Source organism: uncultured Thermosynechococcus sp. (assembly GCF_938074695.1).
GTDB lineage: Bacteria > Cyanobacteriota > Cyanobacteriia > Thermosynechococcales > Thermosynechococcaceae > Thermosynechococcus.
This window is the reverse complement of the sequence record NZ_CALJEM010000062.1, coordinates 1-48,021: the sequence shown is the minus strand read 5'-3', so window position 1 is coordinate 48,021 and position 48,021 is coordinate 1. Positions and strand designations below refer to the sequence as shown.

Annotated in this window: 45 protein-coding genes, 1 tRNA gene and 1 pseudogene; 25 read left to right on the top strand and 22 right to left on the bottom strand. The window is 54.4% G+C overall.

Annotated features, from left to right (window positions below):
• The first annotated feature begins 185 nt into the window (after nt 1–185).
• Nucleotides 186–1,844, top strand: coding sequence for an alpha/beta hydrolase (locus Q0683_RS09335; RefSeq protein ID WP_298615081.1), 1,659 nt, complete (start codon nt 186–188; stop codon nt 1,842–1,844).
• Here Q0683_RS09335 and pgsA read toward each other — a convergent pair.
• From pgsA to Q0683_RS09320, 3 genes are all read right to left on the bottom strand, one after another.
• Nucleotides 1,829–2,335, bottom strand: a complete 507-nt coding sequence (gene pgsA / locus Q0683_RS09330) for a CDP-diacylglycerol--glycerol-3-phosphate 3-phosphatidyltransferase (protein WP_298615079.1) — start codon at nt 2,333–2,335, stop codon at nt 1,829–1,831. The genes Q0683_RS09335 and pgsA overlap by 16 nt on opposite strands.
• 74 nt (nt 2,336–2,409) lie before the next feature.
• The gene (gene glpX / locus Q0683_RS09325) at nt 2,410–3,453 is read right to left on the bottom strand and encodes a class II fructose-bisphosphatase (RefSeq protein WP_298617373.1); all 1,044 of its coding nucleotides are present in this window, start codon (nt 3,451–3,453) and stop codon (nt 2,410–2,412) included.
• A 135-nt stretch (nt 3,454–3,588) separates the two neighbouring features.
• Nucleotides 3,589–5,823: a glycoside hydrolase gene (locus Q0683_RS09320; protein ID WP_298617371.1), complete on the bottom strand. Its 2,235-nt coding sequence runs from the start codon at nt 5,821–5,823 to the stop codon at nt 3,589–3,591.
• Nucleotides 5,824–6,117: 294 nt separating this feature from the next.
• Here Q0683_RS09320 and dcm point away from each other — a divergent pair.
• The 5 genes and pseudogenes from dcm (at nt 6,118) to Q0683_RS09300 (ending at nt 11,628) form a co-directional block, all read left to right on the top strand.
• Nucleotides 6,118–6,566 (top strand): annotated as a pseudogene (dcm, locus tag Q0683_RS11060) (DNA (cytosine-5-)-methyltransferase).
• An 81-nt stretch (nt 6,567–6,647) separates the two neighbouring features.
• On the top strand, nt 6,648–7,700 hold the full coding sequence (locus Q0683_RS09315; RefSeq protein WP_298615678.1) for a zinc-dependent dehydrogenase: 1,053 nt from the start codon (nt 6,648–6,650) through the stop codon (nt 7,698–7,700).
• Nucleotides 7,700–8,011, top strand: a complete 312-nt coding sequence (locus Q0683_RS09310; protein WP_298615680.1) for a DUF2499 domain-containing protein — start codon at nt 7,700–7,702, stop codon at nt 8,009–8,011. The genes Q0683_RS09315 and Q0683_RS09310 overlap by 1 nt, the downstream gene beginning before the upstream one ends.
• Nucleotides 8,012–8,271: 260 nt before the next feature.
• The gene (locus Q0683_RS09305) at nt 8,272–10,149 is read left to right on the top strand and encodes a sodium:proton antiporter (RefSeq protein ID WP_298615682.1); all 1,878 of its coding nucleotides are present in this window, start codon (nt 8,272–8,274) and stop codon (nt 10,147–10,149) included.
• Between the two features lie 114 nt (nt 10,150–10,263).
• Nucleotides 10,264–11,628, top strand: coding sequence for an S-layer homology domain-containing protein (locus tag Q0683_RS09300; RefSeq protein WP_298977412.1), 1,365 nt, complete (start codon nt 10,264–10,266; stop codon nt 11,626–11,628).
• A gap of 3 nt (nt 11,629–11,631) precedes the next feature.
• Here the strand turns inward: Q0683_RS09300 and Q0683_RS09295 are convergent, their stop codons facing one another.
• Both Q0683_RS09295 and Q0683_RS09290 read right to left on the bottom strand, forming a co-directional pair.
• Nucleotides 11,632–13,020, bottom strand: a complete 1,389-nt coding sequence (locus Q0683_RS09295; protein WP_298615686.1) for an NAD-dependent malic enzyme — start codon at nt 13,018–13,020, stop codon at nt 11,632–11,634.
• A gap of 56 nt (nt 13,021–13,076) precedes the next feature.
• Nucleotides 13,077–13,517, bottom strand: coding sequence for a hypothetical protein (locus tag Q0683_RS09290; RefSeq protein ID WP_298615688.1), 441 nt, complete (start codon nt 13,515–13,517; stop codon nt 13,077–13,079).
• A 627-nt stretch (nt 13,518–14,144) separates the two neighbouring features.
• Here Q0683_RS09290 and Q0683_RS09285 point away from each other — a divergent pair.
• Genes Q0683_RS09285 through Q0683_RS09255 form a run of 7 tightly spaced genes read left to right on the top strand, consistent with a single transcriptional unit; the run spans nt 14,145 to nt 21,635 of the window.
• Complete coding sequence (locus tag Q0683_RS09285) at nt 14,145–14,417, top strand: RNA-binding protein (RefSeq protein ID WP_149820749.1); 273 nt, start codon at nt 14,145–14,147, stop codon at nt 14,415–14,417.
• A gap of 39 nt (nt 14,418–14,456) precedes the next feature.
• A complete protein-coding gene (locus Q0683_RS09280) occupies nt 14,457–15,002 on the top strand; it encodes a DUF3172 domain-containing protein (RefSeq protein WP_298615693.1) in 546 nt (181 codons plus the stop codon).
• A 9-nt stretch (nt 15,003–15,011) separates the two neighbouring features.
• Nucleotides 15,012–15,815 (top strand): MlaE family lipid ABC transporter permease subunit, encoded by an 804-nt coding sequence (locus Q0683_RS09275; protein ID WP_298615696.1) that lies wholly within the window; start codon nt 15,012–15,014, stop codon nt 15,813–15,815.
• Nucleotides 15,816–15,826: 11 nt separating this feature from the next.
• Nucleotides 15,827–16,207 (top strand): DUF1818 family protein, encoded by a 381-nt coding sequence (locus Q0683_RS09270; RefSeq protein ID WP_298977411.1) that lies wholly within the window; start codon nt 15,827–15,829, stop codon nt 16,205–16,207.
• A gap of 30 nt (nt 16,208–16,237) precedes the next feature.
• A complete protein-coding gene (locus Q0683_RS09265) occupies nt 16,238–19,126 on the top strand; it encodes a GAF domain-containing protein (RefSeq protein WP_298615702.1) in 2,889 nt (962 codons plus the stop codon).
• Nucleotides 19,123–20,913 carry a ferrous iron transport protein B gene (gene feoB / locus Q0683_RS09260; protein WP_298977409.1) on the top strand — a complete coding sequence of 597 codons (1,791 nt, stop codon included), beginning with the start codon at nt 19,123–19,125 and terminating at the stop codon, nt 20,911–20,913. Before Q0683_RS09265 ends, feoB begins: the two co-directional genes overlap by 4 nt.
• On the top strand, nt 20,913–21,635 hold the full coding sequence (locus tag Q0683_RS09255; protein ID WP_298614217.1) for a precorrin-2 C(20)-methyltransferase: 723 nt from the start codon (nt 20,913–20,915) through the stop codon (nt 21,633–21,635). Before feoB ends, Q0683_RS09255 begins: the two co-directional genes overlap by 1 nt.
• Here the strand turns inward: Q0683_RS09255 and Q0683_RS09250 are convergent.
• The 10 genes from Q0683_RS09250 to Q0683_RS09205 form a co-directional block, all read right to left on the bottom strand.
• Nucleotides 21,632–22,087 carry an NUDIX hydrolase gene (locus tag Q0683_RS09250; protein ID WP_298614219.1) on the bottom strand — a complete coding sequence of 152 codons (456 nt, stop codon included), beginning with the start codon at nt 22,085–22,087 and terminating at the stop codon, nt 21,632–21,634. The genes Q0683_RS09255 and Q0683_RS09250 overlap by 4 nt on opposite strands.
• Nucleotides 22,084–22,554, bottom strand: a complete 471-nt coding sequence (bcp, locus tag Q0683_RS09245; protein WP_298614221.1) for a thioredoxin-dependent thiol peroxidase — start codon at nt 22,552–22,554, stop codon at nt 22,084–22,086. The genes Q0683_RS09250 and bcp overlap by 4 nt, the downstream gene beginning before the upstream one ends.
• A 66-nt stretch (nt 22,555–22,620) precedes the next feature.
• A complete protein-coding gene (locus Q0683_RS09240) occupies nt 22,621–23,334 on the bottom strand; it encodes a hypothetical protein (protein ID WP_298977407.1) in 714 nt (237 codons plus the stop codon).
• Nucleotides 23,331–23,735, bottom strand: a complete 405-nt coding sequence (locus tag Q0683_RS09235) for a hypothetical protein (RefSeq protein ID WP_298977405.1) — start codon at nt 23,733–23,735, stop codon at nt 23,331–23,333. The genes Q0683_RS09240 and Q0683_RS09235 overlap by 4 nt, the downstream gene beginning before the upstream one ends.
• Before the next feature lie 3 nt (nt 23,736–23,738).
• A complete protein-coding gene (locus Q0683_RS09230; protein ID WP_298977404.1) occupies nt 23,739–25,037 on the bottom strand; it encodes a hypothetical protein in 1,299 nt (432 codons plus the stop codon).
• Between the two features lie 127 nt (nt 25,038–25,164).
• Nucleotides 25,165–25,758 (bottom strand): peroxiredoxin, encoded by a 594-nt coding sequence (locus Q0683_RS09225; RefSeq protein WP_298614224.1) that lies wholly within the window; start codon nt 25,756–25,758, stop codon nt 25,165–25,167.
• Between the two features lie 95 nt (nt 25,759–25,853).
• Nucleotides 25,854–26,690 carry an amino acid ABC transporter permease gene (locus tag Q0683_RS09220; protein ID WP_298614225.1) on the bottom strand — a complete coding sequence of 279 codons (837 nt, stop codon included), beginning with the start codon at nt 26,688–26,690 and terminating at the stop codon, nt 25,854–25,856.
• A gap of 30 nt (nt 26,691–26,720) precedes the next feature.
• Nucleotides 26,721–27,515 (bottom strand): TlyA family RNA methyltransferase, encoded by a 795-nt coding sequence (locus Q0683_RS09215; RefSeq protein WP_298614226.1) that lies wholly within the window; start codon nt 27,513–27,515, stop codon nt 26,721–26,723.
• Nucleotides 27,512–29,101, bottom strand: coding sequence for an ABC transporter substrate-binding protein (locus tag Q0683_RS09210; RefSeq protein ID WP_298977402.1), 1,590 nt, complete (start codon nt 29,099–29,101; stop codon nt 27,512–27,514). The genes Q0683_RS09215 and Q0683_RS09210 overlap by 4 nt, the downstream gene beginning before the upstream one ends.
• Nucleotides 29,102–29,138: 37 nt before the next feature.
• Nucleotides 29,139–29,211: transfer RNA gene (locus tag Q0683_RS09205), tRNA-His, on the bottom strand.
• A 46-nt stretch (nt 29,212–29,257) separates the two neighbouring features.
• On the opposite strand from Q0683_RS09205, the gene Q0683_RS09200 reads away from it, so the two are divergent.
• The 3 genes from Q0683_RS09200 (at nt 29,258) to Q0683_RS09190 (ending at nt 32,922) form a co-directional block, all read left to right on the top strand.
• A complete protein-coding gene (locus Q0683_RS09200; RefSeq protein ID WP_298612179.1) occupies nt 29,258–29,647 on the top strand; it encodes a DUF4359 domain-containing protein in 390 nt (129 codons plus the stop codon).
• A gap of 112 nt (nt 29,648–29,759) precedes the next feature.
• On the top strand, nt 29,760–32,354 hold the full coding sequence (locus tag Q0683_RS09195) for an AAA-like domain-containing protein (protein WP_298612176.1): 2,595 nt from the start codon (nt 29,760–29,762) through the stop codon (nt 32,352–32,354).
• Nucleotides 32,355–32,508: 154 nt separating this feature from the next.
• Nucleotides 32,509–32,922: an ATP-binding protein gene (locus tag Q0683_RS09190; RefSeq protein WP_366142741.1), complete on the top strand. Its 414-nt coding sequence runs from the start codon at nt 32,509–32,511 to the stop codon at nt 32,920–32,922.
• Between the two features lie 20 nt (nt 32,923–32,942).
• Here Q0683_RS09190 and Q0683_RS09185 read toward each other — a convergent pair whose 3' ends face one another.
• The 6 genes from Q0683_RS09185 to Q0683_RS09160 all read right to left on the bottom strand — a co-directional run bounded on the left by Q0683_RS09185 (nt 32,943) and on the right by Q0683_RS09160 (nt 39,560).
• On the bottom strand, nt 32,943–33,854 hold the full coding sequence (locus tag Q0683_RS09185) for a branched-chain amino acid transaminase (protein ID WP_298612185.1): 912 nt from the start codon (nt 33,852–33,854) through the stop codon (nt 32,943–32,945).
• 329 nt (nt 33,855–34,183) lie between these two features.
• On the bottom strand, nt 34,184–35,194 hold the full coding sequence (locus Q0683_RS09180; RefSeq protein ID WP_298612169.1) for a DUF389 domain-containing protein: 1,011 nt from the start codon (nt 35,192–35,194) through the stop codon (nt 34,184–34,186).
• 45 nt (nt 35,195–35,239) lie between these two features.
• Complete coding sequence (locus Q0683_RS09175; protein ID WP_298612166.1) at nt 35,240–35,707, bottom strand: MEKHLA domain-containing protein; 468 nt, start codon at nt 35,705–35,707, stop codon at nt 35,240–35,242.
• A complete protein-coding gene (locus Q0683_RS09170; RefSeq protein ID WP_298977399.1) occupies nt 35,708–36,862 on the bottom strand; it encodes an alanine--glyoxylate aminotransferase family protein in 1,155 nt (384 codons plus the stop codon).
• Nucleotides 36,863–36,896: 34 nt separating this feature from the next.
• Entirely contained in the window at nt 36,897–37,910 is a 1,014-nt protein-coding gene (locus Q0683_RS09165) for a type I glyceraldehyde-3-phosphate dehydrogenase (RefSeq protein WP_298977397.1), read from the bottom strand.
• 87 nt (nt 37,911–37,997) lie between these two features.
• Nucleotides 37,998–39,560 carry a photosystem II high light acclimation radical SAM protein gene (locus Q0683_RS09160; RefSeq protein ID WP_298612157.1) on the bottom strand — a complete coding sequence of 521 codons (1,563 nt, stop codon included), beginning with the start codon at nt 39,558–39,560 and terminating at the stop codon, nt 37,998–38,000.
• Nucleotides 39,561–39,787: 227 nt separating this feature from the next.
• Between Q0683_RS09160 and Q0683_RS09155 the strand changes: the two genes are divergently transcribed.
• Both Q0683_RS09155 and Q0683_RS09150 read left to right on the top strand, forming a co-directional pair.
• Nucleotides 39,788–40,144 (top strand): DUF1830 domain-containing protein, encoded by a 357-nt coding sequence (locus tag Q0683_RS09155; protein ID WP_298977394.1) that lies wholly within the window; start codon nt 39,788–39,790, stop codon nt 40,142–40,144.
• Complete coding sequence (locus tag Q0683_RS09150; RefSeq protein ID WP_298612151.1) at nt 40,141–40,815, top strand: RibD family protein; 675 nt, start codon at nt 40,141–40,143, stop codon at nt 40,813–40,815. The genes Q0683_RS09155 and Q0683_RS09150 overlap by 4 nt, the downstream gene beginning before the upstream one ends.
• Before the next feature lie 16 nt (nt 40,816–40,831).
• On the opposite strand, the gene Q0683_RS09145 is transcribed toward Q0683_RS09150, so the two are convergent.
• Nucleotides 40,832–41,581 (bottom strand): HAD family hydrolase, encoded by a 750-nt coding sequence (locus Q0683_RS09145; RefSeq protein WP_298612147.1) that lies wholly within the window; start codon nt 41,579–41,581, stop codon nt 40,832–40,834.
• A 66-nt stretch (nt 41,582–41,647) separates the two neighbouring features.
• Here Q0683_RS09145 and Q0683_RS09140 point away from each other — a divergent pair, with 66 nt between their 5' ends.
• The 7 genes from Q0683_RS09140 to psbA all read left to right on the top strand — a co-directional run.
• On the top strand, nt 41,648–42,250 hold the full coding sequence (locus Q0683_RS09140) for an aminodeoxychorismate/anthranilate synthase component II (protein ID WP_298612144.1): 603 nt from the start codon (nt 41,648–41,650) through the stop codon (nt 42,248–42,250).
• A gap of 51 nt (nt 42,251–42,301) precedes the next feature.
• Nucleotides 42,302–43,051, top strand: a complete 750-nt coding sequence (locus Q0683_RS09135) for an MBL fold metallo-hydrolase (RefSeq protein WP_298612141.1) — start codon at nt 42,302–42,304, stop codon at nt 43,049–43,051.
• A gap of 67 nt (nt 43,052–43,118) precedes the next feature.
• The gene (locus Q0683_RS09130; RefSeq protein WP_298977392.1) at nt 43,119–44,090 is read left to right on the top strand and encodes an ABC transporter ATP-binding protein; all 972 of its coding nucleotides are present in this window, start codon (nt 43,119–43,121) and stop codon (nt 44,088–44,090) included.
• Nucleotides 44,083–44,910, top strand: coding sequence for an ABC transporter permease (locus Q0683_RS09125; protein ID WP_298616931.1), 828 nt, complete (start codon nt 44,083–44,085; stop codon nt 44,908–44,910). Before Q0683_RS09130 ends, Q0683_RS09125 begins: the two co-directional genes overlap by 8 nt.
• A 12-nt stretch (nt 44,911–44,922) precedes the next feature.
• Entirely contained in the window at nt 44,923–46,464 is a 1,542-nt protein-coding gene (locus Q0683_RS09120; protein WP_298977389.1) for a Gldg family protein, read from the top strand.
• 292 nt (nt 46,465–46,756) lie between these two features.
• On the top strand, nt 46,757–46,909 hold the full coding sequence (locus Q0683_RS09115) for a hypothetical protein (RefSeq protein WP_298612849.1): 153 nt from the start codon (nt 46,757–46,759) through the stop codon (nt 46,907–46,909).
• Nucleotides 46,910–47,094: 185 nt separating this feature from the next.
• Nucleotides 47,095–48,021: photosystem II q(b) protein (psbA, locus tag Q0683_RS09110; protein WP_298977386.1), on the top strand; the 927-nt coding region annotated here is incomplete at its 3' end.

Here is a 48,021-nt window from a genome sequence, read left to right as displayed (position 1 = left end):
ACAGCATCCTCACTCATGCGCAGGTTCCCTATTTTTTCCAAAAGCACCATACCACACCGCCAGCCCTTCACAGCGTTTTTCAAAGATGGGGAACTGGTCACTGCGGCCGCCAGTCCTTGAAAATTAATTGCAAGTGACCTTGTAAACTACAATAGGGCTAGTGATTACCTAAAGGGGGTTCGGCGATGGCGATCGCGCGCACAGGAAAAAAAGGGCAGTGGCTCCCCCTATTGGGTGTGGCTGCAACATTTTGGGCACATACCGGCCTCGCTGCCGAACAAATTAGCCTTGTTTATCCGCCCTTTGGCACATTTAGCATTCAAGTCAGCGACCTTGCCACCTTTGTCAAAACGGGTCATGCCAGTCCTGAACTCAGATTTTTAATTCGCCTCCTGCCCAGTGATCAAGAGCCAAACCTACGGGAGAGCTTGACCACACGGATGAACCTAGAGCCGACCACCGTCGGTCAATTTGTCAAAAGTCCCATTGGTCAAACCTTTTTAGAGCGTATCGGCCAAGTCATTCGGACAGAAAATGATCTCAACGGCGCCCAAGCTCTGGGGGAAGCCCTGAAAACTGCCGCCACCTCTCCCTCAGGAATTACACTTCTATCGGTGTTGCAGGCCTTTCCGAGCAAGAGTCTGAAAGTCAACGGTGAACTCGGCTTGAAAGCGATTGGGGCATTTACCCGTGCCATTAATCAACAGCAGCGGACTCAAAAGTTTATCGAACGGCTGGCGCAGCGCCAACCCAGAACGGCTCTGCCGGCCAGCGGACGCACACCTGCGCAAAAGGGGCCTTTCCAATGGCAAAAGCAAAGGCTCGAATTTACCAATCCCAATCGCACCACAGGGCCGATTCCCGCAGATCTCTATGTCCCAACGGGAATCACTGCACCTGCCCCTCTGATTGTCATTTCCCACGGCTTAGCCTCCGACCGCACAACGTTTGCCTACTTGGCAGAGCACTTAGCCAGTTATGGTCTAGCGGTGTTGGCAGTCACTCACCCCGGTTCTGATACCCGTCGGATTGGGAGTTTCCTTTCAGGGGCGCCCCTAGACTATGAGAATTTGCCCAAGGACTGGGCGCAGCGCCCCCTCGACCTAAAGTTGGCCATAGATGCCGTGGCGGCTTTCGTTGACAAAGACCCTGCCCTAAAAATTGACACTAACAATGTCGGTCTTTTTGGTCACTCGATGGGGGGCTTTACGGTACTGGCGGCAGCGGGGGGGACCGTTGACTGGAACGCTGTCCAACAACGTTGTCTGGCAGCGGCGAATGATCTCTTTATCTTTAACATCTCAGTGCCCCTGCAATGCCGCAGTCTTGGTCTTGCCAATGCTCCCTCTATCCCAGCAGATTCACGGGTCAAGTCTGTGATTGCCGTCAATCCAGTGAGCAGTATCCTCATTGGCGAGCGGGGCATGGCTAATATCCAGGTGCCTACGCTGATTATTTCCAGTAGCAAAGATGTCTTTGCGCCACCGTTAGAGGAGCAGGTCTTACCCTTTACGTGGTTGCAAGCCCAGCCCAAGTATTTGGCCATGCTCGTGCCCGGTACCCACTTCTCGGCGGTGGGGGTTAGCGAAGCGGGGGTGTTGCCGGTACCCCGTGATCTCATTGGCCCAAATCCGCAGTTGGCTCAGCCCTTTTTCAAGGGGGTGAGTGCTGCCTTCTTTGGGGTGTTTAATCAACACAATGAGCGGTTGCGCCCCTTCTTAAGTCAAACATTTGTTGGCCAAGTGGCACAGCCAACCTTTCAAGCCTATTGGGTGGAGGACATAAATCCCCAGCAGCTGCAGGAGGCGCTGGCGGGGCGCATTGGGACTCAACCCCGCAGATAAAGTACCCCCGAAATTAATGTCAGGGCGATCGCCCCCCCATAGACAGTGAGAATTCCCCCTTGCCAACTGGGAGGTAAAGGAGCCAAAAGTAGGGCTACGGCCACAATCTGACTGACCGTTTTTGCTTTCCCCCAGAGGTTTGCCCCCTGAATTTGCGGTTGCTGCACCCGCCAACTGGCAATCCCCAGTTCCCGAAAGAGAATTAAGGCCACTGACCAGGCGGGCACCTCTCCCCACTCAATACAGAGTAAAAGGGGCACAAGGATCAGCAACTTATCCACCAGTGGATCAAGCACCTTGCCCAAATCTGTGACCTGATGGAAACGGCGGGCAATATAGCCATCCAGCCAATCGGTGAGGGCAGCCACCAGAAACAGCCCCACCCCCCACCAGCGATAGACCACACCGTCATTGAAGGAGAGCAAGCCCACAATGACTGGTACGATTAACAGGCGAGCAAGGGTAAGAGTGGTGGCTAGGTTGAAGGGCATGATCATTCCCCTGAGACAATAAGAAAACCCCCTCGCAGGGAGGGAGTCCATGAGTCTTTCACTGATTGCAGGGCTTAGTACAACTGGAGCGACTTCAGCTGCTTATCGAACATGTGGATCGTATCCACAAAGCGCGCTGTTTTCGACTGCGTGGAAATGACCAGCGATTGAGTACGGGCACCCCCCTTGAAGAAACGCACCCCTTTCATGAGCATGCCAGGGGTGATGCCACAGGCGGCAAAGAGAACCGTTTCCCCAGAAGCTAATTCCTCCGCCTCATAGACTTTATCGGGATCGGTAATGCCGGCTTTTTTCAGCTCCTCAAGGTTGCCTTCGCGGGTGCGATTGGCCCATTCCTTAGTCATGACCACCGCGGGATCATAGACCAATTGTCCTTGAAAGTGCCCGCCCAAGGCCCGCATGGCCGCAGCGGAAATCACCCCTTCGGGCGCAGCGCCAATCCCCATGAGGGCGTGAATATTGGTACCAGAAAAGGCACAGGAGAGAGCCGCCGAAACGTCGCCATCGGTAATGAGTTGGACACGGGCACCGGCGTCCCGAATTTCTTGAATGAGATCATTGTGGCGATCGCGCTTCATGACCACCACCACCAATTCATCAACGGCGCGATCAAGGCATTCCGAGAGAATTTTCAGGTTTTCTGTTGCCGAGTTGCGAATGTCCACTTTGCCCTTAGCAGCAGGGGGCGCCGCCAGTTTCTTCATATAAAAGTCGGGAGCTGCAAACAACCCCCCTTTTTCGGAAATAGCCAGCACTGCCATTGATCCCGGTTGGCCATAGGCGCAGAGGTTTGTCCCTTCGCAGGGGTCAACGGCAATGTCAATTTCAATCAGTTCTTCGGGGTTACAGTATTGGGCAGCATCAGGACGGGTACAGATACCCACTTCTTCGCCGATGTAGAGCATCGGGGCTTCATCCCGTTCCCCTTCGCCAATCACAATGCGACCGCGCATATGGATTTGATTCATGCGGTTGCGCATGGCATCTACGGCTGCCTGATCCGCCATGTGTTTATCGCCTTTGCCCATCCAGCGTGCGGCGGCAATTGCCGCTTGTTCCACCACTTCAATAATCTCTAAGCCGATGACGTTATCCACACAACCCTCCTAACAGCACAAGTTGATCCCGCAGAGGTTTCCTCTCTGAGCTTACAGAACTTTGGTACGCAGAAAATAATTTCTTGCTGCAAATTATTTACTCTCGACCCTCCCTTTCCCGCTTCCCCTCAGGGACTAGGGTGCGGTCAAAACGAGCAGTTGCTCCGGGGGCAGATGATCTATGTAATAGCCATCCTGAGCCAACACAATTAACAGGTGAAGGCCACAGTCGGGATACAGGTGCAGATCTGCCCACGGAATGGCCACTTCTAGACAGGTGCCCACGGCATAGCGGGCATGGGTGGGGCGCTCTTCCCATTGATAGTTGGCGATCGCCTCTTTGAAGGTGAGCAGCTGCTTTTCAAGGTCAATCACCAATTGATGGTGGTACAGGTAGTTGAGGGGCGCCTCAGCGGGACAATCCTGCAGGTCAGAAAGAGGGCTATTGTAGGTCACCATGTTGGGGTAGTACCAGCAAAAGTGCACGGTACTGATGTCAGTCCCAAAGGGCTGTTTTTGGCTAGGCGCATCGAGGCGCAAATAGATATTCAGGTGATCTACCCCATACCAGAGGCGATTGACTAGGGTTTGGCGGTGCATCGTCCCTCGGCTGCCGCCAATTTGAATGCGACCCGCAAAGTTCCAGTCCTGCTCATCGCCTTTGCCATCAATTGCAGGGTGAATAAAGCCTTGGGGCGGGTAGGTGGCCTTAGCTTCATGGACTTCCAAGGGATCGTGGAGTCCCTCCGGAACTGGCTCCCCCAGTGCCGTGTAAAGGGCCATCAAGTGCTCGCGGAAAAGCTGATCAAACACGGCATCGTGGTTCGAGGAGTGGCCTTCACCAAACCACCAGAACCAGTCGGAACCTTCCGCCGCCAAAAGGGCTTGCCATGCCGCTGGATTGTTTGTTTCCGTGGCTTCGGGATGGCGCTCAAGGGTTTGGCGAGCCGCCGCTAGATAGTCCCAAGCCTTGTTTTTGACCGGATCGCCAATCCAAGTGCAGAAATTGCCGTCAATCCACGAGCCGCTGTGGAGGGAGGAGCCTGAAATCACCGCCCGCGGCGGGTACTGTTGTAGATACTCCGCCACAGAGACACAGGCAAAGTGCTCACTCTCACTCAGACCTTGGTAGAGCGCCTCCAAGAAGGGCAGACCATCGCGGGGATAGTACTCCCAGCAGTTTTCACCATCAAGGGCAATTGTCACTAGCCAAGGCTGTTCCAAGCTCGATCCACCACTGCCTTCATGGGCAAGGAGTTGTTGGCGAATGCCCTCCAGCTGCTGGAGTAAATCGGCGGCTGCCGCTTCGGGAGCCATGGCACTGTAGGTAAACCCAATCAAATCCGAGAGGCGGTGATCGCGAAAGACAATGTTCAGATCGCCGCGCGCCGTGGTTAAGCGATAGGGTTGATAAAGAACCTCAGCCTGTTGCACCACTCCCCGTTCATTGCGGTGAAAGTAGGTTCCCGTTGTCCACCCCAAAACGGCTTCATCGGCACAAATCCACTTAAACCCCTGCTCCAGAATGGGTTCGAGAATGGCGGGACTGACGGCTTGCTCTGAGGGCCACAGGCCGCGGGGCGATCGCCCAAAGAATTGCTCATAGAGAACTCGCGCCCGCCGCAGATGCCGCGAAACATCTTCAGGATATTGAAACCGCTGTTGGGGCAAGGCAATATTGGGAACTGCCACCTTGGCAGCGTCGGTGTCCACTAAGAGGGGCAAAATGGGGTGGGTGTAGGGCGTGGTGGTCACTTCAATTTGACCCGCCTCCTGCAGGGCACGGTGCTGGGGAATGATTTGGCTAAGAATCTCTCGCTGTTTGGCAATGATTCGCTGGCGATCGCTGAGGCTAAAATCCCGCCCTTTGGACAACCACTGCGCAATCTCTGGCTCCTCCCAATACAGCGGATCAATCCAAGCTAAGTTGTGCCACGCCAAGAGATCCCCATAGTCTTGGGGCTGCCAGTGTTGCCAACACCAAGTTTTCCCCTTAGTTTGCCGCTGCTGGTAGAGTTCCCGATAGCGGGGATGGGGATCAATCATGGTGCGGTGGTGGGCATCAAAGAAATGCTCAATGATAAACCAGCGCTGTTGATCCGTAAGCTGTTCCACCGGCGTCAGGGTCGCCGTAAGGTAGGGATCGAGCGCCGTGCCGTTGACATAGTCCTGAATTTGCAGCAACAGTGAGGGGACAAGGTTAATTGTCTGTTTGAGGCGGGGATACTTGGCCAAGACAAGAATGAGGTCTAGGTAATCCTTGCTGCCGTGGAGCCGTACCCAGGGCAATAGGTATTGACCGCTACGGCAGCTTTTATAGAGGGGTTGGTGTTGGTGCCAAATAAAAGCAACATGCAAGGGATATGCCACAACCAGCTTGCCCCCAATCCTGCGGGACTCCTTCTCCAGTATTTCAGGGGAGGTTAGGCTTGACCACTTTGTTACGAAAATGTCAAAAGTGACAAAAATCTTAATAGAGACTTTTCCTGGCGCATCGGTTGTGCTCCTGTTTGACACCAAAAATATTATAAAAATATCAGGAAAAGTTTAATGGAAGTTCATCAAAATGAAATTGATAAAGACGCCTGTAATACGCTAGGGCAAAATCGTCCTCAGTGGCAGGTGATTAAGGCGGATATTTGCAGCCTGAACTAGGAGCGTTCCATCAAGACAGAAATTGGCATCTTGACCCGCGGATTCCCTTGTCCAGACTTCTATGCAGGAGACAGGTTGGGCTTTACAGATACCCATGGCACGTTATTTTTGAGTTCGCCAGAGCTATCAAGGAAGTTCAACCCAAACTGTTCTTGGGCGAAAATGTGCGGGGTTTGTTAAGCCATGATCGCGGGCGTACCATCAAAACCATTGGATCTGTACTTTCAGAAATCGGTTATACCTTAGCTTCACCGCGGTTGCTCAATGCCCTATTCTATCGCCTTCTCCAAAAGCGACAGCGGCTATTCATAGTAGGAATCCACAATGACTTGCCGCCCTATGCTCAATTTGCTTGGTCTAGTCCGTGTCCACAAATATTGAATACCCCTGAAGTGAAATCACCGCAGCCCGCGATTCGCTTGTCCGCAGCAAAACAACTAGAGTTTTCATTTCCCTGAGGTAGAAAAGTGATAGCATCAAGACTTGCTCCCGCCGCAAGGGGCAATTATCCTAGGGGTGAAGCGTTTACCAAGTCTCAGATGAAAGCCCAAGTGTTCCGAGGGGTAAATCAACTCAGCTACGAGGACATTCCAATTCCAGAGATTGCTGCCGATGAAGTGCTGGTTCGCGTCAGAGTAGTTGGGTTGTGCCAATCGGACATTAAAAAAATTCGCTATCCCCTCTATGAACCTCCGCGTATCTTTGGCCACGAAACCGTAGGGGAAATTGCTGCTGTGGGCGAGGCCGTGAGGGATTGGCAGGTGGGTCAGCGGGTGGTGGTCATGCACCATATTCCCTGCATGCGCTGCGCCTACTGCCTGCACGAAAACTACTCCCTGTGCCATGTCTATAAAACAGTGACGACAACGGCGGGCTTTATTCCCAGTGGGGGGGGCTTTGCCGAATATGTGAAAGTACCGGGGCACATTGTACAGCATGGGGGATTAATTCCCATTCCCGATGAGATTAGTGATGAGGAGGCCAGCTTTGTTGAACCCACCAACTGTTGCCTGAAGGCAGTCAAAAAGGCGGGCATTGCTCCCGGTCAAACGGTGCTGATCACCGGGGCAGGGCCTATTGGCCTGATGTTTGTGATGTTGGTGAATCTTTTTGGGGCGCGGGCGATCGCCACCGATTTGTTGCCCTCGCGAATTGCCAAAGCCAAGGAAGTGGGGGCTGCGGCTGCCTTTGATGCCCGCGATCCCGATCTTGCTGCCAAGGTACAAGCCCTCACCCATGGTTTGGGGGCAGATGTAAGCCTGTTGGCAGTGCCCAGTGAGAAAGCTTTTTTCCAAGCTCTAGCGTGTACGCGCAAGGGGGGCAAAATTCTCTTTTTTGCTGAGTTTCCCGATGAGGTGGACATTCCCTTGAATCCCAACATTCTCTATCGCCATGAAATTGACCTTATGGGCAGTTATAGCTCCTCTTACCGCTGGCAGTCCCTTGCCTGCGATGTCATCTTTAACCGCCGCATTGATGTGAAAACTTTAGTGAGCGATCGCTATCCCCTATCAAAACTCGCCGCAGCGGTGGAACAGGCAGTGCACCCAACGCCTGAAACCTACAAAATCCTCATCTATCCGGAGGCTTGATGCACGCCCTCTCCCTCCCCACCTGGGTAGTCCATATTTCCAGTGTTCTGGAGTGGATGGCTGCCATTTGGTTTGTGGCCCAACTGGATCGCCGCTGTCCTCAGCGGGGGTGGCGATGGTTGGCGTGGGCAATGTTGCCCGCTTTGGTGAGCGCCATGTGTGCCTGTACTTGGCATTACTTCGATAATGCGGTTGCTCTAGAGTGGCTGGTGGATCTACAGGCGCTGCTGACCTTTGTGGGCAACTGTGCCCTCTGTGGCGCTGCTGCCTGGCTGTGGTGGCGATCGCGGGAATCACAAAGCATCTCGTAGGGGGGTGCGGCGTGTCTCCCCGCCCTAGGAAAACAGGAAAGAACTTACAATGTTAGTTGAAATTGGCAGTGCTCAAGGACTTCCAGTATCCTGATAAGCAGATTCCCCACCCTTCCCCGCCCAGGGGTGTGCTCAATGGAATCAATACATCAACACAGTAGTCAACTCTTGATCTTTGTCGTAGATCTTTGCCGTAGAACAAGGAGGAACACTTGCCCGTCAACCTAGCCCTCAACGCCTAAACCTCTGTGGAGGCTGCAATGGAAAGTAGTGCCGAACTGACCGCCCTGTTTGTTATAGCCGTTGTCTTGGGCATTGGTGCCCAAGTGATTGCCCAGTGGCTGCGGCTGCCCAGTATTGTCCTATTGTTGCTGACAGGGATTGCTTCAGGCCCCAGCGGCTTGGGACTGGTGCACCCAGAGGTACTAGGGGAAGGTTTAGAGGTCTTAGTGCCCCTGTGTGTAGCCTTGATTCTGTTTGAAGGGGGCTTGAGTCTAGATCTTACGCGGGCTGACCAAGACATTACAGGAAGCCTTTGGAAATTGGTGAGCATTGGGAGCTTAATCACCCTAGTGGGGGGGGCAATGGCTGCCCATTGGCTGGGGGAATTTCCCTGGCAACTGGCATTTCTCTACGCATCCCTCATTGTTGTGACTGGTCCAACGGTGGTTGGGCCGCTGCTGCGGCAGGTGGGGGTGGAGCACAAACTGGCGGTGATTCTTGAAGGGGAGGGTGTGCTCATTGACCCCATCGGTGCCATTTTGGCAGTGGTGGTGCTCAACGTAGTTCTCAACCAAGATCTAGGGGCGGGGGCGATCGCCCTTGGAATTATTCAGCGCTTGGCGGTGGGGGCATTAATGGGTGGCCTTGGCGGCTGGTGCCTGAATGGATTTTTGCGCCGTGCTTGGTTTTTGGTGGATGACCTGCGCAATCTCCTAGTGCTTGCCGTCCTCTGGGGTCTGTTCTGGCTCTCAGATCAACTGGTGAGCGAATCTGGTCTCATGATGGCCGTTGTCCTAGGGCTGGTGCTGCGGGGGGCTGATGTGCCGGGGGGACGGCTGCTGCGCCGCTTCAAAGGGCAACTGAGTACGCTGTCGATCTCGGTTTTGTTTGTACTCCTAGCCGCCGATCTCTCGATTGCCGGCCTGTTGGAGCTAGGCTGGTCGGGCGTGCTCACGGTTTTGTGCTTGATGTTCCTCATCCGTCCCCTAGGGGTGCTGCTGTGTACCTGGGGCAGTGATCTCAGTTGGCAACAGAAAGCCTTTCTCAGTTGGATTGCACCGCGTGGCATTGTGGCCGCTTCTGTGGCCTCTCTTTTTGCAATTACGCTGACCAATGCGGGCATTAGTGGCGGCGATGCCATCAAGGGACAGGTGTTCCTAACAATTCTGATGACGGTCTTCGGTCAGGGCTTAACGGCTCGCTGGCTGGCAACGCAACTCAATGTTCGCGCCCAGGGGGCATCGGGGGTAATGATTGCTGGCTGTACCCCTTTAGGTCGCCTGTTGGCGCGGATTCTGCGCGATCGCGGGGAAGAGGTGGTGATGATCGACACCGATCCAGAGGCCGTCGAGCAAGCCCGCCGTGAACACTTACCGGTCTATCTCAGCAGTGCCCTTGATTTGAATATTTTGCAGGAGGCGGGGATTACCCAGTTGGGCACCTACCTTGCCGTAACCAGCAATACGGAAGTCAATGCGGTGCTGGCACAGCGGGTTCTCGAGGAATTTCATCCCCCCCGCGTCTTGGCTGCCCTTGAGCTAGAGGATTGTCCCTTGGGTCTCAGTCCTGCCTTTGCCAGCCAACTTTCCATCAAAAAATGGAACGAATACATCCGCAGCGATGCAGTGCGCTTGGGGGAACTGGTCATTGAGGAGGAGCGATCGCAGTTGCAACGCCAACATCTGGAAGCTTTAGTGCGCTCTAACAAAGTTCTCCCCCTTGTTGTGGAACGGCCAGAGGGATTGCGGGTCGTGCGAGCCAATGAAGAGTGGCAAGTGGGCGATCGCTTGATCTATTTGCTGCATAGCCCCAAACCCCACACCCTACCGGCAGCTCTCATTTCTGGCTGGCAGATGAATACCCAAGTGGAGTCCGTACTCGTTCCCAGTGAAGTCTCTACCGCCAAGGGAACCTAATCCCCTGCTGACCGTCCATAGGCATCAGCAGAGTAAGCTGCGTGTTTTCCCCCTCAGGAGAGGGAGCCGCAAGCCGTAAGCCATCTTTAGTGTCTTTATCTGGAGAGATTTGTTATGCAGAACCTATCCCGGCGCAGCTTGGCAATCTTGAGCTGTGGCTTAATGAGTTCTAGCACCCTTGCCCTTTTGGCGGCTATTCCCGCCCAAGCCCAATCCCGTTTTACCGATACCCAAGGCATCTGGGCGCAAGCCTGTATTGATCACCTTGCCAGTCGCAACATTATCAGCGGCTATCCCGATGGCACCTTCCGTCCCTTTGCAGCGGTAACCCGTGCCGAATATGCGGCAATGCTGCAACGGGCATTCCCCAATGCACCAGTGGTGCGTGCCCCCAGCACATTTAACGATGTGCCCAGTACGTTTTGGGCAGCCAGTGCAATTCAAAATGCCACCCGTACAGGCTTCTTGAGTGGCTATCCCGGCAATGTATTTCAGCCTAATCAAAATATTCCGCGTGTTCAGGCAATCGTGGCTCTAGCGAGTGGCTTGCAATACCCCACCCCTTCCGCGGTTGAGGAGGTCTTAGCCCAGTTTAATGATGCGGCGGCGATTCCAGCCTACGGTCGTGCGGGGGTAGCTGCTGCCACTGCTAAACAGGTGGTGGTGAACTATCCCAATGTGCAGTTCTTTGCCCCCAATCAACTGGCCACCCGTGCGGATATTGCTGCCTTCCTCTGTCAAGCAACCCGTGCTCCCGGCGCCCAAGCCCTGGTGCCCACTCAGTACATTGCCGGTGCAGCAACTGCTTCCCCCATTGCCCTCAGCCTGCCAGCGGGTCAGCAAATTTCAGCCCGCTTCCCCGATGCGGAGCGGATTGTCCTCAGCCCCAATGAAACGGTTGCCATTCGCTTGGTGACGGCTGCCGATGTCCGCGATAGCCAAGGGCGTCTTGTGATTCCCATGGGCAGTGAAATTTTTGGCCAAATCCAGCCCGCCCAAGGAGGCTCTCAATTTGTGGCTAATACGGTGGTGATCAATAATCGCCAACTGCCAATTGCCGCCACTTCCCAAGTGATTCGCACGATTCGCGATGCCCGTGACCCCAACATTGGTAATATCTTCCGCAATGCGGCCATTGGTTCGGCGGTAGCTGCAGCTATTTCGGGTCTGGCGGGGGACCAAAAAATTACGCCTTTGAAGGTTTTAACCGGTACCCTGACGGGCGCAGCCATTGAAACCAACCAAGGACGGCCTGCCACCTCCATTATTCGCGATACCCTGATCGGTGCCGCTTTGGCCACCGGTGCCTCGGCAGTAATTGGCGATCGCAAAATTACGCCCGAAAAAGTGATTACGGGTGCCGCTGCCGGTGCAACAATTGGGGGCGCCATCGATCCGGCCGTGCAGCGACTGGTGGTGATTGATTCCAGTACAGATTTGGGCTTGACCCTAACTCAGCCCTTTACGGTCTCCCGATAGCACCTAGGCACGGGCCAACCCCAGCGATCGCGCGCATTCCTCAACTGCCTTGGCCACGGCAGGAGCCACCCGTGGATCAAACACGGAGGGAATAATATAGGCTGAGTGCAGTTCCGAGGGACTGACCAAGCGGGCGATCGCTTCTGCTGCGGCGAGAAACATTTCCTCGGTCATGCGGGGTGCCCGACAGGCGAGGGTTCCCTTAAATACCCCCGGAAAGGCCAGCACATTGTTGATTTGATTCGGATAGTCACTGCGTCCGGTGGCCACCACCGCCACCTGGTCAGAGATCAGTTCAGGCTGAATTTCCGGCACGGGGTTGGCCATGGCAAAAACAATGGCGGCTTTGGCCATGCGTTGCACCATTTCCAAGCTGAGAACACCGGGGCCGCTCAAGCCAATAAAGACATCGGCATCCACAAGGGCGTCGGCAAGGGTTCCGGTTTGGGGAACGGCAAATTCCTGTTGGGCAGGGGTAAGGTCTGCCTGCACTGAAAGAATGCCGCGGCGATTACACAGGATTAAGTCCTTGGCGCCGGCTTTGCGCAGGAGACGAGCCACCGCAATCCCCGCTGCCCCGGCACCGTTAATGACAATGCGCACAGTTTCTAGGGATTTCCCCACTAACTGCAGGGCATTTTTGAGGGCGGCAAGGGTGACAATGGCGGTGCCGTGCTGGTCGTCGTGAAAAACAGGAATATCAAGTTCTGCCTGCAGACGCGCTTCAATCTCAAAGCAGCGCGGGGCGCTAATGTCCTCAAGATTGATGCCCCCAAAAACAGGGGCAATATGCTTGACGGTGGCGATGATTTCCTCCACATCCTGGGTGGCTAAGCAGATGGGAAAGGCATTTAGACCGGCAAATTCCTGAAAAAGCATGGCCTTGCCCTCCATGACCGGTAGAGCAGCCTCTGGGCCGATATTCCCTAGTCCTAAGACCGCACTGCCATCGCTGACAACGGCCACGGTATGGCTTTTGACGGTGAGCTTGTGGACTAATTCCGGATCCTCAGCGATCGCCTGAGACACCCGCCCCACCCCTGGCGTATAGGCCATGGCCAGATCGTCGTATTCTTGCAAAGGATGTTTGCTTTTAACAGTAATTTTGCCCCCCTCATGGAGCCGAAAGGTGCGATCGCTCACCTGTAGCACGGTAGCCTGAGTGTCAGATTTCACGGCATTGACAATCGCCGCAGCATGATCGCAGCTAGCAGCCACCACTACCAGCTCCCGCACAAGGCTATTGGCTGTTTTTTCGATCAGGGTGATAGACCCCACTTGCCCCTGCTGCTCCCCAATGACCTGAAGAACAGTTCCTAATTCTGTTGGATCCAAAGAGGTTTTTAATCGGAGTGTTAGACTGTAGGCGGGCGTTGGGGTTAGCTTAACCATTCAGACTTAAGCAAAAGTTAACGGCAAAAGGTACCGTCTGATGATAGCACCTCTACCTACTTTCCCGTTTGGGTGGCAATGGGCAGCGGCTCGGCTTTGCAAGCAGCCAAAATGGCGCGATCGCCGGCACTGAGGTGGCGCAGGTGATAAAAGCTGAATAAGTCAATTTCCGCCGGATAGGTTTCCTCTTCGTAGGTGGGGAAAACGGTCACCTGAAGTTGGCGATCGCCAACGGTACCTCGAAAACAATCAAAAGAGGAATTGGGCAAATAAAGTGCCCCATAGACATTGCGATCCTTGACTTCAAAGACAATGTAGCTGTGGCCTACCCGTTGGGGTTGCGGAGACTCCCCAAAAAGATATATCCCATTGGCCAAGGGAGATGGATTTTGTCGTGCCAAAAGCGGTTGAGCGATCGCCAGCCCATTGGCAAACCCCAGGGTAACAAGTCCCAATAAAACTGAAAGTGACTGACCCAAACGTGCCAATGAAATCATTCTATTTCCCTACCTGAAACGCAAAGTAACCTCTCCTAACGTCGAGGGAACTCTAAACCAGCGTTTTGAAGCGTCAACCTTAGCAAAGGGCAGTGTCGTTACGCCGATACTTTAATCTTGACAGGTTGATAGCCGTTTTTCGCTGGAGCTATGCCAGTAGTGGCACAGGCACAAGTTGCCCCCTAAAGACGATAGTCCTTGCTAGCGTTGTCATTTGATTCACTTCCTTGGAGGGAAAAGAGTTTATCCCCAGAAGTGTTGAACCATAGCTTGAGCCTAAAGAATACGACCTTTCCTCCCTTAAAAAATAGAAAAGATTATAAATTATTAACTAAATTTGGTATCTTTTAGGGCTACTTTCAAGTCTATCCTCCGGCACCTTAACCCCAGTCGTGCCCCTGTTTTGATGGGCCGGCGAAGCTACTTGTGGCTTATAGCATCAATCTTTGTTGTAGAACTTAACAGGTCTGGCAGCGAGGAATTAATTTCTTTTTAACCCTGTGTATTTTGGAGTGGATAGAAAACGTTAATTTTCTTTGCAAGGTGTTGGGTTCTGTAGTCTGGATCGCATGGACAGTAAAAAGTAAGAGGCTATGATGATTCTCAAACTGCTTCTGAGTTCGGGTTATGACACTGTACATCGGCAACCTCTCCTACGAGGCCACTGAAAACGATCTTCGCGAAGTTTTTGAAAAATATGGTGCTATTCGCCGGATTGTGTTGCCGGTGGATCGCGAGACAGGCAAACGGCGCGGCTTTGCTTTTGTCGAACTGGTGGATGAAACTCAGGAGGCCGCTGCCATTGATGATCTCGACGGTGCGACATGGCTAGGACGGGTGCTCAAGGTCAACAAGGCGAAGCCAAAACAAGCGGGGGGGCAGTCAAACCCCGCCTTCTAAGGGCATACTGGTAGGGAAGTGCTGTTTACTCTTCCTGCTATGCCTCGACGTTCGCCATCGCCACCGCGTCCCCAAACTCGTCGGCCTCCCCAGCCAGAATCGAAGTCACCGCTGAATACCCGCACTTTGGCGGTGCTGGGAGGGGTCTTTATTATCGGTGTGGGGGTGGGGGTCACCTTTAGTAAAACCACGACCCTGAACCCCGATAACGTGGCCTCGACGCAGTTTATTGATCAGGCGGCGCCTAATCCCGATATTTGTGTGCAGTTTGGTGCGAGCGCGATCGCCGTGGATACGCGGGTTTTTGTTACTTTTAACCCCTTCTCGGTCTTTGTGTCTCAACCCTCGATGCAACCGGGCTGTGTACTGCGCGCCAATAACGTTGCCCTTCTTGAGCAGCGGCAACTAATTACGGGAGAACAATTGCGCAGTTGTCGGCAGCGGCTAAATACGTTTGGCTATGTGGGCAACCTTGAAGGCAAACCTGAAATAAGCTGTGTCTATCAGAGCACAACGGATAAAAACCTCTTCCTCAAACTCTCCGGCTTGGGAAATGGCGCTGCGGGTGAAACCAATAATTTCTAGAACGCAACGATGAAGGGGCTGAAGTGGCCACGGCTGCGCTGGCGTGCAAGTCAGGGCGTGCAACGCTTGGGTACGGCCTTTCTCTTGATGGGTCAAGTCATCTTCTATCTAGTGCGGGGACGGATTGCTCTGCGCAACTCAATTGAGCAAATGGCTTTGGTGGGGCCTGCCTCCCTCAGTGTTGTCCTGATTACAGCAGCGTTTGTGGGTATGGTATTTACGATTCAAGTTGCCCGTGAATTTATTACCTTTGGGGCCACCTCTGCGGTGGGTGGGGTGCTGGCGATCGCCCTTGCGCGGGAACTTGGGCCTGTCCTCACAGCGGTGGTACTTGCCGGACGGGTTGGCTCCGCCTTTGCGGCTGAAATTGGCACCATGAAAGTTACTGAGCAAATTGATGCCCTCTATATGTTGGGCACAGATCCTGTGGATTATCTGGTGGTGCCACGGTTTGTTGCCTGTGTACTGATGTTGCCCATTCTCAATCTCTTGGCATTGGTGACAGGGCTGTGGGGGGGGTTGATCATTGCCGATTCTCTCTACGGCATTCCCCGTGGGGTTTATATTGAGTCCATTCAGAACTTCCTGCAACCTTGGGATCTGTGGAGTTCGATTATCAAGTCAGGTATTTTTGGAGGGGTGGTAGCCATTATTGGCTGCAATTGGGGTATCACGACCACAGGGGGCGCCAAGGGGGTGGGTCAATCCACCACGGCGGCTGTGGTGATTTCCCTATTGGCCATCTTTATCCTCAACTTTTTCTTGTCTTGGGCACTCTTTAGCGGCAGTAGTAGTTTGGTGCCGGTGCTTTAAGAGGTCAGGTTGTGGAACTGCGGGCGGGTCAAGGCTGGCGAGTGGGCTGGCGCAACGATCAATTCTATGCTGGGCTGGTGGGGGCTGAAGATTGGGCCACGGAACTTACGAGGGAGGAATTCAAAGCATTTGTAAATTTATTCCGTCAACTCCACGGGCAGCTTCAGGCGATCGCCCCTGAATTGATGCCGCAGGAAATGATTACCCTCAGTGGCAGCAACGAGGTTGTCCATTTGGAACTGGAGGGCTATCCCCACAGCTATAGTCTGCATTTGATTGTGTTGGGCGATCGCCGAGTGGAGGGGACATGGCCTGCCCCTGTGCCCCCCGACTTTCTTCTTGCCTGCTGTGAGTTGCAAGACAGGATTGCCCAGGGTCAAAGTTTAGAATAGGAGACATCCTGGTCGGTTGCGATCCCCCCTATGACCTCTGCCAAGTCCTCGAAGGTCAGCCCCGCTTTGGCGGCACTGGTTAACACCATCAAACAGTTGCAACAGCAAGAGCAAATCGGTGGATTGATTGCTCCCCTGGTGAGTTTTGCCCAAGAAACCCTTGGCATGTCCTTTGTCTGGTTGGGGCTGTACAACGAAGCCACCAAACAACTCATCGGTCAAGGGGGAACCACGCCCGTTGGTGACCATCCCTTTCTTAAGCAAAAATTGACCCTTGCTGCCGGTAGCCTCCTCGACCAGGTATTAATGAACCGCAAGCCCATTAGCTTACCCAGTCTAAAAGAGGAGCCGCGCTTGGCAGAGGTACGGGAGGCCGCCACCCGCTTGGGTCTGCAAGGCACTGCGATCTATCCCATTGTCCGTCGGCGTCAAGCCCTTGGCATTCTCATGGTCGGTTCCACTTCCTGGGGCGATACCCTGCGGGGAGATGATCTAGCCCACATGAGCCTCCTAGTCAGTGCCCTGGGTGCAGAACTAGAACGGCTGACAGCAACCCAAGCAACAAAGGCCGCACCGACAGCAAAGGAAGCGGCTGCTCCCACCGTTGGCAGTGATGACCCCGTCCGTCATCTCCTCCAAGAGGCCAGCCGTGCCGCTAGTTTAGGTCAACGCATTGAAGCGTTGTTGCTAGCATTACACCAATTCTGTCAACCGCAACGTACGAGTCTTTTTTGGCGAGATTTGGAGCAGCCCCTCTATCGGCGGCGCAGCTACACCGTTGGCAAACCCCAGAGCCGTGAGAGCCAGCGGCAACCCCTCACCATTACACAGCAAGAATTAGCCGGTTGTTACACTGCCCTTGCCAGCGGTCAAACCGTGAGTGTCAGCGATAGTCAAAGTGTGGTCAGTGCCACCGCTCCCCTACGGCTGATGCACATGCTGAACTGCCGCGCCCTAGTTGCCACCCCGATTCTGGTGGGAACCGAGGTGGTGGGCTTTCTCACCTTGGAGCGCAATGAACCTTACCCTTGGAACGACAACGAGAGGAAACTCCTGCAAGTCACCGCAGAACTACTGGCGTTAGCTGCCCCCGCGGAACGCCTCGAGCACCTGTTGACCCAAACCCAGCACACCCAAAGCTTGGTGAGTGAGTTGGCGCAGGCTATCTGTGATGAGCAGGACTGGAAGCGGGTGCTTCATCATGCGGGGGAAAAGTTGACGGCCAATTTGGGGGCACAGTGGGTCTTTTTGCTGACGTACAATTCCCTAACCCAAGCCTTTGATGTCCTGCTGCAGTATCCAGCTCCCCGTGGGCGCGATCGCCATCCGCCCTTTCCGCCCCTGCAAAAAATGGATTGGCAGCTTCTTGAAACAGCAACAACAGCTATTGCCCTTGAGGACTACAGAAATGAACTGCGCCTCTACTCTTGGAAAGAGGTGCTCGGCAAGCTGAATATTCAGTCCCTTCTGGTGGCAACCACGACTCCCGGCCATGCCCTTGAAGCGGTACTCTTGGTGGGACGCAATGAACCCACGACTTGGAGCAAAAGTCAGCAAACCCTCGTGCAGGAGGTGGCGCGCACCCTCGGCCTGATTAGCCATCAATGGCAACTGCAAAACACGAATACACAGCAGGAGCAGGTGCGATCGGCGATGTTGGCGGGTCTTACGGCCCTGCAGCGCACTCAAAACCTTGAGCGCATTGAACTAACGGGCTTGCAGCAGATTATGAATTTGATGCAGGTGCCCCTCGTGGCTTTAGTGACGTGGCGACCCGGTCAGACCGTTGGCTCAATTGTGGCACCGCCCCCTGGTCATCCCAAGTTTGCCATTCACAACGAGGCTGAGATTGCCATCTATGAAGATCCCCTGATTTACAGCGCCTTGATGGCCTCCCAGGCGGATAACCACAGCAATCCCTACGCTTGGTTGATTCAAACCACAGCAGCAGAACTGGATGGGCGCACGCGGCAGTGGCTCTCAGGGCCGGAGATTGGTCAGGTACTGGCGATCGCCCTGCGCACGGATCCCGAATATGAGCCTTCGGGAGTTCTCATTGTTGCCGATCGGCGCGATCGCCACTGGTCAACCTTGCACCTCGAGGCCTTCCTTACCCTTGTCAACCATTTGGCTTGGGCACACCGCAGCACCTCCCTCATTCAGATGCTCACCCAAGGCTGGCAAACCCTTGAAACGCTCAACTGGTATAAACACCGTCGCCTTGAACAGGTCTATGGTCAACTAGCGGTTTTTTGCAATGAGTTCACACAATGGGTTCAGCAGCACCCTGAGGCGGATCCCCTCCTGCGGCGCTTAGGCACGCTCTTGCCAACCCAGTTGGAATCCCTCCATCCCCTCTTGAGCCATGAGGTGTGGCAACTGGACAAAGCCACCGACACAGCGGGTCTAGCCGTTCTCCTCAAACGGGTGATGGATCGCATCGAAAATTGGAAGCAGCGCAAGCAACTGTGGATTCAGGTGCACAATCAGCCCGTGCTCACCCTCAGCGGCGACCTCAATAAGCTGGAGTTAATCCTCTACGAGCTGCTTCTTTTTGCCTGCCAGCGATCGCCCTCCCAAGGCCGCATTGATATTTGGTGCCAACAAATCGAGGGTTTAGGTCAAGGGGGTAAAATGCAGTCTTGGCTGGAACTCTCCATTACTGACGATGGCGAAGTGGAGCCACAGTTACTCATTAAGCTGCACCAACTGGAACATCTCGACTGGCTTGCCCCCTCCAGCCTCGATCAGCCCCCCGGCCGACACCTTAAAGTCTGCTTTAACCTGTGCCGACGCCTAGGCTACCACCTCGATATGTATAAATTAGAAGACGGCCGCCTCCTCAGTCGTCTGCTGATTCCCCTGAATAGTGGCGACACGGGTACCTTTGAACTACAACCCTCGCAGCCTCGCCAATGACCTCAAGCACGATCGCCCTTCTCGGCCTCCCCAATACCGGTAAATCCACATTTTTTAACCGCATTGCCGCAGCGCGCGCCCATGTGGGCAACTGGCCGGGAATTACGGTGGACTTGGCAGAAGCCGAGATTTCCCTCAATGGGGAGAGAGTTAAGCTGGTGGATTTGCCGGGCATCTACGATCTGGCAGGGACGGCTGCTGATGAAACCATTGTGCGTGAGTTTTTCCAGCGGGTGCCGGTGCGGCTGGTGTTGGTGATTCTTAACGCCGGTCAGATTCAGCATCAATTGCGCTTAGCACTTCAGGTAAAGGCTTGGGGCATTCCCATGGTGGTGCTTCTGAATATGGCCGATGAAGCCCGCCAACTGGGGATTCAAATTGATACAGAGAAATTGAGCGATCGCCTCGGGGTGCCGGTGGTAGCCCTCAGTGCCAAATACGGCGGCGGCTACTGGCAGGCCTATGAAACGATTTGCCGTGCCCTCAAGGAGGCCCCCATTCCCGCAGCTCCCCTCCTTAAACCAAGGTTGCCAGAGATTGATCCAGAGGCGATCGCCCCCCTCCTGGCGGACACTGTCACTTTGCCCGGTCGCGCCGTTCACAGACTAACAGAGCAGTTGGATCACTGGTTGCTGCATCCCCTGTGGGGACTCCCCCTCTTTTTTGCAGGGCTATACCTTACCTTTCAAGTGGTGTGGGTGTTAGGTCTTGGGGTGCAAGACTGGCTCAGTGATACTTTTGACGCTTTTCAGGGACAGGTATTGGAGCCATTCCTTGCTGGGCTTCCCCCCTTGCTCAGCAGTTTGCTCCTTGAGGGCCTCTACGGCGGGATTACCACGGTGGCAGCATTTGTGCCTTTAGTAACAATTTTCTTTGTTGTAATGGCGATTGTCGAGGACAGTGGCTATCTTGCCCGTGCCGCTTACCTGATGGATGGCCTAATGGCCCGTTTAGGTTTGGATGGGCGCAGTTTTGTCCTCAGTTTAATGGGCTTTGGCTGCAATGTCCCCGCCCTGCTGGCGACTCGCATTATTCGCTCGCCGGGACTGCGGCTGCTGACAATGCTGGTTATTCCCTTTTCCCTCTGTTCGGCGCGGCTACAGGTGTTTGTATTTCTCATTGCCTGTTTGTTTCCGCCGCAGTGGGGGGCAGCTGTCCTTGTCTCCCTCTATGGCTGGAGTATTCTGGCGGCCTTGCTCACGGCGCTCTGTTTTCAGGGGTACTTCCCCAACACGGATCCCTTTTTGCTGGAGCTGCCCCCCTATCGCTGGCCAACGGGGCGACAGGTGCTCCTGCGGGCATGGGGCGAGGTACGGCATTTCCTCGCGCGGGCAACGGGCTTTATTATGATTGGTGTCTTGGTGGTGTGGGTCTTGACCCATTTGCCCTTAAACGCTACGCCGTCGAGTCCCCAGACCTGGGCAGGGCAACTGGGTACCGCTTTGCAACCTCTGCTGGCTCCCGTAGGCATTACACCCGCCCTAACGATTGCTCTGATTGTTGGCTTTGTGGCCAAGGAGATTGTCATTGGCGCGTTGGCAGTGATTTATCACCTTTCGGGTACCTCGTTACAGCAGGCGATCGCCGAGGAGTTGACGCCCCTGCAGGCCTACAGCTTTATGCTCTTTACGCTCCTGTACACCCCCTGTCTCAGTACCCTTGCCACCCTCTGGAGTGAATCAAAACGCTGGCGGTTTAGTCTTTTTGCCACCCTCTATGCCCTAGGGATGGCCTGGGTGGTGAGTGGCAGCGTCTATCAACTGGGGCACTGGTGGGGATGGGGCTGATGGCCATCCTTTGCGGTATTGGCATTGGCCCCGGTGATCCCGAACTCATTACCCTCAAGGGCTGGCGCCGTCTCCAGCAAGCCAGGGTGATTGCCTTTCCTGCGGGACGGGGGGGACGGCGTGGCATTGCGGAGGAGATAATTGCCGGCTACAAACACCCTTGGCAAACCTGCCTTCCCCTGGAGTTTCCCTATGTTCTTGAGCAGGCGGTTTTAGAACAGGCGTGGCAAAAGGCGGCAAAGGAGGTTTATACATACCTTGGTCAGGGCACGGATGTGGTCTTTGTTTCCGAAGGAGATGTGAGTTTTTACAGTACGTTTTCCTATCTGGCGGCAGCCGTCCAAGTCCTTGACCCCACCATTCAGATTGAGGCCATTCCGGGAGTTTGTTCCCCCTTGGCAGCAGCGGCCAGCTTGGGGATGCCCCTGACCTTGGGGAGCGATCGCTTGGCCGTTTTGCCGGCGATGTACCATCTGGATGAGTTAGCCCAGGTGTGGGGGTGGGCGGAAGTGATGGTTTTAATGAAGGTGCGATCAGTCTATGGTCAGGTGTGGCACTGGCTCAAGGAACACCACCTCTTGGAACAGGCCGCAGTGGTGAGCTGGGCAACAACGCCGAAACAGCAAATCTACACCCCCCTTACGGATTTCCCAACCTTAACTTTGCCCTACTTTTCGCTGCTCATGGTTTGGAAAAGGCAGTCTAATCTGCGGAACGTCTAAGTCAATCCCAAACGTCCGCTCAAATAGTCCTGTAACTGTTGGGCATGGTCGTGGGCAAGATTGGCTAAGGGGAGGTCACTGAGGGGAAAGGCTTGTACTGCCCGCACTTCCTTGACATCTAAAACCTGTGGCTCACCGACAACGCGGGCGGCAATCGCAATACACACAGCATGAACGCGGGGATCTCGCTGCGGGTCAGAGTAAACCCCCACGAGGCCTTCAAAGTGTTTAAGGCGCAGTCCGGTTTCCTCGGCCAGCTCCCGTGCCCCCGTATCGAGAATTGTTTCCCCCCAATCCATCATGCCGCCGGGGAGCGACCATTGCCCTGTATCGCGGCGCTGCACTAGAATCAGGCGATCGCCCGCCGTCAGGGCAATCACCGAGACAGCGACAAAGGGATGTCGCCACACCCGTTTCAAGAAAAAACGGGCAACTCGCCAAAACCAGTTCACCCCTGCAGCCGCTCCAAATCCGCTAGCACTTGTGCCACATGGGCCTCGGGCTTGACGCGCCGATAAATGGCCGCAATTTTGCCCGTGGGGTCAATGATAAACGTATCCCGATAAACCCCAAAGGATTCCTTGCCCATGAACTTTTTGGGACCATAGCTGCCATAGGCTTGAGCCACGCCGGCGTCCACATCTGCCAGCAGGGGAAAGGGCAGGTTGAGCTTTTGCTGAAATTTAGCGTGGGAGGCAACACTATCGGGGCTGATGCCTAACACCACGGCGTTGCGCTCCTCCAAGGCAGGATTCACATCGCGGTAGGCACAGGCTTCTTTGGTACAACCAGGGGTATTATCGCGGGGATAAAAGTAGAGAATTACCCACCGGCCCTGAAAATCGGCCAAGCGCACAATCTGCCCCGTGGCGTCTGGTAGTTCAAAAGGAGGGGCGATCGCCCCAACGGTTAGGGACATTTCTAAGCAATTCCCAATGTTTTGCCATTCCTATCTTCTCCCAGTTTGGCTCCCGCTGCGGTCGCCCTAGCCCTCAAAAATAAAAAGGCGGACAAACAGATATACCATGAGCTGGCGATAACGGTAGAGCAGAAAGGCGATCGCCGGTGTCAGAACCACAAAAAAGCCGTAGAGGCCAACGATGGTCGCTAAATCGGTCTGGAAAAAATCGCGAGCCAGACGAACAAAATCGTGATCCATGCCCCCTTTGCCCATTAGGTACATCTCCCGAAACACAGGATTAAACTGCAACTGCCAAGCAAAGCGCAGGTTAAAAAACACAATGAAAAATCCGACCATACTGTAGAGGGGGCGTTCAATCGGATAGCGACACCCCCAACCACTAAGGGCACGGTAGAGAAAAATGACCGCAAAGATGAGTTCGAAGCCATGCCCCATCGCCACAAAAAGAATGTTATGAAGGGGACTAAAGGCCACAAGGGTATAAAGCAGCGTAAAGACCCCTAGGCAAGTCAGAGTAAGCCGATGGTGACGGTAGAGATAGGCCAAGACCAGCAATCCTGTATAAATGAGCAGCACAATGCCTCCTGCGCGATCGCCCTGGAGGGTGACGCCGCCACCATAGCGAAAATCAAAGGCGGGCACTGCCGGATAACCAAAGAGCCATGCCGTCACTGCATGACCCATCTCATGGACAAGGGTAATCAGCGGACTGAGTAAAAAGGTTACTCCCTCTGATGCCAACAGGAGAAGCGATAGACCCAATCCCGCTGCCGTCACTTGCCAATCTTTGGTGCTGAGGGGTTGTACGGGAATGCAAAACTCTTCCTTGCGGGAGATGGGGAGATTCTGGCGCAGAGACTCACCCTTGGCAAGGCGTTGCAACTCACGGGGATGCGTGAGTCCAGTCCCTCTTGCCAGTGTTCATTGCTGTCTTGGTAGGCCGCGATCAGGATCTGACTGTGGGCGTAGCTTGGCCATCGGATCAGTTCGCGAGCTAGCAGCGTTAGCACCACCGCAGCAGGAACAGTTGTCGGACACTGGAGGCGCAACAACAGACATTCGCGCCGCTGGTTGACGGTCACTGCAATTTTCCTAGGCGCAAGCGCCGCCTCTAGGAGGGCTTGAATCGCCGCGAGATCCCCTGTGGCAGCCGCTAGGCGTCGGGCAGAGCGGGTCATAATCTACTCCGATTCGAGGCGGCGTAACCACTCGCGATCAATGGCTTCCGATTGGGCGAGTTCCTGCTCGACTAAATCCTGATCTGAGCGATAAATAACATCCTGCTCATGGATTTGCCGCTGCTGGGCGTAGGCTTGAGCCGCCCGTAATTTGGCACGCAACTGCGGTGTGGGATTGGCCAAGCGATTGGCGTAATGGTAGCGGCGGGCATTGCGATCGCGAATGCGTTGGTTTTGCCACAGCAACCAGTAATAACGCCCTAGGGGAATCCCCAAAAAGCCAATGCCATAGCCAAGCAAAATCCAAAAGATGGAGGCCACAAAGGCCACCAGTCCCCCCAGTTGTTGGGCGATCGCCCCATCTCCCAAGAGGTACCACAACATCAGCGCCCCGATGAGGTTAATACAGCCCAAGCCAATGGCCACCATAATTTGCCAAGAGGGGGCGCGACTAAAGCGCCAGAGGCGCTCTTCTAAGATGGGGGGAAGCGTTTGCTGCCGATCTTTGCGAGTTTGCGCCGTTGTTTGTAACTCGGGAAAGCAATAGATAATCTGCCCTGCGTCGGTGACTTCGGGGCGGCCATTAAAGTGGGTCAGCACGGGCAGCATATACCACTCGTCCTCCCCCGGATCGGTTTCTAAATCGAGATAGGGGGCAATTTGCTCTGCGGTAACCGCCCCGCCATTATTGCGGATGACTTGGCCAATGAGTTGCCAGCGGCGTTCCTCAAGATCTGCATTGGGATTGCCATCGCCAAAAAGGAAAGAGTAAACCCCCTCAAAGAAGTTCATCTCCTCGCCATTGTCCTGTGACCGAGGGCGCGATCGCTGGGGAGAGGGATCGCCAAAGAAGTACCAAAAGTCGGGAAAGACCCAAAAATGAATGCCACCGCCCCCCCAAGTGTCCCCTTGGCCGCGATCGTCACCGTCTCGCCCTTGACCGGAAAGGGCAATCAAAATCATGGCGATCGCGAGAAAAATCAGGGCAATCGAAACAATGAGAAAAATGCCAAAGGAAATGCGAATCAGATAAAAAACAACGCCCCAAACCCGCTGTGCCACTGCCCGCAGCCGCAGTTGCCAGTACTTGGCCTGCAGGATACGGCGAAAATCTCTGGGGAAGACGTAGGCAATATCACCGCTTTCGGCCACCTGGAGGGTTCCCCCGACATCGGCAGCCAAGGCCATTAACCCTTTCTCAGCCGTTTGCAGCGGCAAGCCTGCCGTCCCCGCCACATCCCCGGCGGTAACCCGGTACCCCAGTGTTTCTATAGCTTGCATCAGGCGGCGATCCACTGTCATGTTTGCCCCCTCTTTGGCAAAAGGCCTCTCTTCCACCCTAACGTTTTCCCCGTCCTCTTAGGGAGACAAAAAAAGAACCCACCCCATGGGCAGGCTCCAAGCGCGGATAGTCTGAGGAAGAGGGCAATTAACCTACCGCTTCAAAATAGACCTTGGATTTGACGGGGTCAGGGTTCATCGTTTTGTCACCGGGCTTCCAGCCGGCAGGGCAGACTTCATCGGGGTGAGTTTGGACGTATTGAATGGCTTGCAGCACCCGCAGGGTTTCATCCACATTGCGGCCAAAGGCCAAGTTATTGATGGTGGCGTGTTGGATTATCCCTTCTTTGTCAATGATAAACAGACCACGCAGTGCCACCCCTTCTTCAGTTAGCACGTTGTAGGCAGCACTGATTTCTTTTTTCAGGTCAGACACCAAGGGATATTTGAGATCGCCGACACCGCCGGCTTTGCGATCGGTTTGAATCCAGGCCAGGTGGGAAAACTGGCTATCCACAGACACGCCAAGGATTTCGGTGTTTAGTTTGGCAAATTCATCGTAGCGATCGCTAAAGGCAACAATTTCCGTGGGGCAGACAAAGGTAAAGTCCAAGGGATAGAAAAAGAGAACGACGTATTTACCGCGATAGTCCGAGAGTTTAATGGTTTTGAACTCTTGGTCATAAACAGCAACTGCTTCAAAATCAGGGGCGGGCTGACCCACGCGCAGACAGTCAGACATAGAAAACCTCGTACTCTTAACTACGACAGGTTGAACAGAGCTGTTCACATTTTTTAACAGCCACTCCTAATATACCATACTCATAACGGTTTTGATTATGAAATAGCCGATCGCTGCCACCGCCGCTCCAGAAAGCGGGAAAGCCGTGACAGGGGAAAACAGAGGGCAAAGTAGAACATCGCGCCCAAAACATAGACAAAGAGCTTTCGCTGCGGATCTGTAATCGGATTGGCAAAGGTGCTGGTTGTGTTTTGCAGCTCTGGAACGCCAATGACCACCAAAAGAGCGCAGTCCTGCATCAGCGTAATGAAGTTATTCGTAAAGGGGGGCAAGATGATCAAAATGGCCTGGGGCAGAATAATCCGCCATAGGGTTTGCCGAGCTGACAGCCCCAAGCTGAGGCTTGCTTCCGTTTGTCCCTTGGGAACCCCCTCTAGGCCACTGCGAAAGACTTCGCTCAAGTAGGCACCGTAGTTAAAGCCCAAGCCAAGAATGCCGTAGAAAATGTAGTTAAACAGGGGGGACACCAGGCGGTTACTTTGCAGCACGGTCATGACATCAAAGGCGATTCGCCGAGGATCAAAACCCCACTGACTTAAGAGGCCACCAATGCCAAAGCCCCAAACGAGCAGTTGCACTAGGGTAGGGGTACCCCGCACGAATTCAATATAAACCGTACTGAGCCAACGCAATGGACGGGCAGGATGCAACCTTGCCCAGGTGGCGATCGCCCCCAAGATCACCGCCAACAGCACACTAAAGACTGAGATCAGAAACGTCGTGATTGCCGCCTGAAAGAGAAAGGGCGCGTATAGTCCTAACGTGTCGCGAAAGGAGTAGAGATAACCACAAAAGGCAAGAATGCCCAGCCCTAAGCAGAGTAAAAAGATGCCATCGAGCCACTTTGCCCAAGGGGGGATCAACGGTGCCACTTGTTGCATTCTCGGAAGACCGTAATTTTGTCAGGATGATGATACCATCCCGTTTTTTAGGGAAGCATTCTCCCCAGCCCCCCAGGAAAAGTAGGCAAGGAATTCCTGATTGCCCGCAGGCCCTAGAATCGGCGAGGGAGTTACACCGTGGCACCGCCAGCCCAAAGCCTCGGCTGCTGTTATCACCTGATCCACCGCTTCTTGGCGCGCCTTGGCATCGCGCACTACCCCATTTTTACCTAGGCGATCGCGCCCCACTTCAAACTGCGGTTTAATGAGGGCAATCAGGTCTCGCGGCGGGAGGAGCAATTCCCAGAGGGCAGGCAAGACTTTCGTCAGGGAAATAAAGGAGACATCCACCACCCCCAGATCGGGTCGGGGTGCCCCATCAGTGTACAGATCAGCAGGCGTGAGATAGCGCAGGTTGGTGCGCTCCCGCAAAATAACCCGCGGGTCTTGGCGCAGCTTCCAGTCCACCTGTCCATAGCCAACGTCAACGCCATAGACCAACTTGGCGCCCGCTTGCAGCAGACAGTCTGTAAACCCCCCCGTGGAAATTCCCCCGTCCAAACAGACGCGATCCCGCACCACCACGGGAAAGACCCCTAGGGCATGGGCGAGCTTTTCACCGCCGCGCGAGACATAGGCGGATTTCGCCTTGACCTGAATGGAGGCATCCGCCGCCACCAACGCCCCCGGTTTGTCAATGGGCACGTGATTCACTTGGACTTGACCGGCTCGAATCCAGCGCTGCGCCTGCTGGCGGCTCTCACACAGGTGCCGCTCCACAAGGAGACTATCCAAGCGTTGTTTGCGAGGAGTCATTGCTCTTTTTGAAGGGGGGCAAAGGCAAACAGTTGATTGACCTCAAGGGCAAGACCCTGCACATTGGGTTGGGTAAAGAGGGTGGTTTCACTCTGCCATAAAGGCAAGAAGGCCACGACTTCAGCATTGAGTTCCTGAAGCTGACGCAAGAGTGCCCTACGGCGTTGGGGATTGGCCTCCCGGCGACTGGCAACAATCAGCGCGTTGGCCTCAGGACTGTAGAAAAACGATCCCCAAGCGGCACTGGCACCACTTTCGCAGCCTGTTTTCACAGAACCGCGATCGCAACTGAGGAAAGGTTCCAAGTAGTTATCGGCATCGTAAAAATCACCGTACCAGTCAAGCAAGACCAAAGGATAGGCTCCACTTTCTAAATTGCGGTAGATGGTCGCCGAATCGGCACTGTCCAATTGCACTTGAACGCGATCGCCCAAATCTCGCTCCAATGAGGCTTTAAGAACCGTTGCCGCCAGCACATTACTGGGCACATTGGCCCGGTACCAAAGGTTGACCACCAAGGGCTGCTGCGCCGAAAAGGTGGTTTTCTGTAACCAGTGCTCTATTCGGCTCGAATCGCCGTCTCCATAGCGATCGCGGAAGACGGGTTCACTCTCAGGAAATAAACTGGGCACCAGCGAGTACAGGGGTTCTGCCTCCCCCAAAAAGACCCGTTCTGTGAGGCGCTGGCGATTGACACTGGCCGCTAAAACCTGCCGTGCCGCCAATTGATCCCAAGGCGGTTGGCGCAAGTTAATACTCAAGACGGTGACTGCATTGCCTGCTCCTGTGACCACCCGCCAATGTTTTGTTGCAGCTTCAGCCTTGAGGGCACGGATTTGATCGGGATCTAGAGCGCCGATTGCCACATCCACAGCGCCGGTGCGAAAGGCATTGTAGAGATTGGCACTGCTGGAGAAGATCTGCAAGCGAATCCCGGCATTGCGAGGTTTGGCCCCCCAATAATCGGCAAAGGGTTCTAGGCGCACACCATCGCTACTGTACTGCACCAAGCGATAGGGGCCAGTGCCAACAAACTGTGTTGGCAAAAACCTATTGGTGGCTGCTCTGTAAGCTGTAGGGGAAACAGCGCACAACCCACTAAAGGCCAGCAGATGCGGAAAGGCAACAAAGGGTTCCTTGAGGCGAATTTCCAGTAAATCGTCAGTAATTGCCCTGAGGTCTTTCACTCGTCCCGCCAAAAGGGAGGCGGGCTGACCGCCACTGTTCATAAACCGCTCAAGGGAAAAGGCCATCGCCGCTGCATTAAAGGGGGTGCCATCGTGGAAGCGAACCCCCCGCCGCAGGGGAATGCGGTAAGTCAGGCCATCCTCACTCACCTCAGGTAACGCCGTGGCCAGTTGGGGAATAAGATTTTTGCCGTCATAGGTGTAGAGGCGATCGCCCAAGTTAAACAGCAGGAGTCCCGCCAAATTTTCGTAGGCATCCGCAGGGTCGAGGGTGCGCAGGCGAGCTGTGGTACCAATGACAATACTGTGATCCCCTTGGTGAGGTACATCACCGCCACAGGCGACCAGCAGCAGGCTCAACAACAGGACAAAACATTCCCACAGTCGTCGTTGTGCCACAACACATCCGCTCGGTACATCCTCCTCTAGAATAAAGGGCGAGCGATGGGACTCGAACCCACGAATGGTGGAACCACAATCCACTGCCTTAACCACTTGGCTACGCTCGCCATGTTTCCTGAGCTAGTCTTCTAGCATAGCATAGAGGCCTCTGCCATGAAAGTGCCCCTCGTTTCCCAAGTGATCGCCCGCCCTCTCTGGTGGGGGGGTGGTGCCTTTCTGGCTTTAACCATCACGGCGGCCTGTGTCACCAATCCCACCCCCGCCGATTATCGGAAACGCGCTGCAACGGAAATTAACACGTTCCTTTTAACCCAAGTGTGTCCAGAGATCCTCAATCGGGAGAGCGCGATCGCCATGCTGGCCTTGGAATTTTGCGAGCAACTGGAGTCCCATCCTGCAGAGGAGATCGAACGCTACATTAGTTACAACACCCAATCCTACAACTTGGGGGTGGCGACCCTCTTTGTAACGGAATTCCCCATTCAAAGGGTCTGGAGCCTCGGCCTCTTTGGTCAAATTATCCCCCTCAACCTGGAGATGTAACCCTTGCCGGGGTCAACTTAGCCAGTGGGTTTGCAGTGGGGGAAAAGGGAAGTGCCTATGCCAAGATATATCAACAAATATCAACAACGAGCAGCAAAACCACACATTAACCATGATTGGGAAAACCCTAGGCGGGCGCTATAAACTCATTCGAGTCTTGGGGGCGGGGAACTTTGGCCAAACGTTTCTGGCGGAGGATGTTCATCGTCCCATTCGTGCCAAATGCGTTGTCAAGTATCTGCGACCTGCCCGCACGGATGCGGCCTTTCTCCCCTTGGCGCGATCGCTCTTTCAGCGGGAGGCACAAATCCTAGAGCGGCTGGGTAGCCATGGGCAAATTCCCCGCCTTCTGGCCTACTTTGAGGAAGACAACGAATTTTACCTTGTGCAGGATTTTATTGAGGGTCACGTCCTGCGGCAGGAATTGTTGCCGGGCTGCGTTTGGCCGGCGGCACGGGTAATTGAGTTACTGCAAGATGCGTTAGGGATTCTAGCTTTTGTTCATCAATGTGGTGTCATCCACCGCGATATTAAACCCGACAACCTAATTCGTCGCCAAGCGGATCAGCGTCTAGTCCTCATTGATTTTGGCGCGGTGAAGGAGATGGGGGTTTCCATTGGGGGCGGCACCCTTGTGGGGGATTCCCAACCCCAGACGATCGCCATTGGCACACCGGGGTATATGGCACCGGAACAAGCCCAGGGTCGTCCTCGGCCGGCCAGTGATCTCTACTCCTTGGGAATGGTGGCGGTACAGGCTTTGACGGGGTTGAATCCCCTGCAACTCACCCAAGACCCCTACGGCTATTGGTGTTGGCAAGCGGCTGAAGCGGTGAGCGATCGCCTAGTGCAGTTTGTGAACAAGCTAATTCATCCTTCCCCCTACGAGCGCTTTGCTACGGCTACCGATGCCCTTGCCAGTTTGCAACAGGTGGAGGTGCCCAAATCCTTTTGGGTTCGCCTTGGCAAATTGCTAAAAACACCCGTTCAAGACCTCTGGCGATCGCCAAGGAAGAATGAGGGTGCTGCTACGATGCCGCCCAGTGCGCCGCCTGCTGTTTCTCCACTGCCCTCCCACGCCACGGAACCCAAACCGGTCTCCTCTCCACCGGCAGCCACTGCCGTCCCTGCTAACCAAGGTCGCCATGTGTTCATCAGTCACTCCAGTGACGGTACCGATTTGCAGTTGGCAAGTGCCCTCCAAGCGGTGTTGCAAAAAGCAGGGCATCAACCCTTTATGGCCGGCCAAAGTATCCGCCTTGGGGAGGCATGGGCGCAGCGGATTGATCAGGAGCTAAAGCGGTGTGATTTCTTTGTTCTGTTGCTCTCGCAAACAGCAGCTCAAAGTGAAATGGTGCTTGAGGAAGTCCGCACCGTTAAACAGTTGCAGGCCCAAAGGGGCGATCGCCGTCCCTTTATCTTGCCTGTGCGGGTAAATTTTCCCCTCGATATGCCCCTGAACTATGAGCTGCGGGGGTATCTGCATCGGCTACAACAGCGCTTCTGGCGATCGCCCGCGGACACCGACGCCCTGCTGCAAGAGATTCTCGACTTGGTGAATGCCACGACCGCCCCTAAAATCAGCAGTAGCGATGCCGGTCAAGAAACCATTGCTGAACCCCTTCACACTGGCACATTGGGGAGGGATGGTGCCCCCGTTCCTGTGGCAGAGCCAGAACTCCCCGAAGGTCAAGTGGAAGTGGCCTCGGCATTTTACATTGAGCGGCCTCCCATTGAGCAACGCTGTCGCGAAACCCTCCTGCAACCCGGCTCCCTCATTCGCATCAAAGCCCCCCGCCAAATGGGCAAAACCTCCCTTATGGCACGACTCCTCTACCGCGCCACCCAAGAGGGCTACGGCACGGTTCCCCTCAGTTTCCAACTGGCGGATGCCCAAGTGTTCAGTGATTTGGAAAAACTGCTGCGTTGGCTCTGCGCCAGTGTCGGGCGGCGACTAGGGCTAGAAAACCGCCTCCATGAGTATTGGGATGACATCTTTGGCAGCAAATACAACTGCACCGCCTACTTTGAGGAGTATCTTTTACCGCACTGTCAAAGAGCGGGGACACGATTTGAGAGTCGCCCCCTAGTTCTGGGATTAGATGAAGTGGATCGGGTGTTTGAATATCCCGAGGTGGCCAGTGACTTTTTTGGTCTGTTGCGGGCATGGCATGAGGAGGGCAAAAATCGCGATATTTGGCGCAACCTGCGTCTGATTGTGGTTCATGGCACTGAAGTTTATATTCCCTTGGACATTAACCAGTCCCCCTTTAACGTTGGCTTAGCCGTTGAGCTGCCTGAATTCAACCAAGAACAAATTGCCGAGTTGTGTCGCCTCCACGGTCTCAATCTTTCAGAGGTACAACTTCAAGAACTTCAGCACTTGGTGGGGGGGCATCCCTATCTCATTCGTCTCAGCCTGTACCACCTTGCTCGCCAAGAGCTTTCGTGGCAAGAGTTAATCGCTAACGCTGCCTCAGAAACGGGGTTATATCGCGATCACCTGCGACGCCAGTGGTGGCACCTCCAGCAGCAGGAAGATTTGGCACCCGCCTTTCGGGAGATTCTCAAAGCAGAAAACGGCAGGGTGGTTGATAGCACCATTGGCTTTAAGCTCCACAGTTTGGGACTGATTACCCTAGAGGGAAATTTCGCTCAGGTGCGCTGTGATCTGTACCGCCGCTATTTTGGCGATCGCCTACACTAGTTGAGCAAAGGGTGGGTAGTCCAAGCAGCGGTTGTGCGAGCAACAATTCCCTTGCTAAGCTAAAGGTAGAGGGGTTCGGTTATCCGCCAATGACTCTGATCGGTCTTGGATCTGTATCCCGCTGCCCAGTTATTCTTCGCGGGTTGTGCCGTCTATGACGTTAATGTACGTTGCGCCTCAATGGCAAACCCTGGCATTTCCCTCTACACTTTTTCTTCAACCTATTCTAGAAATTCTGCTGAGTGATCTTCCTCCCCAGTACAAAGATGAAATTAGGCTAGGCCTCCAAGAAGCCCTTGTGAATGCGGCGCGCCACGGCAATCAACTCAACCCCGAAAAGCTGGTTTCCGTCCGTTATACCTTTTCCCCGGATCAATGCTGGTGGGTAATTACGGATCAGGGGGATGGTTTCTCACCGCCCAGTAATGTTTCTGAGACCGCTGAGGAATTGTTGCCAGCCGCCGACTGTGAATGTGGTCGGGGCTTATTTTTGATCTATGCCATTTTTGATGAGGTCTATTGGAACCCCAAAGGAACGGAATTGAGCCTCTGCAAGTACCTCACGTGAGTGGATAACCGCCCCTTTGGCTAGAGGGGAATGACATCAATCCAGTGGCGATACTGTGGCTCTCGCCCTTCAACGATTGCCTGTAATTGTTTTTGCAGTTGGAGTGTCAAGGGGCGATCGCTAGGCAGTGTATAGGTCTCAATGCGACTGACGGGCACAATTCGCGCAGCCGTGCCGGTTAAAAAAACTTCATCGGCAATGAGGAGTTCCGTGCGATCCACAGGGCGCTCAATGACCTTGACGCCGGCGGCTTGGGCCAGTTCAATCACACTGCGGCGGGTAATCCCCTCCAGAATATCCTGATCCACACTTGGCGTAATGAGTTGCCCCTCGCGCACAAGAAACAGATTCATTCCCGTGGCTTCGCAGACTTTCCCCTGATCGTTGAGGAGAATGGCTTCGTCAAAACCGCTGGCAACCGCTTCTGTTTTGGCAAGGGCAGAGACAATATAGGAGCTGGTCAGCTTACCCCGCAAAGGAAACGAGCGATCGCACTGCCGCTGCCAAGAGCTAATCCGACAGGTGACGCCTGCGGCTGAAAGGTAGTCGCCAAGGGGCATGCCGTAAATCAGGAAGTCCTTTTCAATATCGTGAAGTCGAGGGGCAATGCCCAGCCCGCAGGTATAGACTAAAGGACGAATATAGAAGGGCACGCTGGGTTGATTTTTTTGCACCCATTCCACAATCTTGGACTTAATCTCGCTTGCGGGTAGTTCATAGCCCAGATAGTGGGCACTGCGACTAAGGCGACGACAGTGATCCTCAAGGCGAAAGAGAAGAATCTCGCGAGCATTCGCCGGATTGGGCAAACCGCGCAGGCCTCCTAGGGCTGCCGTTCCATAGTGCAGCGCATGGGTTGCCACCGAAATTTTGGCCTCTGCAAAGGGCACAAATTGACCATTCAGATAGGCGTAGGGGAGAAAGTTACTCATGGGTTGATTGGAAGCGTTTTTGACATTCTCCTCGGCTTGAAAGCCGGAGATTCCTACTGCGCTCAAGCCCCTTCGGTGGGTTCCTAGGCCGAGTGCGTATCCGCTGCTTGTATCTCCACAGGTATCACTGCCGGCCTGCCCTGCCGTAGGTCGGCGTGGTTGTGGCCGACAGCAAGATTATAGAACGGCTCCGCCCTTCGCGCTATCCTTAAGCGCCTCCCGCGCAGCGGTACGGCGAGGCTTGCCGCGCCCTGGATCAAAGCCGAATGAAACCCAGAATTAGGCTGGAATTTCTCTAGTCTAACATTTTGGCTTACCTCTTAAAAAAACTAGGGCAATGGTGCTTCAGAGGTTACCTCTTCAATATTCGAGACTTGGAGCACCAGACGAAACGGCCGTTGCATCCGCTGTTGGATAAACTGCTCCATCAGTTCTACCTGTTTTGGGGTCACAGGTTCACGGGCACGGACATTAATGCGCACAACTGGGGGGTCGGTTACCCAAGTTGTTTCCATGTTCAACAAATCCAAACGTTGAAATGTCAATGTCCCCCTCAGGAGGGCTTGGCGCACTTTCTGTTGCAAGCGCACTTGCTCGATGAGGCGGCTAAAACTAATCGCCAAGGGAATCACCAAAAGGGCCGTCAGGGCAGCGGCAATACTAAGGGGGCGGCGGCTTTGGTGGAGGGGAATATAGCCAACCAGAACAAAAACCAGCATGCAGGCCAGGGTAATTCCCAAGAGGTTAGTTAAGTACAACAGGGTTGCCCCACCACTGAGGCTAGAATTCCACTGGGCAATGCCCAAACCAATGGTGCAAACCGGCGGCATCAGAGCAACGGCGATCGCTGTTCCGGCCAAGGTATTCGAGACACGAGGCTCGGCCATGGCATAGGCACTTACTGCTCCCGCCGCAACAGCAATGCCTAAATCTAGAAGATTCGGTTGCGATCGCGCCAAGATCTCGCTGCCGTAGGCCTCAAGACCGACAATCATTCCCAGTATCCAAGAGATACCAATGGCCATGAGCGTGCCCACAATTAGGGCAGTTGCCGCCTCGCGAAACATTTTGAAGTCACCGATGAGAGCCGCCAGAGCCAGCCCACGAATCGGCAACATCAGGGGAGCAATCACCATCGCCCCAATGATGACAGCTGCACTATTGGCAAGCAAACCAAAGGTGGCAATCACACAGGAGCTGATAATCAGAATAACGTAGGGCACATTGAGCTGGGATTCTGCATAGAGAATCCGGATGAGTTGGTTGAGGCTTTCGGGGCTGCGGCGATGGTAGCGGAAAGACTGCAACTGATGCAGCCAATGGGTGAAAACCTGTTTCATGGACAACCTTGGGCGGCAGTTTTTTGAAAATAGACTAAATCAATCCTACAGGAACTGCCACTGATCAAAAGTTGCCGCCTGTCCCACCGCTGCCCCCGCCTCGTCCAAGACAGTCCAAATCCAAGCATTTTCAATCCGAAAGCGCCGCCCAGATCGAGAGATACGAATGCCGCAGTAGTTGTGGATGTAGCCTTGCCTTGCTGCTTGGGCAAGAAGTGCTGAGCGCTCCACCTGAGCAATGGGTTCAGCAGTGAACCGTGAAGGGAGCTGTACCAGTTCTGACCAAGAGAGTTCCCATAGGGCAAGGGCTGCCTGATTGCCGTAGTTGAGCACCGGATCGGCTTCGCACCCATGGGAAAGAACAGGTTGGAACCAGTGGAACAACTGCTGTGCCAAGGCCAAGTCCTCCTTCGCTCCCTTAGGGAGGAGCGATCGCCCCGTCCAGTGTTGAAAACTGGCACAGATTCGCCGCGCTTGCTGAATGGCCTGTGGCTGCAACCAAGGCTCCATCATTTAGACCGTGGTCAAGATACGACTGGCGGCGGCCACCCCGGCGCCGGGGCTAAAGTTGTTGTACCCCAATTCGGCGAGCACCGCTTCAAGGGCACTGACCGCTGCCAGAATATCGCGATCGCTCACAAAGCCGAGGTGACCCACGCGGAAAATCTGCCCCTTCAGGTGATCTTGACCACCCGCCAAGGCAATGTCAAAGCGTTTTTTCATCAGACTGCGAATCTTCTCCGCCTCTACCCCTTGGGGAGCGACAGCGGTAATGGCGGGACTCGCGCAGTGATCAGGTGCATATAGGGGCAAGTTCAGGGCCTTCATAGCAGCACGGGTGGCTTGCATCAGGCGCTGATGGCGGGCAAAGATATTCTCCAAGCCCTCCGCTTGCATCATCTCTAGGGCTGTCTTCAAGGCAAAAAAGAGATTCACAGGCGGGGTAAAGGGGGTGGTGTTCTTGGCTGCGTCCTTGCGGTATTTCCCTAGGTCAAGGTAAAACTTCGGCAGGGTGGCTCGCTCGTAGGCTTGCCATGCCTTGGCACTGACGCTGACAAAGGCCAATCCCGGCGGGATCATGTAACCCTTCTGGGAGCCTGAGCCAACCACGTCCAATCCCCATTCACCCACAGGGACATTGACAGCTCCTAGACTGGTGACCGCATCCACAATGATCAAGGCTTGGCCGTGGGCTTTGACGTGGCGGTTAATCGCCTCTAGATCGTTGATCACTCCCGTTGAGGTTTCACTGTGGGTCACGATCACCGCCTGAATTGTTTTGGCCGTGTCTGCCTCTAGGGCTGCTTTGAAGTCATCGGGATTGAGGGGCTGTCCCCAAGGGGCGGTAATGCGCTCCGTTTTCAGACCGTAGGCCTCACAGACCTCTGCCCAGCGATCGCCAAATTTACCATTACAGCCCACAAGGACGCGATCGCCCGCACTGAGAAAGTTAATGATTCCGGCCTCCATCGCCCCTGTGCCACTGGTGGTTAAAATCAGCACATCATCCGTTGTTTGATGCAGCCATTTCAATCCCGCCGTTACCGCTGCCATGATCTCGCTAAAGTCACCGCTGCGGTGGCCAATGGGGTGTTTGCTGAGGGACAAAAGTACCGACTCCGGTACCGGCGTCGGCCCCGGAATCATCAACATTGATTTATCTTGCATTGTGAGTTGCGAACCAATCCCTAGAATGAAACGACTAAGCCCAGTGAGCAGCCATATGCTCTGCCAAGTCCAGAACCCGCTGGCTATAGCCCCACTCGTTATCGTACCAAGCCACCACTTTCACCAGCGTGCCCCCCATCACCATGGTTAGAGAGGCATCCAAAATCGAGGAGGCGTTGTGCCCCCGATAGTCTGAAGACACCAGTTCCAATTCGCTGTAGTGGATAATCCCCTTCATGGTGGTTTCAGAGGCTTCCTTGATTACTTGGTTCACCTGCTCAGCAATGGTGGGTTTTTCCACCTGCGCCACAAAGTCCACCACAGAAACATTGGGGGTGGGTACCCGCAGAGCAATCCCATTCAGCTTACCTTGCAACTCAGGAATGACTAATCCCACCGCCTTGGCGGCACCCGTAGAGGTGGGCACAATATTCATCGCGGCTGCCCGCGCCCGCCGCAAATCGCGGTGACTGGCATCGAGTAGGCGCTGATCTCCCGTGTAGCTGTGGGTAGTTGTCATCATCCCCTGTTGAATGCCAAAGGTTTCATGGAGCACTTTGACAATGGGGGCTAAGCAGTTGGTGGTGCAACTGGCATTGCTGACGATGTCTTCACTGGGATCGTAGGTGTGGTGATTCACCCCGACCACATAGGTGGGGATGTTGCCTTTACCGGGAGCTGTAATCAGGACTTTTTTGGCACCGGCGCTAAGGTGCTTGCTGGCACCCTCGCGGCTGGTAAAGACCCCCGTGGCTTCAATGACCAGGTCAATGCCCCAGGCGCTCCAAGGCAGATTTTCGGGGTTGCGATCCGAGACACACTTAACTGCATGCTCATCCACATAGATGCAGTCATCGTCAGCCCTAATCTCGGCATCTTGGAAAATGCCCAACATCGAGTCATACTTCAGCAAATGGGCATTGGTGCGGGGATCGGAGGTATCGTTGATGCCTACAATCTCTAGCTTGCTATTGGCTTTTCGCTGTAACCAGCAACGCATGAAGTTCCGACCGATGCGCCCAAAACCATTGATAGCGACTCTAACCACCTGCTCCCTTCCTCTGTTTACTAACTCATGGTCAGAAATGATCTAGGAAACATTCTAAGGGGGAATGGTCATTTTATTTCGCTTTTTTTAACGGCGCACCAAAGGTCGCTCCTGCAAAGGGGCTGACAGGGCCTCCTCTAGGGGGGCACAGCCAAAGCGCTCCTCTAAAAGAGCCATGACGGTGCGACCAAAGTCATTGGGATTGAGTCGCCAAGCTGCAAGGCACACTTCCCCAAGGACGGATCCCATGGGTTCGGGGTTCCAAAGCAATTTTTTGGCAGTCCAAGGCATGAGACTCATGGGGTTGTAGCCGGGGCGCAAAATGCCGCGCTCGAGGGCATATTCCTCAAGGTGGGTGTGAGGTTGCAGGCCGATGAAGAAGATGGCCGGTTCAACGTTGTTGGCACCAAAGATGCGTTCCAGCTCGCGGTGGTAGGCAATCGTCTGGGCAATGGTGTCGGGACGTTCGTCTATTACGTTGAAGGAGTAGTTCACAGAAACAAGGGCATCAAACCCCGCGGCTTTCAAATCACGACAGTTCTGCAACACCGTTCGCAGGTTATAGCCCATGCGCATTTTCCGCACCAGTTCCTGGGAGCCACTGGTAATGCCGATTTCAAAGTAGTTCATCCCGGTTTGCACCATGAGGTCGCACAGTTCGGGAGTGAGGTTGTCGGCACGGATATAGGCTGCCCAGTGAATATCCTTCATGCCTGCTCTGAGAATTTCCCGCAGTAGGGCGATCGCATCGGGGATAAATTTGCGAGCGGGAATAAATTGGGCGTCGGTAAACCAAAAATTGCGCACACCGCGATCGTAGAGCTGGCGCATTTCCGCCACGACTTCCTCGGCAGGGTTAATGCGCACCTGTTTGCCTTCAACGACGGTATAGACGCAGTAGCAGCAGTTGTGGGGACAGCCCCGTTTGGTTTGCACGCCAATATAGAAGTCGCCCCCCTGAAGGTAATACTCGAATTCGGGCCAAATGGTCTCGATGTAGTCATAGTTGCAGGCAGTTTTTTCGATGGGGGTTGGCCATTCGTGGATCAGGCGATCGCGGGGCTTTTCAACACCGGCAATGTAGCAGCGTTCTTGAGCAATCGACTGGCCGGTAAGTACTTTGTAGAGCAGGGTTTCCCCTTCCCCCACAGAAACAATGGTGCCCTTGGGCAGTTGAGACCCCAGTTGTTCGTAAAAGACACTGACCGCACCACCACCGACAATGGTTGTAACGTCTGGATGGTAACGCTTAGCATGGTGGAGTCCCAAACGGATTAAGTTGAGGTTGCGCCAGAGTTCACCATAGTAGGCAGCCATCACCCGCAGACCCCCGATCGCCCCCCGCAACTTCACCAGGGGATTGCGAGCGTAATAGACCTCAAAGGCATGTTGCAGTGGATTGCCCCCCCGTCCCCCCACAGGGGCATAGATTTGAATATCCCGCCAAGAGAAGACAAGATGCGTGGGCTGAAATTCGTCAATAACTTGGGCAAGGGCAGGGCGAAAATCAAGGGGTGGCACCGTTCCCAAATCAAAAATCCGTTGTTCAACGCTTGGTAATTGCTTATGGATATAGTCTGCAAGATACACAACACCAATGGGAAAAATAGGGTTGCAGGGGAGACGGACATAGAGAACCCGAAGAGACATAAACTAGCCCAAGGAAGATCTATAGAAACGCTAAATTCTTAATAAACCTCTATCGCTGTTTAGGTTTTAACACATTTGCGCCTTTCCAGCAGGGGATCAGGGGAACTGAACTGAACTCAAGGCAAGGATCAACTCTGCATCCTGTAGTTGGGTTTACAACTATGGCCAATTGAGAATGCTAGGCTAACAAGGGTAAAGACCTCTCCCATAACAAACCATTACCCCCTATGCCGCAAATCTTTGATCCCCTTCCTAGCAATAGTTGCGATCGCATCCTCTGCTGTTATGTCAATGCCACCAGCAAAATTCAGGTGGTGCGGATTACCAATATTGCCAATTGGTATTTCGAGCGGGTTGTTTTTCCGGGGCAACGACTGGTGTTTGAATCACCACGGGCAGGACAACTGGAAGTTCACAGCGGCACAATGGCCAGCGCGATTCTTTCTGATACCATCCCCTGTACAGAGCTACTGGTTCAAGAAGGGGCCGGTAATTTTTTTCCCAGTGATCCCGTTATCCAACGGCGGTTAGAATTGATTAATGAAGCTCCTGAGGCTGTAGCTACAAAAGTAACAAGTCATTGAGTCAAGTCAGTCTGCGCCCGCGCACCACTGCCATTTTGGCCACAAGTTTAGATGGCAAGCTTGCCCGCTCGGATGCGGCCGGCAAACGTATTGCCTCTCACTACGATTTTCAACACCTTGAACAGCAGGTGGCCCAGGTGGACGCCGTACTCTTTGGGGCGACGACGTTGCGCTGGGGGGGGACAGCAATGCGCCTGCAATCTCCCCATCTCATTGCCGAGCGCGAACGCCAGGGGCGATCGCCCCAACCGTTGCAAATTGTCTGCTCCGCCAGCGGCAACCTAGACCCTGCGCTTCCCTTCTTTCGCCAGCCGATTCGCCGTGTCTTGCTGACCACTGAGAAGGGGGCTAGCCATTGGCAAGGATCCGCCGCCTTTGATGAGTGTTGGCGGGCAGGCGAAGAAGCAATTGACTGGCCCAAGGCGTTTGCCAACATGCAAGGGGCGGGGGTGCAAACCTTGGCGGTGTTGGGGGGCGGACAGCTTTTGGCATCCCTGTTGCAGATTGCTGCTATTGACGAATTATGGTTGACCCTCTGCCCACTCCTCCTGGGGTCGGCAGCCCCCAGCCTCTATCCCGATGGAGTCGAATTCTCAGGGATGTTGACGCTTCTCAATGTCTTACCTGTGGGCAATGAAGTGTATCTCCACTACCGTCTCACCTATGCTTGATCGCCACTGAGTCTAATCAATTCTCCTCAGGGATAATTCGCATCTCCAAGGGGGAGGCAAGAATGCAATCACAGTAATTGAGAACGGGGGGCGTAGGCCAACCCCACGTAACCCCAATACTCCCCGCAGCTCCCCCCCGCTGTGCCATCAGGCCGTCACTATCTGCATCGCCAATGACCACGGTTTGATCTGGTTGCACGCCAAGGCGATCGCACACCCTGAGGAATACCTGCGGATCGGGCTTTGTGGGTGGTTCATCTCCTCCCCGCCAGAGTTGGAAGAAGGGCTTCAAGTGGTAGGTGTCTAGAAAAGCCTCGATTTCCCACCTGCCGTCGCCGGAGATAATCGCCAAGGCACATCCTGCCCTGTGGAGTTGCTGCACTAATTGAGTGACACCCGATAGAGGGGGTGTCCACGGCGCTTTGGCCGTAAACTGGAGGTCGGCTTTTGCAAAGGCCGTGCGCACGAGTTCTAAAGCGGCAATCCAAGGAATTCCCTGGGTGGCCACAAAGGCCGCGGCGGCAATCAGGTTCTCCTGCCGTGTTCCCACTGCTTGCAATCCGGTTGGCTCGAGATGATCACCGATCACCCCAAAGGCCTGAAGTAGTGCCTCTTGCAAATTCGGGAAGTGTTCGGCAATTTTCACGGCGCGGGCGATCGCCACCAACCGCAGGTAATCGGCAACATCCGCTAATGTGCCATCTTTATCAAAGATCACTGCTGCTACCGAGTGAAAACAGCGTCCCTGACACCACAGCTGCACCATTCCCCAAACCTCTTGGGTAGTAGGATCAAAACACAAAGCACAGAAGATGATGAGGATACTTCTCCCTTGATTATCGTCATTGATAACTACGACAGCTTCACCTACAACCTTGTCCAGTACTTAGGGGAGCTAGCGCAGGAGTTCCCAATTGCTGCGGATCTGCGGGTCTTTCGCAACGACAGGATCGGCCTCGAGGAAATTGCCGCCCTTGCCCCTGCGGGTGTTGTCATTTCCCCCGGCCCTGGTCGCCCTGCGGATGCCGGAATTTCTGAACCACTGATCCGCACCTATGCCGGAAAACTGCCCATCCTAGGGGTTTGCTTGGGGCATCAAGCCATTGGGGAAGTCTTTGGCGGCACGGTGACACTGGCACCAACACTGATGCATGGCAAAACGTCAGAAATCTACCACAGTGGTGTGGGGGTGTTCCAAGAGCTGCCCCAACCCTTTACGGCAACCCGCTACCACAGCCTCGTCATTGACCGTGACAGTTGTCCCGATGTATTGGAAATTACCGCCTGGACAGAGGATGGCCTAATTATGGGGGTGCGTCACCGCCAATATCCGACACTGGAAGGGGTGCAATTTCATCCGGAGAGCATTCTTACCACCTGCGGCAAAGACCTGCTACGGAACTTTTTGCGTCAAGTGTCCAGTCCATCGGTGTGAGCCGGCCACTTTTCGGTACACTGAGCTGGAATAGGAGTGTCGGGAGAAAAAATGGAACGGCGGCAGTTCTTGCGTTTGGCTCAAATTGGGGCGATCGCCAGCCTTGGTGGACATTGGGCAGCCCATGCTCAAGGGAGGGGTCTTTCGCTTCAGTGGTTTGGCCACACCTGTTTTCTCTTTACGGGCAGTGGTCAGCGGGTACTGGTGAATCCCTTCCGTCCCATTGGCTGCACCAAAGGATTACGGCCTCCCCGTGTTGCTGCCGATATCGTCATGATTAGCAGTCGCCTCTTCGACGAAGGCTACATCGAAGGCTTACCCGGCCAACCGAAACTGCTCTTTCAACCCGGCTCCTACAAAGTTAACGGTCTGAGCATTCAGGGCATCCGCACTAGCCATGACCGCGTCGGTGGCTTTCGCTTTGGCGTCAATGTGGTTTGGCGCTGGCAGCAGGGGGGCATCAATCTCCTGCACATGGGGGGGATTGCCATGCCCATCACCATTGAGCAACGAATTCTCATGGGACGGCCTGATGTGGTCATTGTCCCCGTGGGGGGGAGCGATAAGGCCTATACGGCCGAGGAGGCGAAGGCGGCTATTGATGCGCTGCAACCTCGCTTGGTGATTCCTTCCCACTATCGGACGGCGGCGGCTGACCCCAACAGTTGTAATCTCGCGGCGCTGGAAGACTTTTTGAAGGTGATGGAGGGAACTCCGGTGCGCCGCAGTGGGAGTGCGTCCCTCAGTCTATCGGCAGCCAATTTGCCCCAGAAGACCACTATCCAAGTTCTCAATATCTGATCAGAAAAACCGCTATTATTGTGTGTCATTGTTTCCCGTAGAACAAGTAGCGAGTTGAGGAAACGCCATGATTCAGGTTGAGCACCTGACCAAGGTTTACGGCACAACTGTCGCCCTACGGGATGTCAGCTTTTCGGCCGCTACGGGAGAGATCCTCGGTCTCCTTGGCCCTAATGGTGCAGGCAAAACCACCACCATGCGGATTTTGGCAGGGTATCTGCCGGCAACCAGTGGTACAGCCTCGATTGCAGGCTATGAAGTGCACACAGATCCAATGGCAGTACGGCAGCGCATTGGCTATCTGCCCGAAAATCCTCCCCTTTACCCAGAAATGACGGTGGCAGGCTATTTGCACTTTGTAGCTCGCATCAAAGGCGTCAGTGCCGGCGATCGCCCCCAGCGGGTAGAATATGCCCTCAAAAGCTGTGGCCTTTGGGAGCAGCAACGGACAATTATTCGCAAACTCTCCAAGGGCTACCGGCAGCGGGTGGGCATTGCCCAAGCCATCGTCCACGATCCGCCCGCCATTATTTTGGATGAACCCACGGTGGGTCTCGATCCGCGTCAAATTATTGAGGTACGGAATTTAATTAAAAACCTGGCGGGACAGCACACAGTGATTCTTTCTACCCACATTTTGGCAGAAGTGAGCATGACCTGCGATCGCGCAGTGATTATCAACAAAGGCGAAGTCGCGGGCATTGGTAAACTGGATGAATTGCTGCAACGCCTCAGCAGCAACTACACCTATGACCTCGAAGTGGTGGGCGATCGCCCCCAGATTGAATCCCTGTTACAACACCTTCCCCATCTACAGCAGATGACCTGGCACAATGGCCCTGCCCCAGGGCGACAGCAGCTGCGGGTGAGTAGTCCAACAGAAATTGGCGCTGATCTTGCCAACCTCCTTGTCCAAAATGGCGTGCAACTCTTTGAAATGCGCCGCTCCCGTGCCAACCTAGAGGAGGTGTTCTTGAAGCTCACGACCGATGAACCAGTCGCAGAATCCAGCGATGAACCCGAAAAAGCCCATGCTTAGCGTTTCCCGCCACGGGCTGCGCGTCCTTTTTGCCAACATTCTTGCCATCTACCGCCGCGAACTCCAGAGTTACTTTACTGCCCCCTTCTACTATGTGATTGCCGGCGTATTCTGGCTGCTCAGCGGCCTTTTTTTCCTCGTTGTCATGACGACGATTATCAACCAGGTGGCTCAGCAGGATTTACTGCAACAGCAGTTTGGAGCGCCAAGCCAAGCCGTTGATGTGCCCAAGCTGATTCTTGAAAGCTTCCTTGGACTTTTAGGCTCCATTTCCCAAGTGATTTTGCCGATGCTCTCCATGGGACTCTACACCGAAGAGCGTAAACGCGGCACCTTAGAACTATTGGCCACCTCACCGATTACGAACTGGTGTGTGGCAACGGGTAAGCTTTTGGCAGTGTTGACGTTTTATACCACGCTCCTGCTGCCGGTGGGCGTTTATCAGTTTGTTGCCCTGCGGCAGAGTACGCCGCCCCTCTCCCCTTGGCTGATTTTGGCGGGCAACGGCGGATTGATTCTTTTAGCCGCTGCCATTCTCTCCCTGGGAATGTTTCTCTCCTCCTTGACCGATAGCACGATCTTGGCGGCCATTTTGGGGTTTGCTGTGTTGCTAATTCTCTGGGTGCTGGATGTCTTGGCCAAACATACTGGGGGGCATCTCAGTGATCTCCTCACCTATCTTTCACCCCTAGAGCACTTTACCCACCTGACGCGCGGAATTTTCCGCACCAGTAGCCTAGTTGTCTTTGGCAGTTATATTTTCCTAGGCATTTTCCTTACAGCGCAGTCCATTGATGCCTTTCGTTACCAGCGCAATTAGGGGGTATGGGTTATGAAGCGTTTTGCCCAAGGTTCAGCCGCCGGCATGTCCACGCTACTGCTGTGGGCGGCGCCACTCCTTATCATTGCGGGTTTGAGTGCTGGCTTTGTCACGCAGCGCTGGAATTGGCTCCCCTTGAGTCTTTTATCCCTGGGGGGGATTGCCCTGCTGCTGTGGCTGATCCAGCAAAGTCGGGTGTCTAGTGGCTTTTGGGGACGCCGTTCCACGCAAACAAGTACCAATGCCCTCTTGACGGTGATTGCTGTGATTGCCCTATTGGGCATTGTCAACTTTCTCGCGGATCGCTACACTCTTGAGATTGATCTCACGGAAAACCGCGCCTTTACCCTCGCGCCAGAAACCCGCGATGTTTTGCAAAATCTAGATCAGCCGGTGCGGGTCTTGGTGTTTGACCCCAATGCCGCCAGTCGCGATCGCCTGCTGTTAGAGCAATACCGCCGTCAGGCCAATGGCCAGTTTTCCTTCGAGTTCATTGACCCCCAAGAACAACCCGCCCTGGCCAAAAAGTACAACGTAACCCAAGTGGGGCAAGTGATTGTTGTGGCGGGCAAGAAAACCCAGCGCATTGATGAAAACCTTTCCGAAAGCAACCTCACCCCTGCCCTGATTCGTGTTACCAGCGATCGCCCAATCCGCGCCTATTTCACTACGGGGCACAATGAACTCCCCCTCATAGGTGGGGCGGCCAGCCTCAGTGAGGTCGCTAAACTCCTAGAGCAACGAGATGTGCAACTACAGCCTCTCAACTTGCTGGAAAAAGGCAAAATTCCCGAGGATGCCAATGTCATTGTTGTGGCGGGTCCACGGCAGCCCTTTTTGCGGCTTGAGCAGGATCTGCTCAAAGAGTACCTCAATCGTGGCGGCAGCCTTTTGCTGATGCTCGATGTGGATGTCAACGCGGGTCTTGAGGATTTACTGAAAAACTGGGGACTCACGTTGGATAACCGCTGGGTTATTGATGGCTCCGGGGTGGGTCAACAGGTGGGACTGGGGCCTGACACAATCATTGTCAGCACCTATGGCAATCACCCCATTACTCAGCGCTTTGCCCAAGGACCTAGCGTCTTTCCGCGCGCACAGGCCATTCGTGTTGATCCTGTAAAGGATGATAACATTGTGGAAATTGCCCTCTCTGGACCACAAACTTGGGCAGAAACCGAGTGGAAGTCGGGCAATCTTGAATTCACCGAAGGTGTAGATACCAAAGGGCCGCTGCCGATTGGTGTGGCAATTACTCGTCAGTTGAGTAACAATCCCCCAAAGGAAGCCCGCTTGGTTGTCTTTGGCGACTCAGAGTTTGCGACCGATGGCGTGATTGCCTATCAAGGGATTAATAGTGATCTCTTTGTCAATTCCGTACTCTGGTTGGGCGATCGCGACCAAAAGGCACTCTCCATTCGTCCTCGCGAAACGACCAACCGCCGCCTGCAACTCAATGTGACTACCAGTCGTTGGATTGAGATGATCAGCGTGTTTCTATTGCCCCTTGTGGGTTTTGGCTCAGCTGTTTTTGTCTGGTGGCGACGACGCTAGCCCATCTCTGGGGCAACAGTCTCCTACCCTTACCCTCGTTTGCTCCTCTATGCCCTGATCGTTGGTCTGCTTGGCGGCTGTGGGGTCACGGCTTTTTATTCGGGGGTCTCAAGTTGGGATTTGCGGTTTTGTGGGGGACTGAGCTTAGCCAAGTAAGCATTGGTACTTGGGCGCACCTCTATCCTTAACATTCGTGGCTTAGGCAGTTGGTTAGGGGATCGGTTGAATCTCCCCCCAGATAGCACCCGCATTCTCACCCCTTGGCACCACGCTGTTTTTTTGGAAGTCCCCCATGCTATACCCCCTTGAGTGTGGCCTGAGCTGGCATGAGGGGGCAATCGCGGTGGTGGTCACAAACACGCCTTTGGGGCTGCTGGTGATTCTGACCCTGCCCATTGCTTCCCTCCCCAGCCGGCGATCGCGGGAGGGCACCGCTGATCCCTGAGAAAATTATTAACAGAATATAAAATCCAGATATAACCCTTTACATTTTCCTGGGAGATTGATTAATATAAGGTTACATTCCGTTGCATAACCCCGGTCGGTGTTCCTAAAGTCTCTGAGGAACTCGCCGGAGAACTGTAAACGGTTTGTAGTATTCATTCATATTGTTCAACAGGACTTATCACTATGACGACTGTCTTACAACGTCGCGAGCAACTGAACCTGTGGGAGCAATTTTGCAGCTGGGTCACCAGCACCAACAACCGCCTCTATGTGGGCTGGTTCGGCGTGTTGATGATCCCCACTCTGCTTGCTGCTACCATCTGCTTTGTGATTGCCTTCATCGCTGCTCCCCCTGTGGATATTGATGGCATTCGTGAGCCTGTTTCCGGCTCCTTGCTCTATGGCAACAACATCATTACCGGTGCGGTTGTCCCCTCCAGCAACGCCATTGGCTTGCACTTCTATCCCATTTGGGAAGCGGCTTCCCTCGACGAGTGGCTCTACAACGGTGGCCCTTACCAACTAATCATCTTCCACTTCCTGTTGGGAGCCTCCTGCTACATGGGGCGCCAGTGGGAACTCAGCTACCGCCTTGGGATGCGGCCTTGGATTTGCGTGGCCTACTCTGCTCCCTTGGCCTCTGCCTTTGCGGTGTTCTTGATCTATCCCATTGGTCAAGGCAGCTTCTCCGATGGCATGCCCCTCGGTATCTCCGGTACCTTCAACTTCATGATTGTGTTCCAAGCGGAGCACAACATTCTCATGCACCCCTTCCACCAACTGGGTGTGGCCGGTGTCTTCGGGGGTGCGCTGTTCTGCGCCATGCACGGTTCACTGGTGACCTCCAGCTTGATCCGTGAAACCACCGAAACCGAGTCTCAAAACTACGGTTACAAATTCGGTCAAGAGGAAGAGACCTACAACATCGTGGCGGCCCACGGTTACTTCGGTCGCTTGATCTTCCAATACGCCAGCTTCAACAACAGCCGCTCGCTGCACTTCTTCCTCGCCGCTTGGCCTGTGATCGGTATCTGGTTCACCGCACTGGGGATCAGCACCATGGCCTTCAACCTCAACGGGTTCAACTTCAACCACTCCGTTGTGGATGCT

Coding starts and splice junctions, on each gene's coding strand:
- Q0683_RS09335 (WP_298615081.1), top strand. CDS start 186: ATGGCGATCGCGCGCACAGGAAAAAAAGGGCAGTGGCTCCCCCTATTG.
- pgsA (WP_298615079.1), bottom strand. CDS start 2,335: ATGCCCTTCAACCTAGCCACCACTCTTACCCTTGCTCGCCTGTTAATC.
- Q0683_RS09315 (WP_298615678.1), top strand. CDS start 6,648: ATGAAAGCCCAAGTGTTCCGAGGGGTAAATCAACTCAGCTACGAGGAC.
- Q0683_RS09310 (WP_298615680.1), top strand. CDS start 7,700: ATGCACGCCCTCTCCCTCCCCACCTGGGTAGTCCATATTTCCAGTGTT.
- Q0683_RS09305 (WP_298615682.1), top strand. CDS start 8,272: ATGGAAAGTAGTGCCGAACTGACCGCCCTGTTTGTTATAGCCGTTGTC.
- Q0683_RS09300 (WP_298977412.1), top strand. CDS start 10,264: ATGCAGAACCTATCCCGGCGCAGCTTGGCAATCTTGAGCTGTGGCTTA.
- Q0683_RS09295 (WP_298615686.1), bottom strand. CDS start 13,020: ATGGTTAAGCTAACCCCAACGCCCGCCTACAGTCTAACACTCCGATTA.
- Q0683_RS09290 (WP_298615688.1), bottom strand. CDS start 13,517: ATGATTTCATTGGCACGTTTGGGTCAGTCACTTTCAGTTTTATTGGGA.
- Q0683_RS09285 (WP_149820749.1), top strand. CDS start 14,145: ATGACACTGTACATCGGCAACCTCTCCTACGAGGCCACTGAAAACGAT.
- Q0683_RS09280 (WP_298615693.1), top strand. CDS start 14,457: ATGCCTCGACGTTCGCCATCGCCACCGCGTCCCCAAACTCGTCGGCCT.
- Q0683_RS09275 (WP_298615696.1), top strand. CDS start 15,012: ATGAAGGGGCTGAAGTGGCCACGGCTGCGCTGGCGTGCAAGTCAGGGC.
- Q0683_RS09265 (WP_298615702.1), top strand. CDS start 16,238: ATGACCTCTGCCAAGTCCTCGAAGGTCAGCCCCGCTTTGGCGGCACTG.
- feoB (WP_298977409.1), top strand. CDS start 19,123: ATGACCTCAAGCACGATCGCCCTTCTCGGCCTCCCCAATACCGGTAAA.
- Q0683_RS09255 (WP_298614217.1), top strand. CDS start 20,913: ATGGCCATCCTTTGCGGTATTGGCATTGGCCCCGGTGATCCCGAACTC.
- bcp (WP_298614221.1), bottom strand. CDS start 22,554: ATGTCCCTAACCGTTGGGGCGATCGCCCCTCCTTTTGAACTACCAGAC.
- Q0683_RS09235 (WP_298977405.1), bottom strand. CDS start 23,735: ATGACCCGCTCTGCCCGACGCCTAGCGGCTGCCACAGGGGATCTCGCG.
- Q0683_RS09230 (WP_298977404.1), bottom strand. CDS start 25,037: ATGACAGTGGATCGCCGCCTGATGCAAGCTATAGAAACACTGGGGTAC.
- Q0683_RS09225 (WP_298614224.1), bottom strand. CDS start 25,758: ATGTCTGACTGTCTGCGCGTGGGTCAGCCCGCCCCTGATTTTGAAGCA.
- Q0683_RS09215 (WP_298614226.1), bottom strand. CDS start 27,515: ATGACTCCTCGCAAACAACGCTTGGATAGTCTCCTTGTGGAGCGGCAC.
- Q0683_RS09200 (WP_298612179.1), top strand. CDS start 29,258: ATGAAAGTGCCCCTCGTTTCCCAAGTGATCGCCCGCCCTCTCTGGTGG.
- Q0683_RS09195 (WP_298612176.1), top strand. CDS start 29,760: ATGATTGGGAAAACCCTAGGCGGGCGCTATAAACTCATTCGAGTCTTG.
- Q0683_RS09190 (WP_366142741.1), top strand. CDS start 32,509: ATGACGTTAATGTACGTTGCGCCTCAATGGCAAACCCTGGCATTTCCC.
- Q0683_RS09185 (WP_298612185.1), bottom strand. CDS start 33,854: ATGAGTAACTTTCTCCCCTACGCCTATCTGAATGGTCAATTTGTGCCC.
- Q0683_RS09180 (WP_298612169.1), bottom strand. CDS start 35,194: ATGAAACAGGTTTTCACCCATTGGCTGCATCAGTTGCAGTCTTTCCGC.
- Q0683_RS09175 (WP_298612166.1), bottom strand. CDS start 35,707: ATGATGGAGCCTTGGTTGCAGCCACAGGCCATTCAGCAAGCGCGGCGA.
- Q0683_RS09170 (WP_298977399.1), bottom strand. CDS start 36,862: ATGCAAGATAAATCAATGTTGATGATTCCGGGGCCGACGCCGGTACCG.
- Q0683_RS09160 (WP_298612157.1), bottom strand. CDS start 39,560: ATGTCTCTTCGGGTTCTCTATGTCCGTCTCCCCTGCAACCCTATTTTT.
- Q0683_RS09155 (WP_298977394.1), top strand. CDS start 39,788: ATGCCGCAAATCTTTGATCCCCTTCCTAGCAATAGTTGCGATCGCATC.
- Q0683_RS09145 (WP_298612147.1), bottom strand. CDS start 41,581: ATGGTGCAGCTGTGGTGTCAGGGACGCTGTTTTCACTCGGTAGCAGCA.
- Q0683_RS09135 (WP_298612141.1), top strand. CDS start 42,302: ATGGAACGGCGGCAGTTCTTGCGTTTGGCTCAAATTGGGGCGATCGCC.
- Q0683_RS09130 (WP_298977392.1), top strand. CDS start 43,119: ATGATTCAGGTTGAGCACCTGACCAAGGTTTACGGCACAACTGTCGCC.
- Q0683_RS09125 (WP_298616931.1), top strand. CDS start 44,083: ATGCTTAGCGTTTCCCGCCACGGGCTGCGCGTCCTTTTTGCCAACATT.
- Q0683_RS09120 (WP_298977389.1), top strand. CDS start 44,923: ATGAAGCGTTTTGCCCAAGGTTCAGCCGCCGGCATGTCCACGCTACTG.
- Q0683_RS09115 (WP_298612849.1), top strand. CDS start 46,757: ATGCTATACCCCCTTGAGTGTGGCCTGAGCTGGCATGAGGGGGCAATC.